Here is a 48,371-nt window from a genome sequence, read left to right on the forward strand (position 1 = left end):
AACGCTCGGCTGGGAAACCCCAGCCGAGCGTCTGTCTAAACTGCTCGCCACCACACGTCAGTGATCACGTGTTGCGACGACCCCTGGAATTCGCCGAAAGGGAACCGGGCCTCCGTCGTCGTACGGAACCGGTCGTGAGACCTACGCCTCGAACACCTCTCGCACCAACTGCTCCTGCTCGGCCTGGTGCCGCTTGGCGGAGCCCACGGCGGGCGACGAGCCGGCCGGGCGGGACATGCGCCGCAGACGCTCCCCGTGCGGGATGTCGGCGCCGACCGCCAGGTCGAGGTGGTCGATCAGGTTGAGGGCGATGAAGGGCCACGCGCCCTGGTTCGCCGGCTCCTCCTGGGCCCAGAGGTACTTCTCGGCGTTCGGGTACTTGGCGATCTCCGCCTGGAGCTCGGCACCCGGGAGGGGGTACAGGCGCTCGATGCGGATGATGGCCGTGTCCGTGCTGCCGCGCTTCTTACGCTCGGCCTCAAGGTCGTAGTAGAGCTTGCCTGCGCAGAAGACGACCTTGTGGACCGCGGTGGCGTCGACGCTGTCGTCGCCGATGACGGGGCGGAAGCCGCCCGTCGTGAACTCCTCCGTGCTCGACGCGGCGGCCTTGAGACGCAGCATCGACTTCGGGGTGAAGACCACCAGCGGCTTGTGGTGCGGGTTGTGCACCTGCCACCGCAGGAGGTGGAAGTAGTTCGACGGGAGCGTCGGCTGGGCGACCGTCATGTTGTTCTGGGCGCACAGCTGGAGGAAGCGCTCGATGCGGGCCGAGGAGTGGTCCGGGCCCTGGCCCTCGTAGCCGTGGGGCAGCAGGAGGGTGACGCCGGACGTCTGGCCCCACTTCTGCTCCGCCGCCGAGATGTACTCGTCGACGACCGTCTGCGCGCCGTTGACGAAGTCGCCGAACTGCGCCTCCCACATCACGAGGGACTCGGGACGGGCCAGCGAGTAGCCGTACTCGAAGCCCATGACCGCGTACTCGGAGAGCAGGGAGTCGTAGACGTTGTAGCGCGCCTGGTCGTCCGCGAGGTACTGGAGCGGGGTGAAGTCCTCGCCCGTGCGGCGGTCGATCAGCACCGCGTGGCGCTGGCCGAAGGTGCCGCGGCGGGAGTCCTGGCCCGACAGGCGGACCGGGGTGCCCTCCAGGAGCAGCGAACCGATGGCGAGCGTCTCGCCCATGCCCCAGTCGATCGTGTCGTCCTCGATCATCGCCGCCCGGCGCTGCAGCTGCGGAAGCAGCCGCGGGTGGACGGTGACGTGGTCGGGGATGTTGACCTGGGACTCGGCGATGCGCTTCACGACCTCCTGGGAGATCGCGGTCGCCACGGCCACCGGGAACTCGGCCTGCACCTCCGGGACATGAGTCTCGGCAGCCTGCGAGACGGCCTCGCGGACCTCGGTGAAGACCTTCTCCAGCTGGCCCTGGAAGTCCTGCAGCGCCTGCTCGGCCTCTTCCAGGGTGATGTCGCCGCGACCGATGAGGGACTCGGTGTAGAGCTTGCGCACCGAGCGCTTCTTGTCGATCAGGTCGTACATCAGCGGCTGCGTGAACGCCGGGTTGTCGGACTCGTTGTGGCCCCGACGGCGGTAGCAGATCAGGTCGATGACGACGTCCTTGTTGAACGCCTGGCGGAACTCGAAGGCCAGCCGGGCGACGCGGACGACGGCCTCGGGGTCGTCACCGTTCACGTGGAAGATCGGCGCCTCGATCATGCGGGCCACGTCGGTGGCGTACATGGAGGAGCGCGAGGACTCCGGGGCGGCGGTGAAGCCGACCTGGTTGTTGATGACGATGTGGATGGTGCCGCCGGTGCGGTAGCCGCGTAGCTGCGACATGTTGAGGGTCTCGGCCACCACGCCCTGGCCCGCGAAGGCCGCGTCACCGTGCAGGGCGAGCGGCAGGACCGTGAAGTCCGTGCCGCCCTTGTTGATGATGTCCTGCTTGGCGCGGGCGATGCCCTCGATGATCGGGTCGACCGTCTCCAGGTGGGACGGGTTGGCGGCCAGCGAGACCTTGATCTGCTCGCCGTCCAGCCCTGTGAAGGTGCCGCCGGCGCCCAGGTGGTACTTCACGTCGCCGGAGCCGTGCATCGACTTCGGGTCGAGGTTGCCCTCGAACTCGCGGAAGATCTGCGCGTACGACTTGCCGACGATGTTCGCCAGCACGTTCAGCCGGCCGCGGTGGGCCATGCCGATGACGACCTCGTCCAGACGCGACTCGGCGGCGCTGTCCAGGACGGCGTCGAGCAGCGGGATGACCGACTCGCCGCCCTCCAGGGAGAAGCGCTTCTGGCCGACGTACTTCGTCTGCAGGAAGGTCTCGAAGGCCTCCGCCGCGTTCAGCCGGCGCAGGATGCGCAGCTGCTCCTCGCGCTCCGGCTTGGAGTGCGAGCGCTCGATGCGGTCCTGGATCCACTTGCGCTGCTTCGGGTCCTGGATGTGCATGAACTCGACGCCCGTGGTGCGGCAGTACGAGTCACGCAGCACGCCGAGGATGTCGCGCAGCTTCATCAGGGACTTGCCCGCGAAACCGCCGACCGCGAACTCGCGCTCCAGGTCCCACAGCGTGAGCCCGTGCTCGGTGATGTCCAGGTCGGGGTGCTTGCGCTGGCGGTACTCCAGCGGGTCGGTGTCGGCCATGACGTGGCCGCGGACCCGGTAGGAGTGGATCAGTTCGAAGACCCGGGCTGCCTTGGTGACGTCGTCGTCGTGGCTGGCGTCGATGTCCTTGAGCCAGCGGACCGGCTCGTAGGGGATGCGCAGGGCCTCGAAGACCTCGTCGAAGAAGCCGTTCTCGCCGAGCAGGAGGTTCGCGACGATCCGCAGGAACTCGCCGGAGGCGGCGCCCTGGATGACCCGGTGGTCGTAGGTCGACGTGAGCGTCATGACCTTCGAGATGCCGAGCTTGTTCAGGGTGTCCTGGGAGGTGCCCTGGAACTCCGCCGGGTAGTCCATCGAGCCGACGCCCATGATGACCGACTGACCGGGCATCAGACGCGGGACCGAGTGGACGGTGCCGAGGCCGCCGGGGTTGGTCAGCGAGACCGTGACACCGGTGAAGTCGTCCATCGTCAGCTTGCCGTCACGGGCGCGCCGGACGATGTCCTCGTAGGCCTGCCAGAACTCGAAGAAGTTCAGCGTCTCGGCCTTCTTGATGCCCGCGACGACCAGCTGGCGGTCGCCGTTGGGCTTCACCAGGTCGATGGCGAGGCCGAAGTTGACGTGCTCCGGCTTGACCAGGGTCGGCTTGCCGTCCTTCTCCGTGAAGGAGTAGTTCATCGACGGCATGGCCTTGATGGCCTGCACCATCGCGTACCCGATGAGGTGGGTGAAGGAGATCTTCCCGCCCCGGGCGCGCTTCAGGTGGTTGTTGATGACGATGCGGTTGTCGAAGAGCAGCTTCACCGGGACCGCGCGCACGGACGTTGCCGTGGGCACCTCGACCGAGGCGTTCATGTTCTTCACGACCGCGGCGGCGGGGCCGCGCAGCGTCACGTACTCGGGACCGGCCGGAGCCTCGGTCGCGGGCGCGGCGTTCGCGGCAGCCGGCTTGGCGGCCGCCGGAGCGGCCTTCGCCGGAGCCGGAGCGGCGGCGGGCTTCACCGCAGCCGGAGCCGCAGCCGGAGCCGGTGCAGCAGCAGCCGCGGCCGGTGCGGGCACCGGAGCGGCCTGAGCCGGCGGAGCCGCCTTGGTGGGCGCTGCGGGAGCCGCAGGCGCCGCGGGAGCGGCCGGAGGCACTGCTGACGGGACGGCCGCTGCGGCCCCCGCGGCCGCAGTACCCGCCGGAGCCGAGGCGACAGCGGCGCCCGGCTTGTAATCGGCGAAGAAGTCCCACCAGGCTCGGTCTACCGAATTCGGGTCCTGGAGGTACTGCTGATAGATCTCATCGACGAGCCACTCATTGGGGCCGAACGCGGCAGCCGGGTTCTTCCCGGAGGCCTTCTCTTCGGTCGAGATGCTCGAGTTACTGGGGGACTGTGGCGACACGGCGGCAACCGCCCTCTTCCGCTTCTCACAAGGTGATGGACAGCGGGAATCAAGGCTACGCCCCCCTGGCCGGGAAGTTCAGGCCGGGCCGGTCCATCGTCGTGTAAGTCACATCGGAAAGTGTGTTTCGGGGGTGGAAATGGCGGGAAACAAGCGGGGTTCCGGTCCGGAATGGGCATACCCGGGTACGCCCACCCGAGGTCACGGCACGACTCACGCGGCCCTCTGCCTGATCACACGTGCCCGCCGTGACGAACGTCGATGGATCTTGTGGCTCCGGTTCGAACTTTACGTCAACTTGGCAAAGACGGAAGCCCCGGGAGGATGACCTGGATCCGGCAACCCCGCTCGGATTCGGCCACGCCGATGCGCCCGCCGTGCAGATCGACCGCCCAACGGGCGATGGCCAGGCCAAGCCCCGTACCGCCGTCGCTGCCGGGACCGTGTGGCGAGGGGACCCCGCCGCGGTTGAACCGCTCGAAGACGCGGTGCCACTCCGACCTCGGAATACCGGGGCCCTCGTCCAGGATCTCCAGGGCGAGGGACTCCGGGCAGTCGCCCCGTCTGGCCTTGACGGTCACCCGGCCGTGCGGCGGGCTGTGCTTGACCGCGTTGTCGATGAGGTTGGCGACGACCTGGTGGATCCGCTCCGGGTCCGCGTGCGCGGTCAGCTCGGGCGGGGACACGTCGAGGTGCAGATGGACGTCTGTGCGCGTGTGGCTGCCGGAGCCCGAGGCGATGCCCGCGCGCGCGGAGGAGACCATGTTGGCCTCCTTGAGGACGCCCGACAGGTACGGCCACACCTCGAAGCGGCGCTGACGCAGCGGTACGACGCCGTGGTCCAGCCTGGACAGGTCGAGGAGCGTCTCCACGAGCCGGCCAAGACGCTCCGTCTGCTTGAGCGCGGTCCGCATGGTCTCGGGATCGGGGGCCGAGACGCCGTCCACGACGTTCTCCAGGACCGCGCGCAGCCCCGCGATGGGGGTACGCAGCTCGTGGGAGACATTCGCCACGAGCTCCTTGCGCTGGCGGTCCTGGGCCTCCAGCTCGTCGGCCATGAGGTTGATCGTCTGGGCCAGGTCGCCCAGTTCGTCCCGGCGGTCGTCGCGCACCCGGCGTGTGTAGTCGCCGTGCGAGATGGACCGGGCGACCGCGTTCATCTCGTCGAGCGGGGCCGTGAGCGAATGCGCCACGAACTGCGTTATCAACAGTGTGGCGATCATCGAGAAGACCGTGATGAAGCGCAGTTCGGTCTGTGTGCGCGCCGCGATGATCGACAGACCTGTGGTGATGAAGACCGAGACGACGACCAGGGTGCCGAGCTTGGTCTTGATCGAGAAGGGCCGCACACCACTCCATGGGCTCTCGCCCTTGGACTCGCCGAAACTCTCGCCCTTGGACTCGCCGAAACCGGAATTCGCCCGTCTGCGCTCCCCGAATCCGGGGCCGGTGCTCCCGCGCTCCCCGAACCCGGGTCTCGCGCCCTTGCGATCCCCGAACCCGCTCATCACATCTGCCCCCTCAAGAAGGCCCCGGCCGCGGCCCGGCTCAGGGAGTCGGGGTCTCCAGGGCGTAGCCCACGCCGTGGACCGTACGGATCCGCTCGGCGCCGATCTTCCGGCGCAGCGCCTTGATGTGGCTGTCCACGGTCCGCGTGCCGGAGGCGTCCGCCCAGTCCCAGACCTCGGCGAGCAGCTGCTCACGCGAGAGTACGGCTCGCGGGGTGTTCGCGAGGCATACGAGGAGGTCGAACTCGGTGGGCGTGAGGTGCACGTCCTCCGAGCGCACCCGTACCCGGCGCTGCGCGTGATCGATCTCCAGCTCGCCGAGTCTGAGGATCCCGCTGCGCGGTGTCGAGGCGGCCACGACGGCGCGCTCCACCCGGCGCAGCAGGACGTGCACGCGGGCGGCCAGCTCGCGCATGGAGAACGGTTTCGTCATGTAGTCGTCGGCGCCGACGCCCAGACCGACAAGCATGTCGGTCTCGTCGTCGCGCGCGGTGAGCATCAGCACCGGCACCGGACGCTGGGCCTGCACACGCCGGCAGACCTCCAGCCCGTCGAAGCCGGGCAGCATGATGTCGAGGATCAGCAGATCGGGCTGCCAGGCCTCGGCGGTGTCGACGGCGGCCGGGCCGTCGCCCGCGGTTTGCACCAGGAATCCCTCGGCGCGCAGACGCGCCGCGATGGCGTCGACGATCGTCGGGTCGTCCTCGACGACCAGGACCCGTCGTTGAGCGCCGGGCGTCGCCGCCGCGCCGTTGTGGGAGGTGTGTGTCTGCTCCATCGCCCGCCCCTGAAGTGTGCTTTCCGGAATCCGTGGGGTGATCCCATGACTGCGCTTGACGCTTGAATGATCTGCGTCAGGTCAGCAGGGTACGGGCAGTCACCGCGCCACGGCTATCCAGGTCTTACCGCGAGATGGACGACGTCCGGAACGCCCCGGGCAACGGGGATCTCTTCGGTACGCACCCCCTTGAACCCGGCATTCCGTAGGGTTCCTTCAAATTCCGGAGAGGGCTGCGCCGACCACACCGCGAGTACCCCGCCGGGCCTCAACGCCCTTGCGCAGCCTGCGAGTCCGGCCTCCGAGTAGAGGCTTTCGTTGCCCTCTGTGACCGTCCATCCGGGCCCGTTGTCGATGTCCAGGCACAGCGCGTCGAATGTGTCGGAGATCTCATTGACGTAGGCGAGCAGATCCGCTTCGACGATATCGGTACGGGGGTCGGCGAGCGCCTCTGCGGACAGCGCGGCCAGCGGTCCGCCGAGGTGCCAGTCGATCACCGCCGGCTCGCGCTCCACGACGGTGATACGCCCCCAGCGCGGATCCGCGGCCGCGTGCGCGAGTGAGAACCCGACGCCGAGTCCGCCGATCAGCAGCCTCGGCTCCGCCCGCCCGTCCAGCGCGCCGTACGCGGCGTCGACGAGCAGCCGCTCCGAACGGCCGTCGGAAGTGTCCATGAGGAAACACCCGTTGGCGATGATCTGCAGCAGCGCACCATGACGCCGCAGCACGACCTCGCCGTACGGGCCCTCGCGACGGTCGATCACTGCGGGGGTGTCGTACGAGGTGACCATCGGCCCATCTTGGCAGCTCCCGGACGCCGGGCGGCCGAATTACCCCCGTTCCAGGGGGCGGAGCCGGCACGAGACACCTTCGCCAGTGATGGGGATCACGACGTGGCTGCGGCTACGGCAGGCGGCCGCCTGCGGAGGTTTCAGGCGCCCCCGGTGAACTTCGCGCTCGTCAGCGGTGCCTCCACGCGCCACCCGAGGGACTCGTACAGCGCCCGCCCGTCCGGTGTTCCGGCCAGTACGCCCGTCACGGCGCCCTGCGCGAGCGCCGTGCGCGTCAGTGTGCCCATGACCAGGCGGCCGAGTCCGCGCCTGCGGTGCTCCGGCGCTGTCGCGATCTGGTCGACGACCGCCGTCGCGCCGGTGGCCACGATCTGGCCGCGCGCGGCCCAGGAGCCGTCCGGCGCGGCGAGCAGGGCGTGGGTGACGCCGCCGCGCGACCAGGTGCGCAGGCGGTAGCCGTCAGGGGCGGCCGCGGGTGGGGCGGCGGCGAGTGGGATCGACATCAGGTAGCCGGGCTGGGGGTCGATCCACCAGCCCTGCCCGAGCCAGGGTTCGACGGTCGACGGCTCGGCGAACACCTTGAGTCACACCCCCGCTCCGGTCACCGAGTCGGAGACCTTCCGGACCACCGACTCCTCCACCGCCTCATTCGTCGCCCCGAGGACATGCCGCGAGACGTGCTCCGGCTGTCCCACGTCGATCGAGCACCCCCAAGACTCGGCCACCGGCGGAGCCGCCCCACGCGAGACGATCCAGCCGTCGACCCGGGCCCGTACGATCTTGTCCACCAGAACCCCTTGTAATGGCTGCTAATGCTAGACAGGCCTTACTCTAGGGATGATGTCGACGGGCCGGCCTGTGACGGCGACCACACATAGGGAGTGGTCGTGGTGATGGCGTGGAACCCCAGGCGGCGCAGGATCGGGGCGCTGTCGTCGGAGGCGTCCACGTGCAGGAATCGGACGCCGCGGGCCGCGGCGAGGGCGGCGCGTGTGGCGACCAGGGCGCGGTAAATGCCTCTGCCGCGCCATCCGGGCAGCGTCGAGCCGCCCCACAGGCTCGCGAACTCGGTGCCCTCGCGGAAGACGAGCCAGGCCGCGGCGACCACTTCACCGTCCGCCTCGGCGACGAAGACGGCGATCTCGTCGGGGGCGGCGTCGACGCGGCCGATCAGGTCGTCGGCGAGCCAGCTCCAGTCGTCGCCCCACACCGTCGACTCCATCGTGGCGATCCGGTGCATGTCCACGTCCGCCGTGGTCCGCCGTAGGGCGACACCCGGCGGCACGACCGGCCGTCGTACGGCCGCTGTTTCCTCCGAGAGCCCGACGACCACCGTCTCCCGCTCCTCGGGCGCGAACCCCGCGGCCCGCAGCCGCTCGGTGAGGTCGGCTGGGCGGTCGTGCCCTCGCGTCTTCCATTCCACCCCCTCACCGCGCCCGGCGAAGTACTCCCGCTGCCGGGCGATCAGACGGTCGAGTTCCGCCCCGCCCACCCCGAGGTCACGCGGACCACTGACCAGTCCGCGGAACTGCCCGACGATCCGCAGCAGCGGCCCGTCCTGTTCGTAAGTGACCCCTGTGGGAGGGGTGGGAGGTGCGCCGCGCATCTGGTCGTCGTAGGCGGCGAGAAAGGGGTGGATGCCGGGGTCTGTCACTGGGGAGACGGTACGGACGGTATGAGGTGTGGCAACTGAATAAGCGAGCGGCGTCCCGGCAAGGCCGCGCCATTCAAGGTGGCCTCAGCGCACGGCTCCACGCTCATCGACACGCCGGGTCGGCTCACCCGCGGCCAGGTCACAGGGCCTCCCCGGTTCACCCTTCCAGCGCGCACGACCGCGATCGCTGACAGCGAACACCCCCGGGGAACACCAGAGCGCTCACAAGCATTGAGTCCACATAGCTCAACTTGCTTGTCGAGAGGAAGATCATGGCTGCCGATACGACGTCCACACCGCTCAACCTGCCCGTGCTGCCGCTCGACGACGAGGTCGTGCTGCCTGGAATGGTGGTTCCGCTGGACCTGAACGACACCGATGTACGGGCCGCGGTGGAGGCCGCTCAGGCTGCCGCCCGCTCGACACCGGGGAAGCCGCAGGTGCTGCTGGTGCCGCGGATCGACGGGACGTACGCGGGCACGGGTGTGCTCGGTACCGTCGAACAGGTCGGCCGCCTTGCCGACGGCGACCCGGGCGCGCTGATCCGTGGACGCGGACGCGTGAAGATCGGTGCGGGGACGACCGGTCCCGGTGCCGCGCTGTGGGTGGAGGGGACGCGGGTCAACGAGACCGTGCCCGAGCCGCTGCCCGGCCACGTCACCGAGCTCATCAAGGAATACAAGGCCCTCGCCACCAGCTGGCTGCGCAAGCGCGGCGCCTGGCAGGTGGTGGACCGCGTCACCGCCATCGACGACGTGTCCGCCCTTGCCGACAATTCCGGGTACTCACCTTTCCTTTCCACCGAACAGAAGGTGGAGCTCCTGGAGACCGCGGACCCGATCGCCCGCCTGAAGATCGCCACCGAGCAGCTCCGCGAGCACCTCGCCGAGCAGGACGTCGCCGAGTCCATCGCCAAGGACGTACAGGAAGGCGTCGACAAGCAACAGCGCGAGTTCCTGCTGCGGCGCCAGCTCGATGCCGTACGCAAGGAACTGCGTGACCTGAACGGAGAGGGCGGGGAGGACGAGAGCGACGACTACCGCTCCCGCGTCGAAGCCGCCGATCTCCCCGAGAATGTCCGCGAGGCCGCCCTCAAGGAGGTCGAGAAGCTGGAGCGCGCGAGCGACCAGTCGCCCGAGGGCTCGTGGATCCGGACCTGGCTCGACACCGTGCTCGAACTGCCGTGGAACGAGCGCACCGAGGACGAGTACGACATCCAGGGCGCCCAGGCGATCCTCGACGCCGAGCACGCGGGCCTTGAGGACGTGAAGGAGCGGATCACCGAATACCTCGCCGTGCGCAAGCGGCGTTCCGAGCGAGGGCTCGGCGTGGTCGGTGGCCGCCGCGGCGGCGCGGTGCTCGCGCTCGTCGGACCTCCTGGCGTCGGCAAGACCTCGCTCGGCGAGTCCGTCGCGCACGCCATGGGGCGCAAGTTCGTCCGCGTCGCCCTGGGCGGCGTACGCGACGAGGCCGAGATCCGTGGACACCGGCGTACGTACGTCGGCGCGCTGCCCGGCCGTATCGTCCGCGCCATCAAGGAGGCCGGGTCCATGAACCCGGTCGTGCTCCTGGACGAGATCGACAAGGTCGGCTCCGACTACCGCGGCGACCCCGCCGCAGCCCTCCTCGAAGTACTCGACCCGGCCCAGAACCACACCTTCCGTGACCACTACCTGGAGGTCGAACTCGACCTCAGCGACGTCGTCTTCCTGGCGACCGCCAACGTCCTGGAAGCCATCCCGGAGGCCCTGCTCGACCGTATGGAGCTGGTCCGCCTCGACGGCTACACCGAGGACGAGAAGGTCGTCATCGCACGCGACCACCTGCTGCCGCGTCAGCTGGAGCGGGCCGGTCTGGAGAAGGACGAGGTCGCGCTCGACGAGAGCGCGCTGCGCAGGCTCGCGGGGGAGTACACCCGGGAAGCGGGCGTACGAAACCTGGAGCGCGGTATCGCCCGGCTGCTCCGCAAGGTGGCGGCGCAGCACGAACTCGGCGAGCGGAAGCTGCCGTTCACGGTGACCGAGGACGATCTGCGCGGGCTCATCGGGCGTCCGCACCACGTGCCCGAGTCCGCCCAGGACCCGGCCGAGCGCCGCACGGCGGTGCCCGGTGTCGCGACGGGTCTTGCCGTCACGGGTGCCGGCGGTGACGTGCTGTTCGTCGAGGCCTCGCTCGCCGACCCGGAGACGGGCGCGGCGGGTCTGAACCTGACCGGCCAGCTGGGCGACGTGATGAAGGAGTCCGCACAGATCGCGCTCTCCTTCCTGCGCAGCCACGGCGCGGAGCTCGAACTCCCCGTCGGCGACCTGAAGGACCGGGGCGTGCACATCCACTTCCCGGCCGGGGCCGTCCCCAAGGACGGTCCGAGCGCGGGCGTCACCATGACGGCCGCTCTCGCCTCGCTGCTCAGCGGCCGACTGGTCCGCACCGACGTCGCCATGACCGGCGAGGTCTCGCTCACCGGCCGTGTCCTGCCCATCGGCGGCGTCAAGCAGAAGCTGCTCGCCGCACACCGGGCCGGGGTCACGACGGTGATCATCCCGAAGCGCAACGAACCCGACCTGGACGACGTCCCGGCCGAGGTCCTGGACAAGCTCGACGTCCACGCGGTGACGGATGTCCGCCAGGTGCTGGAGCTGGCCCTCGCTCCGGCGACCAACGGCGCGACCGCGGAGGTTCCGGTGGCGGCGTGACGGACGCCATCGGTTGAGGAAGGCCCGGATCCCGGAAAAGGGGCCCCGGGCCTTCCCATGTCCGGTGCCGGCGGGGCGGGTGTCAGCCGGTCATGCCGGTGTCAGCCGTTGGCGAGCGCCACCACCCGGTCCAGCGCCCCGTTGAACTTGTCGTGGTCCCCGACCGTCGGACCGGACGACGTGTACTGCCACATCGTGTAGAAGCCCCAGCCGGCCGGCAGGGTGCCCACGGCGGTGGCGTAGCGGGCGACCCACAGCGGGTTGGCGGCCGCGAAACCGGCGTAGTTGCCGGTGCACTCCGTCCACCAGGTGGTCGCCGTGTAGATCACGGCGTCCCGCCCGGTGCGCGCCTTGTACTGGGTGAGGAAGCTGCTGATCCAGCTGACCATGGCGCTCTGCGTCTTGCCGTAGCAGGAGGCCCCGTACGGGTTCCACTCGATGTCGAGCACGCCGGGCAGCGTCCTGCCGTCCTTCGACCAGCCGCCTCCGTGGTCGACGAAGTAGTTGGCCTGGGTGGCGCCGGTCGTCGTGTCGGGGGTCCCGAAGTGGTACGCGCCGCGGATCATGCCGACGTCGTAGGAGCCGTTGTACTGCTGGGCGAAGTAGGGGTTCGTGTAGTACGTCCCTTCCGTCGCCTTGGCATACGCCCACTTGACCCCGCTGCCCCACAGGGTCGCCCAGGCGACGTTGCCCTGGTGGCTGCTGACGTCCACGCCCTCCGTCTGGGTGGCGTCGCCGGTGGCCGGGGTGCCGCCCTGGCCGTCGTGGGCGACTACGCCCATGCCCAGGTGGGCGGAGCCGCGGGCGGGGACATCGGCTGCCTGGGCCGGTACGGCGTAAAGGGCCGGTACGGCGAGAATGAGGGAGAAGGCGGCGAGCAGGATCCCGAGCGCGGGAAGGCGCTTCGAGGAGGGCGAGCGGCGGGTCGTTCCGGATCTGTATCGGTGCGCGGGCATGTCGTGCCTCCGAGGGGATCGGTGGTGCACGGTGGTGCTCGGTGGGGGGAACGCCGGCGGCAGGCGTCTGCCGCGGTGGGGGTCAAGTCCTCATCGACTTGTTGACGGCGTGGCCATGCCCGGCGATTTCCTGCCGTGGTCATGCCACAGGTTGCCTGCCATTGAAGCTACGCACCCGGAAGACGGCGTGGGAAGAGGGCCCTGACGCTGCCGATGGTCTACGCCTGCGAAATACTGGCGGAGCTGCGGCGACGGCGTTTTTTGGCAGAAACTTTCAGGATCCGGAAACCGAGTCAGGGGTGCTGACGTGCACGAGGACGCGAACGGCGACGGGCAACGCGACGATGCCACGGCGTCCGGAAGTGGTGTGGACCAGGAATTCCCCTCGCTGGAACGCGAGTTGACGGTGTTCCTGCGGCGCGCCCGGGCCTCCTCGGGGGAGATGGCCCGTGCGGTCCATCCCGACCTGGAGTCCTCCGCGTACGGACTCCTCTTCCGCCTGGAGGAGTGCGGCCGCCAGCGCGCCACGGAACTCGCCGCCTACATCGGCGTAGGCAAGGCCACCATGTCCCGCCAGCTCCGCGCCCTCGAAGACCTCGGCCTCGTCGCCCGCGAGCCCGACCCCGCCGACGGCCGCGCCTGGCTCGTCCACCTCACGGACGAGGGCCGGGTGCGCTTCAGTGCGGTGCGGGAGGCGCGCCGGGCGCGGTACGTCCGGCAGCTCGGTGGCTGGGATCCGCGCGAGGTGGCCGAGCTGGCCCGGCTGCTGCACCAGTTGAACGTCGGGATCGAGAAGTAGCCGACCACGCCCGGAAGTGAATCGCTTCCGGCGCCTCACCACTCCACGAGCACCACCGTCGCGTCGTCATGCGTCTTGCTCCGCCCCAGCCGCACCCGCAGCTCCGCGTCCGCGGACTCCAGCGCCCGCACGCGGGAGACGAGGGCCTGCGCCCCCTCCTTCCGTACGACGGTGAACAGGTCCGCCCAGTCCCCCTCCTGGAACTTCTCCACCCACCGCGTGGCACCGTCCGTAAGGGCGGCCAGCGCCCGGACGGAGGACCGGGGCGCCGTCCCCGTCACCGCGCGCGACGCCACCGAGGGATCCGCGGCGGCGGTGAAGAATCCGCCCTCCTGGTTGCGGAGGGTCGCGTCGGTGAGGGCGGTGGAGGTGAGGGTCGCGCGGGGGACGTGGGAGAGGCGGTCGTCGAGGAGTGCGGTGACGGTGCCGGCGGGGGATTCCAGCAGCAGCGCGGAGTCCGACAGGACGAGGTACTCGACCTCGTCGGCGGACCAGCGGGCGAGGACGACGGTTGCCTGCGGCGTGCGAGGGTGAGAAAGGTCACAGGTGTCGGCGTGGGCCTCGGCCGTACGCGCGATCGAGCGGGAAAGGACCTCAGGCAGCGTCAGATCCCGGCAAGTAAGGGACAGTTCGGTCAGTGCGCCGCCCAGGCGCGAGGAGAACCAGGCGACGGAGTGCAGGCAGCCGTCGTCACCCTCGGGAGGCGTCACGCCGTCCAGGACGACCAGTGCGCCCCCTTGTCCTGAGGCGGGAAGTCCGACCGATGCGAAGTCCTCATTGGGGCGGGCCGGGTCGCCGGGCTCCGAGACGAGTTCAGTACGCATCCGGCCAGTCTGCACGAGCCCTTCACGAGATCCACAAGAGGTTGGCATCGGTTGCCGAATGGGTGCGGACCAGCAGCTCAGGCGCCGGGTTTGGCATGGAATGATCTACTCCGGTGAAGCGTGGCGGCGAATACTGCCAAAGCCCGTCGCTCACGTCCAACCAGCCCGCCGCACAGGCGGACCGAACCGGTCAGAAGAACTTGCCCGTCAACTCCCGTCCGATGTTCACTCCTTCGGGTGGCGGGCCTGATGATGCGGGACCACTGTCCACCGGCACTGGGAGGGTCGGGAACCGGTGAGGGCGCCCCCTGCTTGAGCGAAGTCGAAAAGCTTGGGGGAGGGCGAACGGCCCAGTTGACGGAACGTCACCCGGGCACTTGGGTACACGAGTCAGGAATGCGAGCACCGGTGCAGAAGACGCGGCCGAGGCGCACAGGCAAGCAGACGGCCTCCACGGAGGGCGCCGGTGGCGCCGCCGCCGACTCGGCGGGCAGGGGTCGAACGGCCCACGTACGCAACCGGCTGATCGTCGCCGTTGCGGTCGTCGCGGCCGCCATCGTCGGCGCCGGGGCCCCCACGATCCTGACCGCCTCGGGTCAACTGAACGACTCCCAGAACCTGGTGACGCTCGCGCAGCGCACCCAGCAGGCGCTGACCCTCGCGCACTCGCTGGCCGACGAGCGCGACGAGGTCACCTCGTACATCGCCGCGGGCAGGCCGAAGGACAAGGCGCCCTCGGAGCAGCGCGGCGCCCGGGTCGACCGGCAGGTAGAGGAGTTGCGGGCGGACGAGGACGCCCCCGCGGCCCTCCTCACGGACCTCGACGCCATCGCCTCGCTGCGCCGAGCGGCGCTCACCGGCACGAGCACCGCGCTCGAAGCCCACCAGTCGTACTCCGGCGCCATCACCGAACTCCACGCCCTCGCCGAGGACCTGGCCGAGCAGGTGCCACCCCGCGCGGGCTCCGGCGCGCACTCCCTCGCCGAGCTGGACTCCGCCGTCCAGCAGTCCGCCGCCGCCCGTGGACTGCTCCTCGCGGCCCTCAGCATCCCGCGCACCACCGAGACCACCACCGACCCGTACACGGGCCTGACGACCACCACCAGCGTCTCGTCGAAAGCCGACACCAAGCAGCGTGACGCGCTCAGCGCCGCCGCCCAGCAGGCCCGCCTCCGCTCGGACGCGGCCCTCGCCGAGTTCCGCGAGACGGCGCCCAAGACCGACAAGACCTCGTACGACTCCACGGTCACCGGGCCCGATGTCACCGACGCCGACAAGTACCTCACGGGCCTCACCGACCAGCCGACGCTCTCCGACGCCGAACTCGACACCAGCACCGAGAAGCTGGACGCGGCGCTCTCCGCCCGCGTCGAGCTGATGCGCGGCGCCGAGGCATCCCTCAACAGCCGCCGCATCAAGGATCTCGAAGCGCTGCGGGACGACGACGTCACCGCCCTTGAGATCCGCGTCGCGGTCATCGGCGCGCTGGTGCTCGTCGCGGTCGGCGTCTCGATGGCCTCGGCCCGTAGCCTCACCCGTCCGCTGTCCGTCCTGCGACGCGGCTCGGCCCGCCTCGCCGCCGACCCGGGCGCGCAGGAGCCGGTCAAGTTCACCGGCCGCAACGACGAGTTCGCCCAGGTCGTCCGCTCGGTGAACGCGCTGCACGCACACGCCGCCGCGCTCCACGAGCGGATCACCACCCTCGAAGGCGACCGCAAGCACCTCATCGGCCAGCGCCAGCTGATGGCCGACGAACGCGACAAGCTCCGCACCGAACTCGCCGAGTCCGCGGCCCACCTGGAGCAGGTGCGCGGCAGCATCCACGGCACCTTCGTCAACCTGGCGCTGCGCACCCTCGGCCTCGTCGAGCGCCAACTCGGCATCATCGAGGGCCTGGAGGAGCGCGAGCAGGACCCCGACCGCCTCTCCACCCTCTTCAAGCTGGACCACTTCGCGACGGTCATGCGGCGCCACAGCGAGAACCTGCTCGTCCTCGCGGGCGCCGACCACGGCCAGCAGCACGCCGGCCCCGTCCCGCTCGTCGACGTCGTACGCGCCGCGGTCAGCGAGATCGAGCGGTACGAGCGTGTCCGCATCGCCACGCTGCCGCCGCACGCGCACCTGGCCGGTTTCGCCGCGGACGACATCTCGCACCTCGTGGCCGAACTCCTGGAGAACGCGGCGTCGTTCTCGCCGCCCGACATGGCCGTGGAGGTCTCCGGCTGGCTCCTGGAGAACGGTGAGGTGATGCTCTCCGTGCAGGACGAGGGCATCGGCATGACCACCGAGCGGATGAGCCTGCTCAACACCCGGCTCGCGGAGTTCGATCCCGAGGACGCGTACGACCAGGAGGGCGGCGAGGGACTCGGGCTCGGCCTGTACGTGGTGGCCCGGCTCGCCCACCGGCACGGTGTACGCGTGCAGCTGCGCGAGCAGAAGCAGGGCGGCATCGCGGCCGTCGCCGTACTCCCGAAGAGCCTCCTGGCCGCCGCCCCCTCCACAGCTGTACCGTCCTCCGCGCCGGTCACCGCCGGCGCCCCCGCCCGCACCCTCCCCGGAGCGGACGCCGAGGCCAACTCCAATGTCCTGTACGGCCGTTCGGCGCTCACGGCGCAGATCCCGGCCGCGGACGAGGACCCGCTGATCGCGGCGGCGGAGCGGACGGCGAGGGAAGCTGCCGCCGAGGACACTCCGGCGCCGGAGGAGCCCCCGGCGGCCGAGGAGCCCGAGCCGACGCCCGAGACCACGATGGAGCTCCTGGCCCCGGTACCCCCGGCAGCCCCCGAGCCCGTGGCACCCCCGGCCGAAACAGCCGCCGCAACTCTCCCCACCCAGCGCACAACCACCCCCACCACCCACACCGCCCCCACTGACGACCCGTACGCGATCGGCCCCGACGCCCACGAGCGGGTCGCGGATGTGGACGAGCCCGAGCGGGTCACCGACAAGGGTCTGCCCAAGCGGACGCCGAAGATCACAGCGCCGGCGGCGGCCCCGAGGCCACGCGCGGGCGGTGTGGACGCCGAGGCGCTGCGCCGCAGGCTCGGTGGCTTCCATCGCGGGGCGCAGGAAGGCCGTCGCGAGGTGGAGGCGGAGATCGCGGACCAGACCGCGCCCGCACATGCCGCGGGGCCGCACGCACAGGACGTAGAACCATCGGGGGGCACAGTCGAGGAGGCAAGCAGTTGACCGCGCCCAGTACCTTCGGCCTGAGCAGTGAAGCCCGTAACCTGCACTGGCTGTTGACGAACCTCGTCGAGGAGGTGCCCGGCCTTCTCTCGGTCGCGGTCGTCTCCTCCGACGGACTGCTGCTGATCTCCTCCGACCCCGGGAGGAACGAGGAGGCGCGGGAGGCGAGAGAAGCGCGCCGCACGGGCCCCAAGGGGTCCGCCGCCGACCTGGCCACCATCGTCTCCGGCATCGGCAGCCTCACCATCGGCGCCGCCAAGCTGATGGACGGCGGCGCCGTCAAACAGACGATGGTCGCGATGGACGAGGGCAGCCTCTTCGTCATGTCGATCAGCGACGGCTCGCTGCTGGGTGTGCACGGCTCCCCGGACTGCGACATGAGCGTGGTGGCGTACCACATGGCGCTCTTCGTGGGCCGCGCAGGCCATGTGCTGACCCCCGAACTCCGCATCGAACTCAGAAAGTCCCTGGAGACCGAGTCGGAGACCCAGCCGGAGCCTGAGCCCGAACCGGAGATCGAGTCGACGGGGAGCGCCCGATGAGCAGTAGCAGTACACCCAAGCTCCCCGTCCGCGGCGGCGACCGCAAACCCGCCCGCGTACGCCCGTACTCGCTCACCGGCGGCCGTACCCGCTTCGGTCACGTCCTGCTCGTGGAGACGTTCGTCGCGGCGATCGAAGCCCCGGAGGAACGCCGGGAGTTGACCAACGGCTCGCTGGAGACCCGGGTGATGCCCGAGATGCGGGCCATCGTCGAACTCTGCCGCCGGATGCGAACGGTGGCCGAGGTCGCCGCCCTTCTCAGGATGCCGCTCGGTGTGGTCCGGGTGCTTCTGAGCGACCTGGCGGACCAGGGAAAGATCCGTGTGTACGGAACCGGGCACGGCACGGGACAGCCGGACCGCGCTCTGCTGGAAAGGGTGCTGAGTGGACTCCGTCGTCTCTGAGGGCGCGCCAAGAACCGCCTTCCCCAACGCAGTTGCCGATCCTGATCCGGTGCCGTCGCCGCTCCCCGAGGCCGACGAGAACCTCAAGGCCTGGCAGACCGACCGCACCCGCGCCCCGATCGCGACGAAGATCGTGGTGGCGGGCGGTTTCGGCGTGGGCAAGACCACGCTCGTCACCGCGGTCTCCGAGATCACGCCTCTCCAGACGGAGGCGCTGATGACCCAGGCCAGCGAGGACACCGACGACCTCAGCGCGACGCCCGAGAAGCTGACCACGACCGTGGCCATGGACTTCGGCCGCATCACGCTCGACGACGACCTGGTCCTGTACCTCTTCGGCACGCCGGGCCAGCAGCGGTTCTGGTTCATGTGGGACGACCTGGTGCGCGGCGCGATCGGCGCGGTCGTCCTCGCCGACACCCGCCGCCTCACCGACTGCTTCCCGGCGCTCGACTACTTCGAGAGCTGCGGACTGCCGTACGTCGTCGCGGTCAACCACTTCGACGGCAGCGAGCGGTATGAGCCCGAGGACGTGCGCGAGGCCCTCACGATCCCCCCGCACATACCTGTCATGATCATGGACGCGCGCCGCCGGATCTCGGCCGTCGAGACCCTGCTGGCCCTGGTCGGCCACGCGCTCGCAGTCACCCCCGAATAGCGAAGCTCAGTCCCGAACAGGGAGCTCAGCCCCGACTCGGGGACGCTCAGCCCCGAAACAGGTCGCCCAAGCCGTAGGAGACACCACCCGCATGCGGAAGATACTCGTCGTCGGAGCCGGCCAGTCCGGACTCCAGCTCGCCCTCGGCCTCCAGTCGCACGGGTACGAGGTCACCCTGATGTCGAACCGGACGGCGGACGAGATCCGCACCGGCCGTGTCATGTCGACGCAGTGCATGTTCGACACGGCACTCCAGCACGAGCGCGATCTCCAGCTGAACTTCTGGGAGTCCCAGGCCCCGAAGATCGAAGGGCTCGGCGTCTCGGTGGCGGCCCCCGGCTCCTTCGACCCGGGTCCCTCGCAGCGTGCGATCGACTGGGTGGGCAAGCTCGACGGGTACGCGCAGTCGGTGGACCAGCGGGTGAAGATGGCCGGCTGGATGGAGACGTTCGCGCAGCGCGGCGGCCAGCTCGTCATCCACGGCGCGGCGGTCTCCGACCTCGACTACTTCGCCCGTACGTACGACCTGGTGATGGTGTCCGCGGGCAAGGGCGAGCTGGTGGCCATGTTCGGCCGGGACGCCTCCCGTTCCCCGTACACGGAGCCGCAGCGGGCGCTCGCGGTGTCGTACGTCCACGGCCTGGGCCCGCGCCCGGAGCACCCGGACTACGACGCGGTCCGCTGCAACCTGGTCCCCGGCGTCGGTGAACTCTTCATCATGCCGACCCTCACCACCTCGGGCCGCGCCGACATCCTCTTCTGGGAGGGCATACCCGGCGGCCCGCTGGACGTCTTCCAGGGCGTCAAGGACCCGGACGAACACCTCTCCCTGACCCTGGAACTCATGGAGCGGTTCACGCCCTGGGAGCACGCGCGGGCCACCAAGGTCGAACTGACCGACGCGCAGGGCACGTTGTCGGGCCGCTACACCCCGACCGTCCGCAACCCGATCGGCCGCCTCCCCGGTGGCGGTCTGGTCCTGGGTGTCGCAGACGTCGTCGTCGCCAACGACCCGATCACCGGGCAGGGTTCCAACTCCGCCTCCAAGTGCGCCGCGGCCTACCTCGCCTCGATCGTCGAGCACGGGGAGAAGGAGTTCGACGAGACCTGGATGCGTGCGACGTTCGACCGGTACTGGGACACGGCTCAGCACGTGACGAAGTGGACGAACGCGATGCTGGGCCCTCCGCCGGAGCACGTTCTGAACCTCCTCGGAGCCGCAGGTGCGTTGCCGCCTGTCGCGGACCGGTTCGTGAACGGGTTCAATGACCCCGCCGACTTCGAGAACTTCTTCTTCGAGCCCGAGAAGACGAACGCGTACTTGGCTTCGGTGGCGGGGGCCTGAGGCATTCACCCCGGGTGCGGGTGCGGGTGCGGGTGCGGGTGCGGGTGCGGGTGCGGGTGGGTTGTTGCTGGTCGCGCAGTTCCCCGCGCCCCTAAAAGGGGCGTCCCTGGCTTTACGGGGCGCTGTAGCCGGTGTCTGAACCCTCCATGGCCCCCTGAGGGAGCTTTGGCGGGGTGTACTGCCGTAGAGGCTTCCCACCGGGGTCGGGACGGACAGCCCCCAGCAGCGGATTGGCGGCAATGGGGGAGACTTTGATCTTCGTCCCGGGCCGGGGCGCCTGCACCACGACTCCGTCGCCCAGGTAGAGGGCGACATGGGTGGCCTCGGGGAAGTAGATCACCAGATCCCCCGGCCGCAGGTCGCTCAGCGGGATGTGCGGCAGCTGGGCCCACTGTTCCTGGCTGGTCCGGGGGATGGGTCGCCCGGCACGCTCCCAGGCCTGTGAGGTGAGCCCCGAACAGTCGTACGAAGTGGGCCCCTCCGCACCCCATTCATACGGCTTGCCGATCTGCTCCACGGCGTACCGCAGGGCCTCCTCACCCTCCCGAGAGGGCCGCCGAGCACTGCTGCTGAGCGCACCCGAGGCCATGAACTTCTTCTGCGCCGCGGCTTCCCCCGACTTCTCGAACTCGGCCAGCTCAGTGAGCTGATCGACGGTCAGCGAGGCAAGCAGTTCCTCGACATCCTTCAGCCGCCCGCGCACATCGTCCCGTGCCTTCTTCTGCCGCTCGGCAAGGGTGAGCTGACCGTCCAGCGCCTTGCGAGCCTCCCGCGCGAGCCCACCCATCCGCTTCTCGTTCCCCACCACCCGCTCCACCGTCTCGGCCCGCTCCAGCGAGAGCTGCCGGATCACATGTCCCTGGTCGAGCGCGTGCTGCGGATCGCGGGCGAGCAGGAGCCGTACGTACGAGGAGATCTCGGTCCTGCCCTGGTACTGCTGCCGGGCGAGCCGCCCCGCGGCGCCACGGCTGTCGTGCAGCGAGAGGCGGGCCTTGGCCAGGTTCTCGTCCAGCCGGACGACCTCGGCTCGCTTCTTCTTCAGTTTCTCCTCGGTCGCGTTGTACGTCTCGGTGGCGCGTTCGGCGTCCCGGTACAGCCGCTGAAGGTCCGTCAGCAACTCGGCGACGGACCGTGAACCGGGCTCCGAGGGCGCGGGAACGGGAGCGGCCGGCGAGAACGCCACCAGTGCCCCGGCGGTCACCGCCGTCGCGGCCGTCGTACAGACCAGACGCAGAAGCCTTGCTGACACGTCATCACCTCCGGTGCGGGGGTGGTCCGTCCACCTCTCACCGGAAGAATCGGGCGCGCGCGTCCCGGGCGCGCGCCGGGTGGTCGGTTCGGCCGAAGAAGGTCACTCGTCGGCGTTGACACCCGGCGTGGCGTCCGGCGTGCCGCCGGATTTGGACCAGGGCCACCTGACCCCGCGCCCCGCCCTCCCGTCGGGGTCGTACTCGTACCGCCACCCTTGATGCAACCCGAGCCGCCTGCTCTGCCCCGCCTGCACCCTCCGATAGACGAGCACGGTGGGTGGCCCACCGCCGGCGTCCGGAACGGGAACCCGATAGACCTTGGGCGGATGTCCGGTGGCCCCGAGCAGCACAGGCAGCACTCGCCCGTCCAGCGGCCCACCGACAAAGGGAGTGTCTTCGCTCTTCACTGCACCAGTGTCACAAAAACAACTGTCACAGCAGCCGCGCGGCATCGCCGATCACGGGAAGCACCCGCCGCGCCAACGAGCCCACGACCCCGTCCCCCGTCTCGACGGCGAGCGCGGCCCTCACCACCCCCGCGGTCTGCGGATCCCGCCCGGCAGTGGCCACGACCGCCACCACGAACTGCTCGACAAGCCAGTCCCGCAACTCGTCCAGCGGCGGTTCCTTCCCCTCGTCGAGCCAGATGAGGGAGGCGGCCTCCACGGCGGTGATCCACATCCGTACGGTCATCCGCAGCTTCAGTCCCGGATCCCGCACCGCCAGATGATCAAGAATGTGCTGGGCGGCGGCCCGCCGAACCCCGTCCACGATGGCCGTGGTCCGAGACGTCTCCACGACACTCCCGCCCTGCAACAGGGCACTGAACCCGGCGTCATGCTGATCCACGAACGCGAGATACCGGTCAAGGGCCCGGGAAAGCCGCTCCGTCAGCGCCCCCTCCGGAGGCTCCGCGAAACAGTGCTCCAGCTCCTCCGCCGCAGACCTCAGCGCAGCCTCGTACAACTGCTGCTTCCCGCCCGGAAAATACCGGTACACGAGCGGTCGCGACACCCCCGCCGCCTCCGCCACATCATCGAGCGACACCTCCTCGGGCGCCCGCTGAGCAAAGAGCGACAACGCCGCCTCAAGCAGCTGACTACGCCGCTCCTCGACACCGAGCCGACGGTAAGCGGGGGTAGGAGCCGCAGAGGTCATGCCAGGCAGCCTAACCGGACCACCACACACAAGCCCCCGCGCCCGCAACGGCCGCGGTCAGCTACGCCGAACCCGATGTCGCCTGTGCGTCCAGGGACATGGCGGACTCCAGCGAGACCAGGCGTGCGTTCTGCAGCGTCGCGATCTCCCAGCGGTCGTTCTGCCAGACCGTCGCGAACAGCTGCAGGAAGTAACGGGTCGGCGGGGGTTCCTCTTCGCCGGCCATCGTCATGCCGAAGCGGTGGTGTATCACGGCGCAGCCCGGCGCGACGAGCCGGGTGAACTCCACCTCGCTCCGCACGAGCCGGGAGCCCTTCAGTACCGTGTCGAAGACCGGCTGCTGAAATGCGATCACCGTGTCACGTCCCTTGTGGACAGTGCCGTCGAAATCAATGAGTTCGGCGTCCTGCGCGAAGTCCGCGGCGAACGCGGCCGCGTCACCACGGTTCCACCCCTCGATCATTCGGGCAGGGACAGCACGCAGAGTGCCGAGCGAAGGATTCATTTTCAGGGCCCTTTCCGCTTTTCGTCTTTTCAACCACCATCCTTGCCCGGTCCGACGACGTGGTCATTGACGATCAGTGCACCGTCGTTGGACACGCGTGCCCGCGGGCTGTGTCCGTAGGTGGCCTTGAACAGACGACTGAAGTGCGCCGGGTCCGCGAAACCCCACGAGGCGGCCACCGCGGCGACCGTGGTGTTCCTCCGGACCAGATCCGCGTAGCACCGCTCCAGGCGCCGTCGGCGGATCAGGGCAGCCACGGTCAGGGGCTGGTCCTGGAAGAGCTTGTGCAGCCGGCGCACCGACACATGGTGTGCCGCGGCCACCTTGGCCGGGCTGAGATCCCGGTCGGACAGTCTCGCCTCGATGAAGCCGATGACTCTCGTGCGGAGTACGTCGTCGTCGACCGGGCGGACGTCACCCAGGCGAGACGCCAGCGTCACCGCGATCAGTTCGATCACCGCAGCCGCCGACCGGTCCGCTTCGTGGGCGCGGAACCCGTCCAGGGTCCGCATCATGTCCCGTACGAGCGAGGACACCAGAGCTCCGGGGCCCCGGTCGCCACGAATCCCCACGCCGACCAGCCGCGCCGCGTCGTCCGCGCCGAGGCGCAGCAGGTGTCGCGGCATCAGCATGGTCACGTGGGTGGTCGCGGAACTGGCGAACCGCACCGGCCGTGCCGGGTCGATGAGGACCAGGTCCATGGGTCCCAGCACGGCGGTGCTGCCGCCCTGCTCGGCGCGTACCTGTCCTCGTGTCACCACCTCGACCTGCCACAGCTCGCTGTCGCGGTCACGTGCGGAGCGGGCGTCGCGGAAGCACTCGCCCTCCGGGGTCACCAGCTCGGTCAGGCGCAAGGGGCCGAGGTCGCGGCTCACCACTTCGGCGCGGAAGTCCTCGCCCGTGTGCCGGTCGCCGCGCAGCGGCGGCAGGCCGCTGCGCTCAAGCATCTCCAGAAAGCCGTCGGCGCTCTTCATTCGAGCCTCGGCTTGCGCGACGCCGCTCAGCCGCAGCCCATCACCGTCCATCACCGCAGTGTTCCATCTTCACCGTTCCATCTTCACCGCAGCCGCGCTCCGGTCGCGGCGGCCGTGCCTGGCGCCCGGTCCGGCGCTGGACGCACGTCAGACCACTGCGGTGAAGCTTCCGGCGCGGCCCCGACCCACCCACGAGGCCCGCGAGCGACACGGGCCCGCGCCTCCGTGGCCGGGCCGCCCCTCAGGCCAGCAGCCCCGACGCCTTCCACAGCCGCCGCCCAGCCCCCCGCAGCACCCCGATGTCATCCAGGAACTCCGTCAACCGCTTGGCCCCGCCCTGCATCACATCCCGCCGATGCCCACTCGCCTTCACCTGGGCCAGAGCCTCACGCTTGTCGAGCCCGACATTCGTATAGACCGAGGGATTGACGAACGCGACGGAGAAGACGCGGGCGAACTCACCCGAGGTCACCCGGGTGAACTCCTGCGACCAGCGAGGCGCCGTCACCATCTGCCGCCGCAGCTCCTCCCGGGCGTACCGCACATGCCGCGCCTCCTCGACGACATGGATGCGAGTAACCCCTCGGACGAGCGTCTGCACCCGCTCGTCCGGAAAGGTCAACCGCTGCATCCAGTCAAGGATCTCCTCACCGAGCAGCGTCGCGGTGAAGGACCCCGGAGTAGTGGAAATGGTCTTGAACAGGCGTCCAAGATTCGAGTGCAGACGGCTCACCGGGTAGTACGGCGTCCCACCCCGAGTGATCAGCCGAGCGAACATCTTCGAGTGCCGGCACTCGTCCTCGATCTCGGTCAGCGCGTACCGCACATGCGCGCTGGTAGCCGCCTTGTCGTATATGTGCCGCACCAACAACTGCATCAGGATGATCTCGAACCAGATCCCCAGCGACGCCAGCGCCGCAGCCTCATGCCGGGACAGGGCGATCCGCTGCTCCTCGCTCATCCGCCGCCACAGCGGGGTGTCGTACAACGAAACCAGCTCCGGCGGCCAGAACCACTTGCCGTCCTCGAACGGCGCGTCCCAGTCCAGCTCCTTGTCCGGGTCGAAGGAGTGCTTGGCGGAGGAGTCGAGCAGCCGCTCGGCCACCTGCTCCCGGTCCTTGAGCAGACCGAGCGCGTCGCGCAGACCATCGATTCCGCCTTCGGTCACGGTCATCGCTGTCCCCATCCACATCCAAGTCGTACCGGAGCTCCATGAGTTACCGGCGGTCGCATCTTATGAGACTGCGTGTCAGCAAGCCCGTCAATACCTCTCACTCGACTTGTTGACGACACGTCTACCGCGGATGACCCAGTGCTCCCGGAGTGCGGGGCGGAGGCAGCCCGGAGGTCTGTACCGAGACAGGACAAGGCCGACCCGTGGCAGGGACCTTCACCATGAGCCGGCCTGGGTACGTCATCGCGCGCGGAGTGGACCGAGGCTCACCCGGCGCGCGAGGAATTCAGCTCTATCCGCGACGAATGCTGTCGGTGACCTGCTGGGTGCTGCTGGCGCTCTGGTCGTCGCCGGAGCGGGACTGGTCGATGTCCACGCTCTTGCCGCACCGGTTGTTGTTCGCCTCCTGGTCGCTGGACGTGGTGGCCGTACCGCCCTCGCCACCCGTAGCGGTGCCGTCCTCAGAAGGAGTGCTGGTTCCCGAGCCGCCGGCTCCGGACTCTCCGCCCGCGCCACCGAGCCCCAGGCTCCCGAGGACCTCCCCGAGGAGCCCACTGCCGCCGGGCGAGGCGACGAGACTCAGGTTGACGGGATTGTTGCAGAAGGTGGACACGGGGCCGCCCGCGTCGTGCGGGGCGGCCACCGCCTGCCCGCCGAGTCCGAAGGGTCCGAGCGTGAGAACACACACGGCTGCGAAACGGTAGGTCAACTTCATCGGGCCTGCCTTGCGTTGAGCGGTCGTCTGGCCTGCCGCCCCGATGGGCGGTCACCGCATTCTTGGCGGCCCGTCGGGCGCCCAGACCTGGCCGCATCGCACACGCGGTACCGATTCACCCCTATGCCACCGAGAAATCGGCAATACAGCCCTGTATGTAGTGACAGGACACCAAGCCTGTCGAAGCAAGCCGGCCGACGCCCCCGTCGCCTTCGCAGCCTGGCCGCAACGCCAGGAGGCCGTACCCGGAGGTGCCTAGACAGGCCCGGCAGGCCCGGCAGGGAACGACGTCCGCAAGCTGAACGCGTACGACGTAGGTCCCTGCTCGCGCAGGTGAAGGATCCGTTCCTCGGCCTCCGCCACTGTGGGCCGGTGACCGGCCGGAACCCACCACAGAGCCACCATGGCCTCCTCCAGCCGCTCGAACCAGTCACGGCGCCGAGCGAGCAGCTCACGATGCTGTCCCTGATACATGAACGCGGTCAGGGCGTTCGCGTCCCGCCAGGTCGACATGTTGAGGATCAGCCACTCGTCGCCGAAGACGGCCACGTCTGTCGCGTTACCGGAGTCGCTCTGCAACCGCCAGACGAACCCGTCCGCCGCGTCGGCGGCGGCGTTCACGGGATCGAGGCCCTCGACGAAGTCTTTCAACTGAGGTGAATCCAAAGGGGCTTTGAGGCGTGCGATGTTGACCTGGGCGAGTTCGTACGCGACATCAGTCATGAACCGAACGATAGGTCGGCCCGCAAGCGCACCACACCCCCCTTCTCACGATCTGAACACACCACCGACCGCTCACAAGCCGACCACCCCACCGGCCGTTCACGATCTGAGCAACCCACCGGCCGCTCACAGGCCAAGCACACCACCGGCCGTTCACAACCCAAGCGCCGCCTCCATCACCGCCTTGGCGATCGGCGCCGCATCCCCACCCCCACTGATCTCTCCCCGCTCCGCCGCCGCGTCCTCGACGACGACCGCGACGGCCACCGAGGCCCCCATGGAGTCGTCGGCCTCGGCCCAGGAGATGAACCAGGCATACGGCGTACCGGCGTTGCCGATGCCGTGCTGGGCGGTGCCGGTCTTGCCGCCGACGGTGGCACCGGGGATGGCGGCGTTCGTGCCGGTGCCCTCTGTCACCACATCGGTCATCAGCTCACGCATCCGCAGCGCGGTGGAGGGATTCATCGCCTGATGCAGTGTCCTGGGCCCGGTGGTGGACACCGTGGCCCCGCTCCGAGTCGTCGTCTTCTCCACGAGATAGGGCGACTTGACGGACCCACCCCCCGCCACGGCCGCCGAGATCATCGCCATCTGAAGGGGCGTCGCCCGGGTGTCGAACTGCCCGATCGAGGACAACGCCAGTTGAGCGCTGTCCAACCGCGTATCGAAGTTGCTCGGCGCGACGGCGAACGGAATCCTCAACTTCCGGTCGTTGAAGCCGAAGTTCGCCGCGGTGTGCGTCATGTTCTCCAGTCCCACATCCACGCCCAGTTTCGCGAAGACGGTGTTGCAGGACCACTCGAAGGCATACCGCAGCGAAGCGTTCTCGCAGCCCTCGATCTCGTTCGTGAGCGTGGTCGTCGTACCGGGCAGCGTGTACGGGTTCGGTGAGTCGGTCGGCATGTCGACATCCCTCACGACACCCGCGTCGAGCGCCGCCGCGGCCGTCACCACCTTGAACGTCGACCCCGGCGGATACGTCTGCCGGATCGCCCGGTTGAGCATCGGCTTGCTCGCGTCCCCGTTGAGCCGCGCCCAGGCCTCCGCCACCGCCGGGCCCGTCCCGGACAGCACCTCGGGGTCGTACGACGGTGTCGAGACCAGCGCGAGGATCTTCCCGGTGGACGGCTCGATCGCGGCCACCGCGCCCCGCCGCGAGCCGAGACCCTCGTACGCCGCCAGCTGCGCGGCCGGGTCGAGGGTGGTGACGACCTTGCCGCCGGGGTTCTGGGAGCGCGTGAAGTCGTTCCAGAGGGGGAACGGGGCGAGCAGCGGGTCGCTGCCGGAGAGGATGCCGTCCTCGGCACCCTCCAGGAGCGCGGTCCCGTACACCTGCGAGGCGAAGCCGGTGACGGGCGCGTACAACGGCCCGTTCTTGTACGTCCGCTCATAGCGGAGCTGCTCGCCGCTGTCCTTGGAGCCGGTGACGGCCCTGCCGCCGACCAGCACGTCGCCGCGCGGCTGACCGTAACGGGCGATCGGCTGACGGCGGTTGGCGGGATTGTCGTCGTAGGACCGGGCCTGGAAGACCTGGACCCGGGTGGCGTTGACAAGGAGAGCCACCAGCAGCACCGCACACAGGGCGGCGGCTCTACGGATGTAGCGCGTCACAACGCAACGACCTCCACAAGACGCACCCGACGATTCACGGCGCCCCCGTCCCGTCGTACTGGCCCCGTGCCGAATCACTGATCCGGATCAGCAGCGCCACGATGATCCAGTTGGTGACGACCGAGGAGCCGCCCTGCGCGAGGAAGGGCATCGCCATGCCGGTGAGCGGGATGAGCCCGGTCACCCCGCCCGCGATGACGAAGACCTGGAGGGCCACGATCGACGCGAGCCCGATGGCGAGGAGCCGTCCGAAGGGGTCGCGCAGGGAGAGGCCGGCCCGGTAGCCGCGCTCTACGAGAAGGGCGTACAGCAAGAAGATCGCGGAAAGGCCGATCAGGCCCAGTTCCTCGCCCGCCGTCGCGAGGATGAAGTCGGACTTGGCGGCGAAGCCGATGAGGATGGAGTGGCCGAGCCCGAGCCCTGTGCCGAGCATCCCGCCGGCGGCGAACGCGAAGAGGGACTGGGCGAGCTGGTTGGGGCCTTCGCCCGCCTCGATCGAGGCGAAGGGGTGCAGCCAGTCCTGCACCCGGCTGTGGACGTGCGGTTCGAGCCAGCCGACGGCCACCGCGCCCACGCAGGCGAGCAGCAGGCCCACCGCGATCCACCCGGTACGGCCGGTGGCGACGTACAGCAGGATCACGAACAGGCCGAAGAAGAGGAGTGACGTCCCCAGGTCCCGTTCAAGGACCAGCACGCCGACACTCAGCAGCCAGATCGCGACGATCGGGCCGAGGACGCGGCCGGTGGGGAGCTGGAGCCGCTTGAACCGCCAGATCTGGCGGCCGGTGTACGCGAGCGCGTTGCGGTTGGCGGCGAGATAGCCGGCGAAGAAGAGCGCGAGCAGCACCTTCGCGAACTCGCCCGGCTGGATGGAGAATCCGGCGATCCGGATCCAGATACGGGCGCCGTTCACGGCCGGGAAGAAGACCGGCAGGATCAGCAGGACGAGTGCGGCGACGACGGAGACGTACGTGTAGCGCTGCAGGACGCGGTGGTCGCGCAGGAAGAGCACGACCGCGGTGAAGAGCGCGACACCGAGCGTCGACCAGATGAGCTGGGTGGGGGCCGCCTGGTCGCGCGGGCTCTCCAGGTCGAGGCGGTAGATCAGCACCAGGCCGAGGCCGTTGAGGAGTACGGCGATGGGCAGCAGCAGCGGATCGGCGTACGGCGCCCGGAAGCGCACCGCGAAGTGTGCGAGGAGTGCGAGCACGCCGAGCCCGGCGCCGTAACCGGCGGCGCCGGGCGGGACGGTGCCGGTCTTCGCGAGACCGACAGCGCAGTAGCCGTACACGCAGAGCAGGACGGCGACGACGATGAGGGTGAACTCGATGCCACGGCGCCGGGGCAGGCGTACAGCGGGGGCGGGCAGGTCCGCTGCCACGGTCGTTCCGGACATTCCGGGCTGGATCATGTCCGGAACGTAGCAAGCGGCGATCCTGATGTCCCGTTATGTAGTGATAAACGGGCTGTTTCGGTGTTCCTTACGCGCCTTGCGTTCCCGGTGTGCTTGGTGCCGGCTCAGCACCAGCGCGGAGCCGGGCCGATGTTGTCGATGTAGCGCGCGGCGCCCCACGCCCAGGTGCCGTCGGTGAGTTGGTACCAGAGGCGGTTGCCGTCGACGGACTGGCCCGAGGTCTTGCAGAAGATGTGCACGACCTCGCCGTACCGCGCGACACGCAGCACCCGGGCGCCACGGTTCGGGGCGGTGCGCAGGGCCAGCCCGCCGCGGGCGCTGATGCGGCCCTTGTAGCGGCGGGGGTTGTTGTCGCGGCCGTCGTCCCGGCCGTTCTCCCAGTCGCGGCCGTCGTCGTCCCTGCCGCCGTCCTCCCAGTCCTGGCCGTCGCCGTCACCCCTTCCGGAGTCCCCGTTGTCCCACTCGCGGCTGTCGCCGCTCCCGGGGTCCCACTCGTCGTCGGCGAGGGCGGGGGTGGCGCCGGCGAGCGTGATGAGGCTGCCGGCGGCGAGAGTTATGGCGAGACGGGTGTACGTCGACCGCAGAGGCTTGGGGGACATGGGGACTCCTCCGTGAATGGTGCGAACCTGACTAATCGCCACATTAGGAGCGAGTCGGGGTGCGCGCAGGTCACACTGCGCCATCGGAGCTTCGGGGAGAGCAGAGCCCTCACAGCTTTCGGGGCGCCTCTTCGGGGCCATCGGAGTGAGGGGACCGCAGGGGCCGAGGAGACGGAGAGGCCTGAGAGGCCTATGGGATCTGAGAGTCCTGGGGAGCCTACGGGGCCCGAGGGGCCTGAAAGTCCTGAGGGAGCGTCAGGGTTGCCACCGCCCCGCCGTCGGAAACGTTGGCGAACGCCAGCCGCGCGCCCAGCACCTCCGCCTGGCCGAGCGCGATCGTCAGCCCGAGCCCATGCCCCTTCGAGCCGCCCTCCGTACGGAACCGCTGTGGCCCGTGCTCCACGAGGTAGTCCGGGTAGCCGTCGCCGTGGTCGCGCACGGTGACGACCGGGCCGTCGACCGTCAGCACCACGGGCCCCCGCCCGTGCTTGTGCGCGTTGGCCACCAGGTTCCCGAGCACCCGCTCCAGCCGGCGCCGGTCGGTCTCCACGCGTGTGTCCCGTACGACCCGTACCTCGGTCACGGCCCCCGACGCCCGCACCACCCGCTCGGCCAGCGGAACCAGCGGCTCCCAGGCCAGGTCGAGACGCTCGCTCCGCGCGTCGAGGCGGGAGATCTCCAGCAGGTCCTCGGTGAGCGTGCGCAACGCGGCGACCCGGTCGCGGACCAGCTCGGTGGGGCGCCCCGGCGGCAGCAGTTCGGCCGCCGCGTGCAGCCCGGTCAACGGGGTGCGCAGCTCGTGCGCCACATCCGCCGTGAACCGCTGCTCGCTCAGCAGCTTGCCCTGCAACGACGACGCCATGGAGTCCAGGGCCGCGGCGACGGCGGCCACCTCGTCCTGACGCCGGGCGGGGGCCCGCGTATGCGGGGCTGTGCCCGTACGGCGGCCGGTGGCGGCGGTGCGGGGGAGGGGGCGGGGGCGGCCGGTCGTGTCCCGAGGGCCGTTGACGGTAGGAAGGTCTGAGGCGGCGTGAGGGTCCACGACGTCACGAGGGTCTGAGGCGGCGTGAGGGTCGACGACGGTACGAGGGTCTACGACGGTACGGGGATCGTTGACGCGCGCGTCCAGGTCGCCCGCGCTGATCCGCCGCGCGACCCGCGCCGTCGCGTGCAGCCGCCGGGTCACCCGGGTCACCGCGAACGCTCCCACCAGCAGCGTCGCCCCGATCGCCAGCGCCGAAGACCAGATGATCGCGCGGTCGAGCGCCTCGATGGCGTGGGCGCCCTGCGAGTAGTCGAACTTGACGGCGAGCGCCCGCCCTCCGTCGGCCGGCCCGGCCGCCCACATCGTGGGGCGCCGGTTCTGGTCGTCGCTGACCATCGTGCCGCGCCGTCCGTCCGCCGCCAGCTCGCGCAACTGCTCCGGCAGCCCCGGGAGACCGACTCCCGCACCAGGCGGAAGCCGGTCTCCCGCCTCGTACGCCGTCGTCACCTCGGTGAGCCGGTCGAGCGCACGGCCGCGTGCCTCGCCGACGGTCTGGTCGGTCACCGAGACGTGCACGAGGATGCCGAGGAGGGCGGCGAGTCCGCAGCACATCACCGTGATGAAGGCGGCGGCCTTCCAGGTGAGGGTGGCCGTCCACTGGGGGAGGCGCTGGAGGGGGTGTGGGAAGGGGCGTTTCATGAGGCACTCGGGGAGGCGCTCGGCGAGGTGCTCGGACGGGCACTGGGCGTGAGGGCCGGGGTGGAGGCGCCGACCCGCAGGATCTCGTCGCGCGTCGCCAGCATCGCATGCTGGTGCGTGTCCCAGGACCAGACCGTGCGGTACTCGTAACCGGGCAGGGTGGACGCGGCCCGGACGATCAGCTCGCGGCCCGCGAACTCGACGCCGATCACGGAGTCCGTGGTGTTCATGACCTGGACCAGCCGGTGCTTCTCGAAGGTGTAGACCCGCACGGTCAACTGGTCCTCGGGCAGCGTGAAGCCAAGGACCAGGTCGTCCTTCCCGTCGCCGGTGAGGTCACGGTAGTACGCCTGGAGGACCGGGCAGTCCCTGTTCCGCGCGCTTGATGAGCTGCCGCAGTCGCCGAGCCGCTCGGCGGTCTCCGCGTACATCGCCGTCCGGCCGGTGTACTCGTCCGGGTGGGCGGCGACCTGCGCCTTGAGCACCGCGACCGGGTTCACCTCGTGGATGTCGTCGTGCACGGCCTCGATGCCCTTGACGACCTCGGTGTCCGCCTCGCCGTAGTCGAGCGCGGGCGTCGTGGCGGGCGCCAGCGTGGGCCACAGCCGGGAAGGGCCCACGGCGGTGGGTGTCCTGCCCGCCCCGCGCAGATCGCCCGTGTCACCGCAGCCCGTCAGTGCGAGCAGCGGTACTGCGGCGAGCAGGGCGAAAGCCCTGGGTACGCGGCGGACCGCGGCTGCGCGGCGGTTGTGGGTCACTGCGCTCCTGCGAGGGGGGTGGGAGGCGAGAGGCTCGCCCCGCACACCTTATTCGTAGGGAAGTCCTTTTATCCGCAGGGAAGTCCTTTTTGTTCAGCCCTTTTGCTCAGCCTTTTCAGGGCTCCGCCAGCTCCTCAAGGAGCCTGGCCGTGGGGAGCCCGGCCCGGAGGTACTCCACGAACAGCTCGTTGTGCAGCGCCCACGGCGAGCGCCGGCTCCGTATCAGCCGTATCGCCTCGTCCGCGGTGTGTCCCGCGCGCATCAGCGCGTGCCCGACCACGAGCCCGGAGCGGTTGTAGCCGTGAAAACAGCGGACCAGGACCCGGCGCCCGTCCTCCAGCGCGTCGTCGGCGGCCTGCGCGAGACGTATGACGCCCGCCAGCTGCGTACCGTCGAGTGGCCCGTCCGGGACGGGCCACACATGATGCTCGACGCCGGGGTCCGGCCCGTGCCCCGGCAGTCGCAACAGGGTCAGCACCAGGTCGAACTCATCGTGTACGACGGCGAACTCCGGATCTCCGGACCGCCCCGCGAACGCGTGCCCGCCCATCCACAGGCCGGGCACGATCTCGTTCCACGGGCTGTCCGGGGCCGGCACATCCGATGGTCTTCTGCGGGTCCGCAACGGCGCCTCCCACCGACTCCCCCAACTGCTCACAAAGGTAACCGGCTTCTTGCCCCTGGAGCACCCCGCCTGTTCCCATGGTCATGGGGTGATGGTGCATGAACGGACTGCGCGTCATACCGACCTGGCGGCACGGCCGGCAGCGGTTGTACGTCTGCCTGACGGACGGGAGGAACGTCGCCTGGTACGACCGTGAGTCGGCCAGGGTCAATCTGCTCAGCGAGGACCGCAGGGAGGACGTGCTCGACGCGCTCGGCCCGTTCCTCACCGGCCCGGTGACGGTGGGGCCGCCGCCGGTCCCCACCCCCGCGGAGCTGGCCCGCCTCACCCTCCACCCGGACGACGACCTGGCGCCGAACCGCCCCGGCGAGGCCCTGGTGATCGCCCTCGACCGCGACCCGGGCCCTGCCCACCGCCTCCGCCCCGACCCGCGCCGCCGCGCGCTCGCCGCAGAGCAGGCGGTCGGGGATGCCCTCGACCACCTGGAGGGCGCGGGCTGGCACACCCTGCACTCACTCCCGCTCCCGGGCGGCGACCGACTCCACCACCTGGTCATCGGCCCCGGCGGCCTCTTCTCCGTACGCGCCCTGTACGCCCGGAAGCAACGCGTCCTGGTGGCCGACCCGATGGTCACCGTCGGCCGCCGAGAGCCGCACCCCCTGCTCCGCAGCGTCCGCGCGGACGCCGACCGTGCCTCGTACGCCCTGACGGCCGAGGTCCACCCCGTGCTCGCCGTCGCAGGCCCGGCCGACCTGGACATCACGGTCCCGCTCCGCGAGATCCGCATCCTCCAGGACACGGATCTCGCGACCTTGGCCCGCCTCGGCGGCGTACTGAAACCGGCAGACGTGGAGGCGCTGCACGCGATGGCACGGGACCGGCACACATGGACGCGGGTGTGAACACCGGGAGCCTCTTTCAGCCCGTCCGGCGTTTGAGGACGAGGCCGTTCAGGCCGACAGCGGGGGTCTGGGGGCGCAGCCCCCAGGTATGGGACGGGTAGGGGCGGAGGGGGCGAAAAAACGCACCCCACTCACGCAGGCGGCAGAGCCCGCGCACGGTCGACATCGAGCAGGGAGCCCAACAGATCCCCGTACTCCTCCACCCGAGGAGCGATGTCCGGAGCCTGAAACACCAGTTGGGAAACGGAACGGCACGAGGAGACCTCCCCCCACGTAACCGGCGCCGACACCGTCGGCTCCGCCCGCGCCCGCAGCGTGTACGGAACCGCCGTGGTCTTCCGCGCAGCGTTCTGACTCCAGTCCACAAACACCTTCCCCACCCGCAGATTCCGCGTCATCCGGTGCACAACGAGCCGCGGCATCACCTTCTCCGCCTCCACGGCCAACCCCTTGGCGTACTCCGTCACCCGCCCGGAGGGCGTCGGCTCGAGCCCCGCCAACAGGTGCAACCCCTTCGACCCGGACGTCTTCGCATACGCCTCGATCCCGTCGGCGGCCAACCGCTCCCGCAGCCAAAGCGCGACCTCGCAGCACTCGACGACGGTCGCAGGCGCCCCGGGGTCGAGATCGAAGACCAGCCGGTCCGCATCACCCGGCGCCCCGATGAACCATTGGGGTGTGTGGAACTCGGTGACGAGGTTCGCCGCCCACATCAGACTCGCCAGGTCCTGGACCAGCACCATCCGCGCCGGCCCCTCCGACCGCGGCACCTCGGCGGTGGTGACCCACTCGGGCGTACCCGGCGGCACGTTCTTGGCGAAGAACACCTGGCCGTCGGGCCCGTCCGGATAGCGCAGGAAGGACACCGGCCGGTCCCGGAGGTGAGGCAGCAGGACGTCGGCGGCCGTCGCGTAGTAGTGCAGCACCTCGCCTTTGGTGAAGCCGGTCGCCGGATAGAGGACCTTCTCCAGATTGCTCAGCGCGAGCCTTCGCCCCTCCACCTCAGTGATCGGCGTCATACGATGACAATCTCACCAAAAGACAAGAATTTGTCTTAAAACGGCTGCAACCGAGTGGAAGGTGCTGCACGTGCGATCCATATGGAACGGCGCCATCTCCTTCGGCCTGGTCAGCATCCCGATCAAGCTCGTGAACGCCACGGAGAGCCACTCGATCTCCTTCCGCCAGATCCACCTCGACGACGGTGGCCGCATCCGCTACCGCAAGTTCTGCGAGGCGGAGGACCGCGAGGTCACGGCAGGGGAGATCGGCAAGGCGTACGAGGACGCGGACGGCACGATGATCCCGATCACGGACGAGGATCTCGCCCAGCTGCCCATTCCGACCGCCAAGACGATCGAGATCGTGGCCTTCGTACCGGCCGACCGGATCGACCCGCTCCAGATGGACACGGCGTACTACCTGTCCGCGAACGGAGTCCCCGCCGCCAAGCCGTACACCCTCCTGCGCGAGGCCCTGAAGCGCAGCCAGAAGGTCGCCATCGCGAAGTTCGCCCTGCGTGGCCGGGAACGCCTGGGCATGCTCCGCGTCGTCGACGACGTCATCGCCATGCACGGCCTGCTCTGGCCGGACGAGATCCGCGCCCCCCAGGACGTGGCCCCGGACGCCGCGGTCACCGTCCGGGACAAGGAACTGGATCTGGCGGACGCCCTGATGGACACCCTCGGCGAGGTCGACCTCGCCGACCTGCACGACGACTACCGCGAGGCCGTGGAGGAACTCATCGCGGCCAAGGCCTCCGGCGTGGAGGGCCCCACGGTCTCCACCGGCGAGAAGACCGGCGGCAAGGTTCTCGACCTGATGGCCGCCCTGGAGAAGAGCGTGCGCGCGGCCAAGGAATCGCGGGGCGAGGGCGAGAGCGAGGAAACCACCGAGACCGGCGAAGCCGCCGAGGTCACCCGGCTCCAGGCCCGTACGACACCGAAGGAAGTCGGCGGAAAGAAGTCGACGGCGAAAAAGACGGCAGCAAAGAAGACAGCGGCAAAGAAGACAGCGACGAAAAAGTCGACAACGAAGGCAACGTCGAAGACACCAACGAAGACACCGACGACGAAGCAGCCGGCCACCAAATCAACTGCCCAGGCTGCCGATAAGAAGACGGCGGCGAAGAAGACCACGGCGAAAAAGCCCGCCGCAGCCAAGAAGGCGGCCCCTCGAAAGCGCGCGTCCGCCTGAATGAGCGCACCCCCCCCGAAAGCACGCGCCCGCTGTCTGCGACCGCTCCCCGCGCCCGCTGCCTGAATCACCCGAGGCGCCGTAGCGCCAACACCGCGTTGTGGCCGCCGAATCCGAACGAGTTGCTGAGGGCGAGGTCGCCGAGGGCGGGCAGCGGCCGCGGACTTTTGGTCACCACGTCCAGTTCGATGGCGTCGTCCTGTTCCTCACAGCCGATGGTGGGCGGAATGAGACCGTGGTGGAGCGTGAGCACGGCGGCGACGGCCTCCACCCCGCCCGCGGCGCCCTGCAGATGACCGAGGTGACCCTTGAGCGCGGTCACCGGAACGCTCCCGCCGAGCACGGCCCGCAGCGCACCCGCCTCGGCGAGGTCACCGTCGGAGGTGGCGGTGGCATGGGCGTTGACGTGTACGACGTCCACGACATGCGCGCCGGCGTCGCGTACGGCCCGGCGCATCGCGAGAGCGACACCTTTGCCGGACGGATCGGGGGCGGCCATGTGGTGAGCGTCGGCGGACAGCCCCCAGCCGGCGGCCTCGCAGTAGATCCGGGCGCCACGGGCCCGTGCGTGTTCCTCGGCCTCCAGCAGCAGGAAGCCGGCCCCCTCGCCGTTGACGAAGCCGTCGCGGTCCTTGGCGAACGGCCGGGAGGGGCTGGTGGATCCGAGGGCGTGGGTGGACAGTGCGCGCATCGCGGCGAACGAGGCCATGATCGCCGGGGTGACCACGGCCTCCGCGCCACCGGCCAGGGCGACGTCGACATGCCCGTACCGGATGCGGTCGATGGCCTGCCCGATGGCCTCGGTGCCGGAGGCGCAGGCGCTGCTCACGGTGCGGGCCTCGCCGGTGATCCGCAGCGCGAGCGACACCTGGGACGCGGCCTGCGAGGGCACGGTCATCGGTGTGGTGAGGGGTGACACGGCACGCGGGCCCTTGTTCCGCAGCTGCCGATCACCGCCGACGAGCACGGAGGCATCCCCGAGGATGGCGCCGACGCTGACCCCGACCCGCTCGGGCTCAAGCCCGCTCTCGACCGTCCCGGCCACGTTCAACCCCGCGTCCTGCCAGGCCTCCCTTGCCGCGATCACCGCGAACTGCGCAGCCCGGTTCATCCGCCGAGCCTGCGGACGGGGCAACAGCCCCACAGGATCGACGGGAACACTCCCCGCGATCCGCACAGGCAGCCCGTCGAACTCCGCACCCTCCAACTCCCGTATCCCGCAACGCCCTTCGACCAGCCCCTGCCAGAGCTCGGCCACGCCCACCCCGAGCGGTGTCACGGCCCCGAGCCCGGTCACGACGACCCGCCGAGGCCGCGCGGAACCGCTCCCCGCACTCGCACGCGGCCGCGGGAGATGCCGTACGACATGCCCCTCGGCGACTTCCCGCGCGACCCGTTCCCGCAGTCCCGAGTCCGACACGGGCTCCTCGACCCGGCTCTCCAGGTGCCGGTACCACTGCCCCCACCTGCGGCTGTACGACTCCTCGACGGCTCCGGGGTCGACGGCGCGCAGCGAGGTGACCTGATCCCCGTCCCTGAATTCCACCGTTTCCAGATCGGCCGAATCGATCTCGGGAATCCCGGCGACATCCATCCGCCGACACCCCACCGTCACTTGGTGATCCCGCTGGAATACCCGCTCGTGATCACTTCCCCCGAGAGGCGGCCGCAGGGCCAGCCGAATGGTCCGCGGATTCTCGGGCAACGTGTGCATCACCACGTACCACTTGTCCGCCGCCACATCCTCTTCCGTCAGGGCAAGAAGATCACCGGGTATCACTTCGGCGAGCGTGACGAGGTGGGGCTGCACGGGGACGTCGGAAGAATTGCGCATACGAGCGGGAACTTTCTGTGCCGGTTGGATGGGAAATATCCAGCCCAACTGTCGACGACAAATAACCGCTTGCCTAGATGCATCCACCACTATTGTGCGCAATGTCACCCAAAATAGGATCATGCCCTTCTGGGGGAAATGCGGTGGAGAGATCAGATGAAAGGGGAGGGGAGAGCGTCGCTGCTCCCGACGTGCCGTCAGGGGAGGTCGGCCTCGCGGCTGTTCGGCGTGGTCCGGGCGCGGTCTGGCCGCAGTCCGGTGGAAATGCCGGCCTGTCCGCGCCGACAGTCTGATCGAAATGACCGATTTGTTCAGTATGTACGAGATCGCATCCACTTCATTCCGAGGTGGATTCCCGTCGGCGCTGAGGGATCGCGGTACTAGTCTGATCCCCTGAACAGCTTTTCGAGGCACGGCACATGGGAAAGGTGACCGGCGATGTCCCGGAGCCCCGGCGATCTGGAGTCCATAGGCGGCTATGCGCTGGTCGAACGGCTCGGCAGCGGCGGTATGGGCGTCGTCTATCTGGGCCGCTCGGAGTCGGGGCGGCGGGTCGCGGTCAAGGTCGTGCACGCGCAGTACGCGCAGAACGAGGAGTTCCGGACCCGCTTCAGACAGGAAGTCGCGGCGGTCCGTCGGGTGAGCGGGGCGTTCACGGCCCCTGTGGTGGACGCCGATCCGGACGCCGAACAGCCGTGGATGGCGACGCTGTATGTGCCGGGCCGCACGCTGGCGGACACCGTGACCGAGGACGGACCGCTGCGCGAAGGCCAGTTGCGCGTGCTGGCGCTTGGCCTCGTCGAGGCGCTGCGGGACATCCACCGGGTGGGTGTGGTGCACCGCGACCTGAAACCGAGCAACGTCCTGATGGCCGAGGACGGACCCCGCGTCATCGACTTCGGCATCTCGCACGCCATCGACAACCAAGCGCTCACCGTGACCGGGCGGTTGATCGGTACGCCGCCGTTCATGTCGCCGGAGCAGTTCACGTCGCCCCGGGACGTCACGGCCGCCTCGGACGTGTTCTCGCTGGGGTCGCTGCTGGTCTACGCGGCCACGGGCAACCGTCCCTTCGACGGAAGCAGTCCGTACCTGACGGGCTATCAAGTGATGTACGAGGCACCGGCCCTGGACGCGGTCGCCGAACCCCTCCGGAGCATCGCCGAACGCTGCCTGGACAAGGACCCGGCGGCCCGCCCCGAACTCGCGGAACTGCACCGTCTGCTCCGGACGCTGCCGGGGACCGCCGAACCGGACGCGCCGGGAGCCGCAGACTCGGCGGAAACCAGCCGCCGGCTCTCCCGTCCGCACCCCGTTCCACGTGGCCTGCTCACCGCCGGAGGCGCGGGGGATACGGACAGCACCCACCCCGGTCACAGACGTCGAGGGCGGCGCGTCACCGTCAGCCTCGCCGCGGCCGTGGTCGTCGCCGGGCTGACCGTGGCGATAGTGCGATCAGGGTCGGAGCAGAACAACGACTCCCCGTCGCCCACCGCGCCCGCGCCCGCGGCCGCGTCCGGCAGCACGGTGACGCCACCGCCGAAGCACGTGCGGTGGGACTACCAGGTCGGCGGCGCGTACACCCCGCCGACCGGGGTGCAGGTGGTCAGCCGCAGCTACGAGGACGCGCCGGCGCCGGGTGTCTACAACATCTGCAATTTCAACGCCTTCCAGGCGCAGGAGGACGCGGAGGGCGACTGGGACCCCGACCTGCTGCTGCGCGACGCCAACGGGAAAGTCGTCTACGACAAGGACTGGGGCGAGGCGGTCCTGGACGTCCGCACCGACGCCAAGCGGAAGCGCATCGCTGCCAAGGCGAACACCTGGATCGACCAGTGCGCGGCCAAGGGCTACAAGGCCGTCGAGCCCGACAACTACGACACCTTCACCCGCTTCCCGAACTACCTCACGGCCGGCCAGGCCAAGGCGTTCATGAAACTCCTGTCGGTCCACGCCCACGAGAAGGGCCTGGCCATCGCCCAGAAGAACACCCTGGAACTCGTGCCCGACCGCGCGTCCGTAGGCCTGGACTTCGCCGTCGTGGAGGAGTGCGGCGAGTGGAACGAGTGCGGCGAGTTCGCCGCGGCCTTCGACAACAACGTGCTCGTGGTCGAGTACACGGCGAAGGCCCTGTCGACAGTGTGCGCCGACTGGAGCACCACACTGAGCATCGTCCGCCGCGACCAACTGGTCCTGCCCAAGGGCACGAACGGCTACGTCCGCGAGACCTGCTGACGCCGAGGCCCCATCAGGGCGTGCGCGCGAAGCCGCCTCTTCTTTACGCCGGAGGGCTTGCGTTTGGGACGGGCCGGCACGCCTGACGGTCCTCTGGATGGAAACCCGTATGTCCGGGGGCGCCCGGTCCGGGCCAGGGACGCCGCGGAAATCTCTGTGGCTCCGAACGAGTGGACTTCGCCGGAACGTATGCCCGACGGAGCTCCCACCCGGGGGCTGGATGGTGACGTTGCCACCTCAGCCCCTGACCTGGAAGAGGCGCTCCCGTATGCGACGTACCCCCTCCCGCCGTGCCCTCGCCGCCGCCCTGCTCGTGGCGTCCGCACTGGCACCGATGACAGCGATTCCCGCTACGGCCGTCAACGTGGCGGTGGCCGACCGGCACGACAGGGACGACGAGCACCAGCCGGGGTTCGATCACAAACTGACCGCCAGACTGGACGCCGCCATCGAGAAGGTCCGCCGGCAGGCCGACATCCCCGGCGTCGCCGTCGGACTGTGGATGCCCGGCAAGGGAAGCTACGTCCGTGCGACCGGGGTCGCCGACACCGCCACCGGCGAGCCGATGACCACCGACAAGTTCATCCGGATCGGCAGCGAGACCAAGACCTTCACGGTCACCGCGCTGCTCAAGCTCGTCGACGATGGTCGCATCGGGCTGGACGACCCGATCTCGGCCTACGTCCACGGCGTGCCCAACGGCCACCGGATCACCCTCAGGCATCTGGCCGAGATGCGCAGCGGTCTGTTCCCCTACAGCTCCGACGCCGACTTCGTGCACGACCTGCTGAGCGACCCGAGCCGCTCGTTCACGCCGGACGAGCTGCTCGCGTACGGCTTCAAGCACAAGAACACCGCCGCGCCGGGGAAGGTGTTCGAGTACAACAACAGCAACTTCGTACTCCTCGGCCTGGTGATCGAGAAGGTCACCGGTCACCGCCTCGAGGACGTCATCGAGCGGCGGGTGCTGCGCCCGGCGCACCTGCACCGCACGCTGTTCCCGGAGGGTGCCGAGTTCCCCGACCCGCACCCGCGCGGGTACACGAACCAGACGCTGAGCGGCGAGGTCGCCGACGCCACTGACTGGAACCCCAGTTGGGCCTGGGCGGCCGGGGCGATGATCTCGGACATGCACGACCTGCGTCGCTGGGCGAAGATCGTCGCCACCGGCGAGCTGCTCAGCCCGGAGACCCAGGCGGAGCGCCTCAAGACCCTGCCGACCGGCTATCCCGGTACGAGCTACGGCCTCGGCATCTTCGAGTCCAGCGGCTGGATCGGCCACAACGGCTCCATCCCCGGCTACGAGAACGTGACCGTCCACCTCCCTTCGCAGCAGGCCACCCTGGTCGTCATGCTCAACACCGACATCACCTACGAGGGCAAGGAGCCGTCCTCACTCTTCGCCCGGGCGATCACCGAAATCGTGACCCCGAACAACGTCTACGACCGCCCGGTCCCCACACGCTGAGCGGATGGGAAGGGGGGCATCGCCGACGCCGTACCGAGGTGCGCGCGGGCCTGGCCCAGGGGAACAGCGGTGACTGGCTCTACTGACGAACCGGCCCGGTGCACGTCGGCTGTGGTGTCTCAGGCAGGTCAGGCCAGGCCTGCCTCGATGGCGCGCCGGACGGCGTCGGCTCGGTCGCGAATCCCCGCTTTGGCGAACAGGTTGTTGATGTGGGTCTTGACCGTGGCCTCGCTGATGAAGAGTTTCTCGGCGATGCCCCGGTTGGGCAGGCCCTGGCCGATCAGTGTGAGTACCTCGCGTTCGCGGGGTGTGAGGTCCTCGGGCAGGGTCTGTTCCAGCACCGGCGTCCTGGTCCTGACGGTGGCGAGCAGTCGGTCCTGGACCTCGCGGTCGAGCACGGACTGACCGGCGGCAGCGGCCCGGATCGCCCGGGTGATGTCCTGGCGTCCCGCGTTCTTGGTCAGGTAACCGCGGGCCCCTGCGCTCAGCGCACCCAGGATCGAGTCGTCGTCGGCAAAGGTGGTCAGCACGACCACCGCCACCTCCGGGTACTCCTCGCCCAGCCGACGGGTTGCCTCGGTCCCGTCCATCACGGGCATTCGCAGATCCATCAGCACGACGTCCACCGGCCCGGCGGCAACAGCCGTCAGCACCTCGCTACCGTCCGCGGCGGCCGCGACGACCTCGATGTCCTCGGACAGCCCGAGCACCGCGGCGAGCGGCTCCCGGACGGCGGCCTGATCGTCGGCGACGACCACCCTCAACCGCTGCGGCTTCTCGGTCGGTCCACTCATCCCGGGATCACTGCCTTCACTTGCCAGCCGCCCTGATCCGGTCCCTCGGTGACCGGGCCCGCGGTAACGGTTCCGCCCAGCAGAGCGACGCGCTCGCGCATTCCGATCAACCCCATCCCGCTGCCTACACCCGCGTTCACCTTACGGGTGGCGGGGCGGTTGCCGATTCTCAGTGTGGTCGATGAGGCGGCGAACGTCAGCTCCACGCCGACATCTCCCCCGGGAGCGTGTCGAGCGGCGTTGGTCAGCGCCTCCTGGGCGATCCGCAGCAGATTCTGGGTCACTCGGGCCGGCACCTCACGGACGGTCCCGGTGACGGTGAGAACGTCACGGTGACCCGACGATTCGAGCATCGCGGTCAGGCTCCCCAGCAGCGGCAGCGAGTCCTCGCGCAGTGCGTGCACGGTCCACTGCGCCTGTTTCAGGCTCTCTTTGACCAGTCCGTGGGCCTTGTTGTTCGCCTCCCGGACCTTCTCCAGGTCACCGGTGTCGATCAGTGCATCGGCCAGTTCCAACTGCATGTTGATCCCGGCCAGCGAGTGCGCCAGAACGTCGTGCACGTCCCGGGCGATCCGGCTGCGCTCGGTCAGTACGGCGGTCTGGGCCTCGGCCCGGGCGGCGCGTTCGGCGGACTCGGCCGCCGCGATCGCCGCCAGTACGGCCCGGCGCTGACTGCGGTTGACGATGCCGACCAGGACCGGGGTGCCGGTGGCGAGACCGAGTGCCCAGGGCAGCAGGTGGTGCCCCGGCCCGAGGTGGAAGTACAGGACACCGCCGCAGAGCAGACTGCAGATCCCTGCGAGAACGAGGGCCGGCTTGGTCTCGAGCCGGTATCCGATGTGACCGGCGAAGAAGAAGGCGAAAAGGTAACTCGTTCCGCTGCGGCTGACGCCGATCAGGGCGGCCGCCGCGACGACGCCGAGGGTCAGCCAGACGAGAGCGAGGTGCTTGGGAACCTTGCTCTCGGGCAGGCGCCGCGCCAGCAGCGCCGCAGAGTTGATCACGAAGAGGACGGCGACGGCCAGACCCCGGCCGCTGAAGCCCATGGGCCGGATCGTCAGGATTCCGGCGGCGATGACTGCAAGGGTCAGCACCCACTGCACGCGCCGGTCCTGTCCGGGAACCGGCCGCGGGGCCGCCCCCTGGGCCACGGTCTTCCCAGGGGGCGGGGCGCTCTCGGTTGCGGACACGGGCAGAAGATAACGCACGGTCAGGCCGTACGGTCGAAGACGGGCACGGGGTGGGTCACCGTCCGGGTCCGGCTTCGTATGAAGATCGTGGCCAGCCGCGTGACCACTTCGGTGAGTGCCATCAGCACGAACGCCGCTACCCAGGCCTGGTCGCTGGTGATGTGGTGAGTGATGCTGAACCGGGCGACGTCGTCGGCGCCACCGCCGTACTCGGTCCACAGCTGGAAACCCATCCGCGCCCCCATGCCCACTACCCACAGGATCGCCGACACCGCACCGGCCTTGATCAGGACGTGCTCGCCGACAGTCCGGAGCCGGGTGTAGACGCCGCCGGCGACGCCGAGCGCGGCACCCACGCTCATCAGGACCCCGATCAGCATCAGGTCGTTGCCCGCGGTAGGAATGCCGTCCAGGTACGAGTAGGCCACAAAGGCCACGATCCCCAGCGGGATCAGGAAGGACTTGAGGTCGAGTCGGCCTTCCCGCAGCTGCCGGAAGACGACGAGAAGAAGGGCGATGTCGGTGATCCACTCGGTCGTTGTCATGCCCGCAAGACTGCTGCGATCAGGCTCACAGCACCTGGACCCATGGGTGGAATCGAGGGTGGAGTTCAACCGCTCTCCCGATGTCCACCCCACCCGCCCGCGCACGATCAGGCGCAGTCCGTTGTGGAAGCGGGCGGCGTATCCGGCGACGAAGTTCGGCGAAACTCGCGCCGGCGACGATGCCGGTGGTCTCTCCGTGCCGGCGGACGCTGCGCAGGTCGAGCTGGACCTGGCGCGAGAGCTGGTGGAGCTCACGTTGGGCGGCGGCGAGTCGCTTCCCGGCGGCGGTGCGGGCCTGACGGTGCTCCGGTCGGCTGCGGGGGCTGCCGGTGCTGTCGGAGGTGGCCGGTGCGGACATGCGGGGTGCTCGATTTTCTCTGTAGCTGACGCAGCCAACTTGATCAGTTCCTCGGCTCCATCGGGTTACTCCGAGCCAGCCACCAAGGCACCTCGCCTCGCACCGCGTGTCACGATCAACCTGCCCGATGGCGTGGGCGGGTCAGTGACAATCACGCGAATGCCCATCGCCTTGGTGGCTGTTCCCGCTCTGCCTGGTGAAGAACTTCGCACGGTTCGGACATCCGATCTCGACCTTGCCCGCAGCACCCTCGAAGTCCGCCGCGGCTTGCTGCGGCACACCCTCTACCTGGAGGAATTCAGCCACCGACTCGCCAGCGAGTGGCTCGCCTACCGCTACCACCGCTGGCCAGCATCGACGAACCCCTACCTTCTCGTCAGTCAGAAGACGGCCCTCGACCCGGAACATCCGGTGGTCAGCAGAACATTGCTTCGCAGGACCCTCCCCAAGAACGTCACGCTCGTCGGCCTGCGGCAGACTGCATGCTCAACGAGGCGTTTGCCACCGGTGATCCCCTCAAGCTGATGCGGCTTTTCGGGATCACCGCGCAGACCGCCATGCACTATGTCGGCGCCGCCTGCCCGGAGCGCACCGCGAAACTGCCCAGGTAGCAGGCCCGCTCCGAGCCCGATGCCGCAGTTGAAAGCCCGTGGCGGTGTAGCAGTGGGTCCGGCATCATCCCCATGTGATGGTGATGCAACCCGTTCTGGAGATCTTCGCTGCCGACGACTTCGCGCTCTGGCCTGTTGGCGAGCACGAGTCATATGGCTACCTCGTGCTGAACGGGCAGCTCACTTCCGCGGAGGTCGGCACGGCGGTTATGCGGATCGCCGACTGCAACGACTTCGAGCCGGAGGAGGAACACGGGCCGTGCCCGACCGACCCGCTCGGCACATTCCTGCACGGGTTGCTCACTATGCCTGATCTGTTCGCCGCCGGAGGGTTCCGGGTAAGCGACAATGCGACCGACACCGTCTTCGTCGAGCCGGGCTGCTGCAACGGGCTGGAGACCTGGCGGGACTGGCTGGAGGTGCTCGACGGCACCGGCTGCTCCTTCTTCGGCCACGATCCGTCCTCGGTGGCCGAACGTCTTGGCGACATCGTCCGGCTGACGCTCGACGCTCACGGGACGGACGGCAGTCCGGTGATTGAGCTGTCCGTGGACCAGATACGCGTGCTCGTCGCCGACGCCCAGCAGGATTTGCAGGACTTCCTCAGCCTTGCCGGAACCTGGGCTGAACAGCATTTGCCGGCCCACGCTGCCGCCGTCACGGCCGCCCTGGCACGGGCACTGGACCTGGCGCCCACACCGTGACCAGCTTCCTGACCCACCGAGCGCACGTGCACGACGCCCGCCTCCCTCTCCGCCGCCGGCACAGCGCGCTGAGAACCTGCATCACCCTCTTTGCGCCGTACGGCTTCCGGGCGACGTACCACCACCTCACGCTCAGCGCCGCGATTCCCCGGCGGCTGGAGGGGGACCCGGACGCGCTGGTGCGGGCGGTGGAGGAACTGCATGAGGCGCGGGTGCTGTGGCTCGCGCGAGCGGAGGAGTATGCCGCGCAACGCCGGGCGGAGAAGCGGGCTGGGCGGCGGGCTGCAGCGGACCCGCGACCGTGGTGGCTGCGGAGCAGGTGGGACGGCCCGGACCGCGTCTGGCACCAAGACCCGTTTCGCCACCCGTCGCTGCGACTGTCCGAGTACGTCCGGCGACAGAACGCGATTCTGGACGGTGCCGAGCTGACCGGCTGCCCGGCTTGCGCGGATGAAGGACCGCGGGTGCTGAGCTCGGCCGGGCACGGCTGGGTCGAGCTGTGCCGTGGGTGCGCGTGGGTGCTGACGCCATGTCCGTGCGGGAAGTGGCACCGTTTCGTGCCGGAGATCCCGTTCAGCTGGAACGGGATCTGGCAGCGGGCGCACATGAGCGATGACGGCACGCCGAACCCACATTTGCCTGCGGGCTAGCCAGTTGGATGCGGCACGGCGAACGCTCGGAAAATCAGATACCGCCAGCTTCGCCGGAACCCGCGCGCTTCCGACGCCGACCCTTCAAGGACATCAGCGATGAGTTCTAGCATGCCGCCGGGGACGCGCTGTTGAAGGCGACCGCCGACCGTCTCGCCCGCCACGTCGGGAGCTCCGGCGTGGCCAGGCGGCTCGGAGGCGATGAGTTCGCCGCCGTCCTGCTTGATGACCGAGGCACCGCGGGCGACCTGCTCGCCGTCCTGCTCGGCGTGCTCGCCCGCCCGGTCAACGGCCAAGACCCGGCCGTACGCACCACCGTCTCGCTCGGCTGGGCACGCGCCGAGGACTTCCCCGACGACCTGTCCGGACTGCTGCGGTGGGCGGATGAGGCGATGTACGTGGCCAAGCAGGGCCGTGCCGGACTGCGCCGGGCAGGCCTGGGCCGGCTGTTCGCCACCGTCGCTTGCCACGGACGGGCGGCTCTTCCCGAACGAGAGAGGGGCCTTGTTCGGCACGTTCAGCTACTGGCGGGTGTGGCAGGAGGCTCGACCACTGGAGCTCCCGCCGGACAAGGTGGACTCGCCCTTGGCTCGCACGCCTTACCACCTGAGGGCGACGTGCATCACGAACGGGCTCCGTGCCGGCCTCCCGGTGGCCGAGGTGGCCCGGCGCGCGGGCAACTCCCCGGAGGTCATCCACCGCCGCTACGCCGGCGTCATCGACGACAGCGAGGAGGAGAACAACAAGGAGGTCGAAAAGACCATTGAGTGGGGGGCCGACGTTCAGTGATCGTTCGTGCGCCATGGGCGCTACAGTCACCGGTCATGCGAAGAGCCGGAAGACGGGTAGCGCCCTTCATTCTCCTAGCGATGGTGGCCGGTTGTGGCACGAAGAGCACGACGACAAAGGCCGGCGGCGTCACAACCACCGTGGTCCAGGACAGCCAGTGGCTCACAGCGCTCATATCCGCCGGAGCTGTCCTGATCAGTTCTGCTTTGGCCGCATGGACGACTCACTACTTCACGAGTCGCTCGGAAAGGGTGAGGCAAGACCACGCTGACAAGCAGGAAGATTCGAGACGGCGCCATGAATCTCAACTCGCTGAGGAGCAGCGGGTGAGAGAGCAGGTGGTCGACACGGCCACGGCCATCTCGAAAATGCTCCGCGACTTCCGCGAGAAGGCGGTGGAAGCGGCGGAGGCCCCTGACGTCCAAGCCGCCGAGTTGTATGACGCTTGCGCGATCCTCGTACGCAAATACCACGATGAGGCGCTGCCCGTCATCGAGGTCATGCCGGACTTTGACCTCCGAGAGCGGGCCAACAAGGTCTTCGACGTCCATGGGCGCTGGGCGGTCCGGACGGCAGAGGCCATTTTGAATAGCACCTCGCGACCCGACCGTGCCGGGGTGGACGACAGCCGGGAGCGGTTCTACCGGCACGCCCGGACAGTCATCAAGAACGCTGCGGTCTTACAACGGCTAACACAATGAGCCGAGTTGTCGGTGGGTGATGAGGCAGCAGGCGAGTTTGAGGAATGCTTCGTGCATGTCGGCTCGCCGTTCCCAC

Annotated in this window: 42 protein-coding genes and 2 pseudogenes; 17 read left to right on the top strand and 27 right to left on the bottom strand. The window is 69.4% G+C overall.

Annotation, left to right across the window (positions count from 1 at the left end; genetic code table 11):
- Nucleotides 1-141: 141 nt before the first annotated feature.
- The 6 genes and pseudogenes from AB0N66_RS38840 to AB0N66_RS38865 form a co-directional block, all read right to left on the bottom strand.
- On the bottom strand, nucleotides 142-3,987 hold the full coding sequence (locus AB0N66_RS38840; protein WP_365444396.1) for a multifunctional oxoglutarate decarboxylase/oxoglutarate dehydrogenase thiamine pyrophosphate-binding subunit/dihydrolipoyllysine-residue succinyltransferase subunit: 3,846 nt from the start codon (nucleotides 3,985-3,987) through the stop codon (nucleotides 142-144).
- 293 nt (nucleotides 3,988-4,280) lie between these two features.
- Entirely contained in the window at nucleotides 4,281-5,495 is a 1,215-nt protein-coding gene (locus tag AB0N66_RS38845; protein WP_365444399.1) for a HAMP domain-containing sensor histidine kinase, read from the bottom strand.
- Between the two features lie 40 nt (nucleotides 5,496-5,535).
- Nucleotides 5,536-6,273, bottom strand: a complete 738-nt coding sequence (locus AB0N66_RS38850; RefSeq protein ID WP_266832490.1) for a response regulator transcription factor — start codon at nucleotides 6,271-6,273, stop codon at nucleotides 5,536-5,538.
- A gap of 113 nt (nucleotides 6,274-6,386) precedes the next feature.
- Nucleotides 6,387-7,064, bottom strand: coding sequence for a spermidine synthase (locus AB0N66_RS38855; protein WP_365444402.1), 678 nt, complete (start codon nucleotides 7,062-7,064; stop codon nucleotides 6,387-6,389).
- 140 nt (nucleotides 7,065-7,204) lie between these two features.
- Nucleotides 7,205-7,852 (bottom strand): annotated as a pseudogene (locus AB0N66_RS38860) (GNAT family N-acetyltransferase).
- Between the two features lie 38 nt (nucleotides 7,853-7,890).
- Complete coding sequence (locus tag AB0N66_RS38865; protein WP_365444513.1) at nucleotides 7,891-8,670, bottom strand: GNAT family N-acetyltransferase; 780 nt, start codon at nucleotides 8,668-8,670, stop codon at nucleotides 7,891-7,893.
- 320 nt (nucleotides 8,671-8,990) lie between these two features.
- On the opposite strand from AB0N66_RS38865, the gene lon reads away from it, so the two are divergent.
- Nucleotides 8,991-11,411: an endopeptidase La gene (gene lon / locus AB0N66_RS38870; protein WP_365444405.1), complete on the top strand. Its 2,421-nt coding sequence runs from the start codon at nucleotides 8,991-8,993 to the stop codon at nucleotides 11,409-11,411.
- Nucleotides 11,412-11,512: 101 nt separating this feature from the next.
- Here the strand turns inward: lon and AB0N66_RS38875 are convergent, their stop codons facing one another.
- A complete protein-coding gene (locus tag AB0N66_RS38875; protein ID WP_365444408.1) occupies nucleotides 11,513-12,367 on the bottom strand; it encodes a lysozyme in 855 nt (284 codons plus the stop codon).
- 307 nt (nucleotides 12,368-12,674) lie between these two features.
- On the opposite strand from AB0N66_RS38875, the gene AB0N66_RS38880 reads away from it, so the two are divergent.
- Complete coding sequence (locus AB0N66_RS38880) at nucleotides 12,675-13,166, top strand: MarR family transcriptional regulator (RefSeq protein WP_365444411.1); 492 nt, start codon at nucleotides 12,675-12,677, stop codon at nucleotides 13,164-13,166.
- A gap of 35 nt (nucleotides 13,167-13,201) precedes the next feature.
- On the opposite strand, the gene AB0N66_RS38885 is transcribed toward AB0N66_RS38880, so the two are convergent.
- Nucleotides 13,202-13,990 (bottom strand): protein phosphatase 2C domain-containing protein, encoded by a 789-nt coding sequence (locus tag AB0N66_RS38885; RefSeq protein ID WP_365444414.1) that lies wholly within the window; start codon nucleotides 13,988-13,990, stop codon nucleotides 13,202-13,204.
- Between the two features lie 408 nt (nucleotides 13,991-14,398).
- Between AB0N66_RS38885 and AB0N66_RS38890 the strand changes: the two genes are divergently transcribed.
- From AB0N66_RS38890 to AB0N66_RS38910, 5 genes are all read left to right on the top strand, one after another.
- Nucleotides 14,399-17,179, top strand: a complete 2,781-nt coding sequence (locus tag AB0N66_RS38890) for a nitrate- and nitrite sensing domain-containing protein (RefSeq protein ID WP_365444417.1) — start codon at nucleotides 14,399-14,401, stop codon at nucleotides 17,177-17,179.
- Entirely contained in the window at nucleotides 17,176-17,721 is a 546-nt protein-coding gene (locus AB0N66_RS38895; protein WP_365444420.1) for a roadblock/LC7 domain-containing protein, read from the top strand. The genes AB0N66_RS38890 and AB0N66_RS38895 overlap by 4 nt, the downstream gene beginning before the upstream one ends.
- Nucleotides 17,718-18,125: a DUF742 domain-containing protein gene (locus AB0N66_RS38900; protein ID WP_365444423.1), complete on the top strand. Its 408-nt coding sequence runs from the start codon at nucleotides 17,718-17,720 to the stop codon at nucleotides 18,123-18,125. The genes AB0N66_RS38895 and AB0N66_RS38900 overlap by 4 nt, the downstream gene beginning before the upstream one ends.
- Before the next feature lie 49 nt (nucleotides 18,126-18,174).
- Nucleotides 18,175-18,783, top strand: a complete 609-nt coding sequence (locus AB0N66_RS38905) for an ATP/GTP-binding protein (protein ID WP_365444426.1) — start codon at nucleotides 18,175-18,177, stop codon at nucleotides 18,781-18,783.
- Between the two features lie 91 nt (nucleotides 18,784-18,874).
- Nucleotides 18,875-20,128, top strand: coding sequence for a styrene monooxygenase/indole monooxygenase family protein (locus tag AB0N66_RS38910; RefSeq protein WP_365444429.1), 1,254 nt, complete (start codon nucleotides 18,875-18,877; stop codon nucleotides 20,126-20,128).
- A 112-nt stretch (nucleotides 20,129-20,240) separates the two neighbouring features.
- On the opposite strand, the gene AB0N66_RS38915 is transcribed toward AB0N66_RS38910, so the two are convergent.
- The 14 genes from AB0N66_RS38915 to AB0N66_RS38980 all read right to left on the bottom strand — a co-directional run bounded on the left by AB0N66_RS38915 (nucleotide 20,241) and on the right by AB0N66_RS38980 (nucleotide 33,318).
- Nucleotides 20,241-21,377 carry an NlpC/P60 family protein gene (locus AB0N66_RS38915; RefSeq protein WP_365444432.1) on the bottom strand — a complete coding sequence of 379 codons (1,137 nt, stop codon included), beginning with the start codon at nucleotides 21,375-21,377 and terminating at the stop codon, nucleotides 20,241-20,243.
- 102 nt (nucleotides 21,378-21,479) lie between these two features.
- Entirely contained in the window at nucleotides 21,480-21,785 is a 306-nt protein-coding gene (locus tag AB0N66_RS38920; protein WP_365444435.1) for a hypothetical protein, read from the bottom strand.
- Between the two features lie 25 nt (nucleotides 21,786-21,810).
- The gene (locus tag AB0N66_RS38925; RefSeq protein WP_365444438.1) at nucleotides 21,811-22,536 is read right to left on the bottom strand and encodes a TetR/AcrR family transcriptional regulator; all 726 of its coding nucleotides are present in this window, start codon (nucleotides 22,534-22,536) and stop codon (nucleotides 21,811-21,813) included.
- Between the two features lie 61 nt (nucleotides 22,537-22,597).
- Nucleotides 22,598-23,041, bottom strand: a complete 444-nt coding sequence (locus AB0N66_RS38930; protein ID WP_365444441.1) for an SgcJ/EcaC family oxidoreductase — start codon at nucleotides 23,039-23,041, stop codon at nucleotides 22,598-22,600.
- Between the two features lie 29 nt (nucleotides 23,042-23,070).
- Nucleotides 23,071-24,066, bottom strand: a complete 996-nt coding sequence (locus AB0N66_RS38935) for a helix-turn-helix domain-containing protein (RefSeq protein ID WP_365444444.1) — start codon at nucleotides 24,064-24,066, stop codon at nucleotides 23,071-23,073.
- A gap of 190 nt (nucleotides 24,067-24,256) precedes the next feature.
- Entirely contained in the window at nucleotides 24,257-25,189 is a 933-nt protein-coding gene (locus tag AB0N66_RS38940; RefSeq protein WP_365444447.1) for a diiron oxygenase, read from the bottom strand.
- Nucleotides 25,190-25,481: 292 nt separating this feature from the next.
- Complete coding sequence (locus AB0N66_RS38945) at nucleotides 25,482-25,904, bottom strand: hypothetical protein (protein WP_365444450.1); 423 nt, start codon at nucleotides 25,902-25,904, stop codon at nucleotides 25,482-25,484.
- Between the two features lie 255 nt (nucleotides 25,905-26,159).
- Nucleotides 26,160-26,627: a DUF3291 domain-containing protein gene (locus tag AB0N66_RS38950; RefSeq protein ID WP_365444453.1), complete on the bottom strand. Its 468-nt coding sequence runs from the start codon at nucleotides 26,625-26,627 to the stop codon at nucleotides 26,160-26,162.
- Between the two features lie 153 nt (nucleotides 26,628-26,780).
- Nucleotides 26,781-28,238, bottom strand: a complete 1,458-nt coding sequence (locus tag AB0N66_RS38955) for a penicillin-binding transpeptidase domain-containing protein (RefSeq protein ID WP_365444456.1) — start codon at nucleotides 28,236-28,238, stop codon at nucleotides 26,781-26,783.
- A gap of 34 nt (nucleotides 28,239-28,272) precedes the next feature.
- Nucleotides 28,273-29,649 (bottom strand): FtsW/RodA/SpoVE family cell cycle protein, encoded by a 1,377-nt coding sequence (locus AB0N66_RS38960; protein ID WP_365444459.1) that lies wholly within the window; start codon nucleotides 29,647-29,649, stop codon nucleotides 28,273-28,275.
- Nucleotides 29,650-29,756: 107 nt separating this feature from the next.
- Entirely contained in the window at nucleotides 29,757-30,251 is a 495-nt protein-coding gene (locus AB0N66_RS38965) for an SH3 domain-containing protein (protein WP_365444462.1), read from the bottom strand.
- Nucleotides 30,252-30,468: 217 nt separating this feature from the next.
- Entirely contained in the window at nucleotides 30,469-31,935 is a 1,467-nt protein-coding gene (locus tag AB0N66_RS38970) for a HAMP domain-containing sensor histidine kinase (protein WP_365444465.1), read from the bottom strand.
- Nucleotides 31,932-32,693, bottom strand: a complete 762-nt coding sequence (locus AB0N66_RS38975; RefSeq protein WP_365444468.1) for a hypothetical protein — start codon at nucleotides 32,691-32,693, stop codon at nucleotides 31,932-31,934. The genes AB0N66_RS38970 and AB0N66_RS38975 overlap by 4 nt, the downstream gene beginning before the upstream one ends.
- A gap of 115 nt (nucleotides 32,694-32,808) precedes the next feature.
- Entirely contained in the window at nucleotides 32,809-33,318 is a 510-nt protein-coding gene (locus AB0N66_RS38980; RefSeq protein WP_365444471.1) for a dual specificity protein phosphatase family protein, read from the bottom strand.
- Between the two features lie 98 nt (nucleotides 33,319-33,416).
- On the opposite strand from AB0N66_RS38980, the gene AB0N66_RS38985 reads away from it, so the two are divergent.
- A complete protein-coding gene (locus AB0N66_RS38985) occupies nucleotides 33,417-34,220 on the top strand; it encodes a nuclease-related domain-containing protein (RefSeq protein WP_365444474.1) in 804 nt (267 codons plus the stop codon).
- Between the two features lie 131 nt (nucleotides 34,221-34,351).
- Here the strand turns inward: AB0N66_RS38985 and ligD are convergent, their stop codons facing one another.
- Nucleotides 34,352-35,239 (bottom strand): non-homologous end-joining DNA ligase, encoded by an 888-nt coding sequence (gene ligD, locus AB0N66_RS38990; RefSeq protein ID WP_365444477.1) that lies wholly within the window; start codon nucleotides 35,237-35,239, stop codon nucleotides 34,352-34,354.
- Between the two features lie 61 nt (nucleotides 35,240-35,300).
- Between ligD and AB0N66_RS38995 the strand changes: the two genes are divergently transcribed.
- Entirely contained in the window at nucleotides 35,301-36,416 is a 1,116-nt protein-coding gene (locus AB0N66_RS38995) for a Ku protein (protein ID WP_365444480.1), read from the top strand.
- 67 nt (nucleotides 36,417-36,483) lie between these two features.
- Here the strand turns inward: AB0N66_RS38995 and AB0N66_RS39000 are convergent, their stop codons facing one another.
- The gene (locus AB0N66_RS39000) at nucleotides 36,484-38,250 is read right to left on the bottom strand and encodes a beta-ketoacyl-[acyl-carrier-protein] synthase family protein (protein WP_365444483.1); all 1,767 of its coding nucleotides are present in this window, start codon (nucleotides 38,248-38,250) and stop codon (nucleotides 36,484-36,486) included.
- Between the two features lie 438 nt (nucleotides 38,251-38,688).
- Here AB0N66_RS39000 and AB0N66_RS39005 point away from each other — a divergent pair, with 438 nt between their 5' ends.
- Nucleotides 38,689-40,485 (top strand): endo alpha-1,4 polygalactosaminidase, encoded by a 1,797-nt coding sequence (locus AB0N66_RS39005; protein ID WP_365444486.1) that lies wholly within the window; start codon nucleotides 38,689-38,691, stop codon nucleotides 40,483-40,485.
- A gap of 268 nt (nucleotides 40,486-40,753) precedes the next feature.
- Entirely contained in the window at nucleotides 40,754-41,953 is a 1,200-nt protein-coding gene (locus tag AB0N66_RS39010; protein ID WP_365444489.1) for a serine hydrolase domain-containing protein, read from the top strand.
- 128 nt (nucleotides 41,954-42,081) lie between these two features.
- Here AB0N66_RS39010 and AB0N66_RS39015 read toward each other — a convergent pair whose 3' ends face one another.
- Genes AB0N66_RS39015 through AB0N66_RS39025 form a run of 3 tightly spaced genes read right to left on the bottom strand, consistent with a single transcriptional unit; the run spans nucleotide 42,082 to nucleotide 44,482 of the window.
- Nucleotides 42,082-42,747: a response regulator transcription factor gene (locus AB0N66_RS39015; RefSeq protein WP_365444492.1), complete on the bottom strand. Its 666-nt coding sequence runs from the start codon at nucleotides 42,745-42,747 to the stop codon at nucleotides 42,082-42,084.
- Nucleotides 42,744-43,955 carry a histidine kinase gene (locus AB0N66_RS39020; RefSeq protein ID WP_365444495.1) on the bottom strand — a complete coding sequence of 404 codons (1,212 nt, stop codon included), beginning with the start codon at nucleotides 43,953-43,955 and terminating at the stop codon, nucleotides 42,744-42,746. The genes AB0N66_RS39015 and AB0N66_RS39020 overlap by 4 nt, the downstream gene beginning before the upstream one ends.
- 2 nt (nucleotides 43,956-43,957) lie before the next feature.
- Complete coding sequence (locus AB0N66_RS39025; protein ID WP_365444498.1) at nucleotides 43,958-44,482, bottom strand: hypothetical protein; 525 nt, start codon at nucleotides 44,480-44,482, stop codon at nucleotides 43,958-43,960.
- Nucleotides 44,483-44,540: 58 nt separating this feature from the next.
- Here AB0N66_RS39025 and AB0N66_RS39030 point away from each other — a divergent pair, with 58 nt between their 5' ends.
- The 6 genes and pseudogenes from AB0N66_RS39030 to AB0N66_RS39055 all read left to right on the top strand — a co-directional run bounded on the left by AB0N66_RS39030 (nucleotide 44,541) and on the right by AB0N66_RS39055 (nucleotide 48,295).
- Nucleotides 44,541-45,365: a hypothetical protein gene (locus AB0N66_RS39030; RefSeq protein WP_365444501.1), complete on the top strand. Its 825-nt coding sequence runs from the start codon at nucleotides 44,541-44,543 to the stop codon at nucleotides 45,363-45,365.
- Nucleotides 45,366-45,528: 163 nt separating this feature from the next.
- Nucleotides 45,529-46,155: a hypothetical protein gene (locus AB0N66_RS39035; RefSeq protein ID WP_365444516.1), complete on the top strand. Its 627-nt coding sequence runs from the start codon at nucleotides 45,529-45,531 to the stop codon at nucleotides 46,153-46,155.
- A complete protein-coding gene (locus AB0N66_RS39040) occupies nucleotides 46,152-46,805 on the top strand; it encodes a hypothetical protein (RefSeq protein ID WP_365444504.1) in 654 nt (217 codons plus the stop codon). The genes AB0N66_RS39035 and AB0N66_RS39040 overlap by 4 nt, the downstream gene beginning before the upstream one ends.
- A gap of 48 nt (nucleotides 46,806-46,853) precedes the next feature.
- Nucleotides 46,854-47,266, top strand: a pseudogene (locus AB0N66_RS39045) (GGDEF domain-containing protein); the annotation flags it as partial.
- A gap of 124 nt (nucleotides 47,267-47,390) precedes the next feature.
- Complete coding sequence (locus AB0N66_RS39050) at nucleotides 47,391-47,594, top strand: hypothetical protein (RefSeq protein WP_365444507.1); 204 nt, start codon at nucleotides 47,391-47,393, stop codon at nucleotides 47,592-47,594.
- A 326-nt stretch (nucleotides 47,595-47,920) separates the two neighbouring features.
- Nucleotides 47,921-48,295, top strand: coding sequence for a hypothetical protein (locus AB0N66_RS39055; RefSeq protein WP_365444510.1), 375 nt, complete (start codon nucleotides 47,921-47,923; stop codon nucleotides 48,293-48,295).
- Nucleotides 48,296-48,371: the final 76 nt, after the last annotated feature.

This window comes from Streptomyces sp. NPDC093544, assembly GCF_040683495.1.
Lineage (GTDB): Bacteria > Actinomycetota > Actinomycetes > Streptomycetales > Streptomycetaceae > Streptomyces.

Bases quoted from the DNA above. Each gene is read 5' to 3' on its own strand.
- AB0N66_RS38900 (WP_365444423.1), top strand. From the start codon at position 17,718: ATGAGCAGTAGCAGTACACCCAAGCTCCCCGTCCGCGGCGGCGACCGC.
- AB0N66_RS38875 (WP_365444408.1), bottom strand. From the start codon at position 12,367: ATGCCCGCGCACCGATACAGATCCGGAACGACCCGCCGCTCGCCCTCC.
- lon (WP_365444405.1), top strand. From the start codon at position 8,991: ATGGCTGCCGATACGACGTCCACACCGCTCAACCTGCCCGTGCTGCCG.
- AB0N66_RS39000 (WP_365444483.1), bottom strand. From the start codon at position 38,250: ATGCGCAATTCTTCCGACGTCCCCGTGCAGCCCCACCTCGTCACGCTC.
- AB0N66_RS39005 (WP_365444486.1), top strand. From the start codon at position 38,689: ATGTCCCGGAGCCCCGGCGATCTGGAGTCCATAGGCGGCTATGCGCTG.
- AB0N66_RS38925 (WP_365444438.1), bottom strand. From the start codon at position 22,536: ATGACCTCTGCGGCTCCTACCCCCGCTTACCGTCGGCTCGGTGTCGAG.
- ligD (WP_365444477.1), bottom strand. From the start codon at position 35,239: ATGACGCCGATCACTGAGGTGGAGGGGCGAAGGCTCGCGCTGAGCAAT.
- AB0N66_RS39025 (WP_365444498.1), bottom strand. From the start codon at position 44,482: ATGACAACGACCGAGTGGATCACCGACATCGCCCTTCTTCTCGTCGTC.
- AB0N66_RS38940 (WP_365444447.1), bottom strand. From the start codon at position 25,189: ATGACCGTGACCGAAGGCGGAATCGATGGTCTGCGCGACGCGCTCGGT.
- AB0N66_RS38910 (WP_365444429.1), top strand. From the start codon at position 18,875: ATGCGGAAGATACTCGTCGTCGGAGCCGGCCAGTCCGGACTCCAGCTC.
- AB0N66_RS38950 (WP_365444453.1), bottom strand. From the start codon at position 26,627: ATGACTGATGTCGCGTACGAACTCGCCCAGGTCAACATCGCACGCCTC.
- AB0N66_RS38960 (WP_365444459.1), bottom strand. From the start codon at position 29,649: ATGATCCAGCCCGGAATGTCCGGAACGACCGTGGCAGCGGACCTGCCC.
- AB0N66_RS38985 (WP_365444474.1), top strand. From the start codon at position 33,417: ATGAACGGACTGCGCGTCATACCGACCTGGCGGCACGGCCGGCAGCGG.
- AB0N66_RS38855 (WP_365444402.1), bottom strand. From the start codon at position 7,064: ATGGTCACCTCGTACGACACCCCCGCAGTGATCGACCGTCGCGAGGGC.
- AB0N66_RS38970 (WP_365444465.1), bottom strand. From the start codon at position 31,935: ATGAAACGCCCCTTCCCACACCCCCTCCAGCGCCTCCCCCAGTGGACG.
- AB0N66_RS38935 (WP_365444444.1), bottom strand. From the start codon at position 24,066: ATGGACGGTGATGGGCTGCGGCTGAGCGGCGTCGCGCAAGCCGAGGCT.
- AB0N66_RS38945 (WP_365444450.1), bottom strand. From the start codon at position 25,904: ATGAAGTTGACCTACCGTTTCGCAGCCGTGTGTGTTCTCACGCTCGGA.
- AB0N66_RS39010 (WP_365444489.1), top strand. From the start codon at position 40,754: ATGCGACGTACCCCCTCCCGCCGTGCCCTCGCCGCCGCCCTGCTCGTG.
- AB0N66_RS38845 (WP_365444399.1), bottom strand. From the start codon at position 5,495: ATGAGCGGGTTCGGGGATCGCAAGGGCGCGAGACCCGGGTTCGGGGAG.
- AB0N66_RS38865 (WP_365444513.1), bottom strand. From the start codon at position 8,670: ATGCGCGGCGCACCTCCCACCCCTCCCACAGGGGTCACTTACGAACAG.
- AB0N66_RS38930 (WP_365444441.1), bottom strand. From the start codon at position 23,041: ATGAATCCTTCGCTCGGCACTCTGCGTGCTGTCCCTGCCCGAATGATC.
- AB0N66_RS38965 (WP_365444462.1), bottom strand. From the start codon at position 30,251: ATGTCCCCCAAGCCTCTGCGGTCGACGTACACCCGTCTCGCCATAACT.
- AB0N66_RS38885 (WP_365444414.1), bottom strand. From the start codon at position 13,990: ATGCGTACTGAACTCGTCTCGGAGCCCGGCGACCCGGCCCGCCCCAAT.
- AB0N66_RS39015 (WP_365444492.1), bottom strand. From the start codon at position 42,747: ATGAGTGGACCGACCGAGAAGCCGCAGCGGTTGAGGGTGGTCGTCGCC.
- AB0N66_RS39035 (WP_365444516.1), top strand. From the start codon at position 45,529: ATGGTGATGCAACCCGTTCTGGAGATCTTCGCTGCCGACGACTTCGCG.
- AB0N66_RS38850 (WP_266832490.1), bottom strand. From the start codon at position 6,273: ATGGAGCAGACACACACCTCCCACAACGGCGCGGCGGCGACGCCCGGC.